Source organism: Modicisalibacter sp. (assembly GCF_055145905.1).
The window spans coordinates 56,554-112,689 of record NZ_JBSREH010000053.1 but is presented as its reverse complement, the minus strand read 5'-3'; the positions used below and the strand labels follow the sequence as shown (position 1 = coordinate 112,689).

The 56,136-nt window shown below is 66.6% G+C and carries 50 protein-coding genes and 2 tRNA genes (2 of these 52 cut by a window edge); 23 read left to right on the top strand and 29 right to left on the bottom strand.

Annotation, left to right across the window (positions count from 1 at the left end):
- Nucleotides 1-284 carry the 5' portion of a succinate dehydrogenase, hydrophobic membrane anchor protein gene (gene sdhD / locus ACTCB7_RS15585; protein ID WP_463007414.1) on the bottom strand. It extends 64 nt beyond the left edge of the window, so 284 of the gene's 348 nt are visible here — the first part of the coding sequence; its start codon is at nt 282-284; the stop codon falls past the left edge of the window.
- Nucleotides 278-655 (bottom strand): succinate dehydrogenase, cytochrome b556 subunit, encoded by a 378-nt coding sequence (gene sdhC, locus ACTCB7_RS15580; protein ID WP_163648379.1) that lies wholly within the window; start codon nt 653-655, stop codon nt 278-280. The genes sdhD and sdhC overlap by 7 nt, the downstream gene beginning before the upstream one ends.
- A gap of 411 nt (nt 656-1,066) precedes the next feature.
- Here sdhC and gltA point away from each other — a divergent pair, with 411 nt between their 5' ends.
- Complete coding sequence (gene gltA / locus ACTCB7_RS15575) at nt 1,067-2,356, top strand: citrate synthase (protein ID WP_463007413.1); 1,290 nt, start codon at nt 1,067-1,069, stop codon at nt 2,354-2,356.
- A gap of 112 nt (nt 2,357-2,468) precedes the next feature.
- Complete coding sequence (locus tag ACTCB7_RS15570) at nt 2,469-3,350, top strand: NAD(P)-dependent oxidoreductase (RefSeq protein WP_463007412.1); 882 nt, start codon at nt 2,469-2,471, stop codon at nt 3,348-3,350.
- Between the two features lie 364 nt (nt 3,351-3,714).
- Here ACTCB7_RS15570 and ACTCB7_RS15565 read toward each other — a convergent pair.
- The 3 genes from ACTCB7_RS15565 to gltX all read right to left on the bottom strand — a co-directional run bounded on the left by ACTCB7_RS15565 (nt 3,715) and on the right by gltX (nt 5,508).
- Nucleotides 3,715-3,790, bottom strand: a tRNA-Glu gene (locus ACTCB7_RS15565).
- Nucleotides 3,791-3,827: 37 nt separating this feature from the next.
- Nucleotides 3,828-3,903, bottom strand: a tRNA-Ala gene (locus ACTCB7_RS15560).
- A 123-nt stretch (nt 3,904-4,026) separates the two neighbouring features.
- Nucleotides 4,027-5,508, bottom strand: a complete 1,482-nt coding sequence (gene gltX, locus ACTCB7_RS15555; RefSeq protein WP_463007411.1) for a glutamate--tRNA ligase — start codon at nt 5,506-5,508, stop codon at nt 4,027-4,029.
- Between the two features lie 112 nt (nt 5,509-5,620).
- Between gltX and ACTCB7_RS15550 the strand changes: the two genes are divergently transcribed.
- A complete protein-coding gene (locus ACTCB7_RS15550; protein WP_463007410.1) occupies nt 5,621-6,361 on the top strand; it encodes an SDR family NAD(P)-dependent oxidoreductase in 741 nt (246 codons plus the stop codon).
- Between the two features lie 4 nt (nt 6,362-6,365).
- Here ACTCB7_RS15550 and ACTCB7_RS15545 read toward each other — a convergent pair whose 3' ends face one another.
- Entirely contained in the window at nt 6,366-7,262 is an 897-nt protein-coding gene (locus ACTCB7_RS15545) for a LysR family transcriptional regulator (RefSeq protein ID WP_463007409.1), read from the bottom strand.
- A gap of 566 nt (nt 7,263-7,828) precedes the next feature.
- Between ACTCB7_RS15545 and ACTCB7_RS15540 the strand changes: the two genes are divergently transcribed.
- Together ACTCB7_RS15540 and ACTCB7_RS15535 are read left to right on the top strand one after the other, a co-directional pair.
- Nucleotides 7,829-8,437, top strand: coding sequence for a helix-turn-helix domain-containing protein (locus ACTCB7_RS15540; protein WP_463007408.1), 609 nt, complete (start codon nt 7,829-7,831; stop codon nt 8,435-8,437).
- Nucleotides 8,438-8,510: 73 nt separating this feature from the next.
- Nucleotides 8,511-8,714 carry a hypothetical protein gene (locus ACTCB7_RS15535; RefSeq protein WP_463007407.1) on the top strand — a complete coding sequence of 68 codons (204 nt, stop codon included), beginning with the start codon at nt 8,511-8,513 and terminating at the stop codon, nt 8,712-8,714.
- A gap of 119 nt (nt 8,715-8,833) precedes the next feature.
- On the opposite strand, the gene hppD is transcribed toward ACTCB7_RS15535, so the two are convergent.
- The gene (gene hppD, locus ACTCB7_RS15530) at nt 8,834-9,934 is read right to left on the bottom strand and encodes a 4-hydroxyphenylpyruvate dioxygenase (RefSeq protein WP_463007406.1); all 1,101 of its coding nucleotides are present in this window, start codon (nt 9,932-9,934) and stop codon (nt 8,834-8,836) included.
- Nucleotides 9,935-10,171: 237 nt separating this feature from the next.
- Entirely contained in the window at nt 10,172-10,762 is a 591-nt protein-coding gene (locus tag ACTCB7_RS15525) for a LysE/ArgO family amino acid transporter (RefSeq protein ID WP_463007405.1), read from the bottom strand.
- A gap of 92 nt (nt 10,763-10,854) precedes the next feature.
- Here ACTCB7_RS15525 and ACTCB7_RS15520 point away from each other — a divergent pair, with 92 nt between their 5' ends.
- The gene (locus ACTCB7_RS15520; RefSeq protein ID WP_163648370.1) at nt 10,855-11,751 is read left to right on the top strand and encodes a LysR family transcriptional regulator ArgP; all 897 of its coding nucleotides are present in this window, start codon (nt 10,855-10,857) and stop codon (nt 11,749-11,751) included.
- A 30-nt stretch (nt 11,752-11,781) separates the two neighbouring features.
- Here ACTCB7_RS15520 and fdhA read toward each other — a convergent pair whose 3' ends face one another.
- Together fdhA and ACTCB7_RS15510 are read right to left on the bottom strand one after the other, a co-directional pair.
- Nucleotides 11,782-12,975 carry a formaldehyde dehydrogenase, glutathione-independent gene (gene fdhA / locus ACTCB7_RS15515; protein WP_463007404.1) on the bottom strand — a complete coding sequence of 398 codons (1,194 nt, stop codon included), beginning with the start codon at nt 12,973-12,975 and terminating at the stop codon, nt 11,782-11,784.
- A gap of 146 nt (nt 12,976-13,121) precedes the next feature.
- Nucleotides 13,122-13,424, bottom strand: a complete 303-nt coding sequence (locus tag ACTCB7_RS15510) for an MTH1187 family thiamine-binding protein (RefSeq protein WP_163648368.1) — start codon at nt 13,422-13,424, stop codon at nt 13,122-13,124.
- A gap of 197 nt (nt 13,425-13,621) precedes the next feature.
- On the opposite strand from ACTCB7_RS15510, the gene cfa reads away from it, so the two are divergent.
- Both cfa and ACTCB7_RS15500 read left to right on the top strand, forming a co-directional pair.
- Entirely contained in the window at nt 13,622-14,773 is a 1,152-nt protein-coding gene (cfa, locus tag ACTCB7_RS15505) for a cyclopropane fatty acyl phospholipid synthase (protein WP_463007403.1), read from the top strand.
- Between the two features lie 194 nt (nt 14,774-14,967).
- On the top strand, nt 14,968-16,980 hold the full coding sequence (locus ACTCB7_RS15500) for a GGDEF domain-containing protein (RefSeq protein WP_463007402.1): 2,013 nt from the start codon (nt 14,968-14,970) through the stop codon (nt 16,978-16,980).
- Between the two features lie 15 nt (nt 16,981-16,995).
- Here the strand turns inward: ACTCB7_RS15500 and ACTCB7_RS15495 are convergent, their stop codons facing one another.
- The 10 genes from ACTCB7_RS15495 to ACTCB7_RS15450 form a co-directional block, all read right to left on the bottom strand.
- Nucleotides 16,996-18,081 carry a DUF2955 domain-containing protein gene (locus ACTCB7_RS15495; RefSeq protein WP_463007401.1) on the bottom strand — a complete coding sequence of 362 codons (1,086 nt, stop codon included), beginning with the start codon at nt 18,079-18,081 and terminating at the stop codon, nt 16,996-16,998.
- Nucleotides 18,071-19,132 carry an HlyD family secretion protein gene (locus ACTCB7_RS15490; RefSeq protein WP_463007400.1) on the bottom strand — a complete coding sequence of 354 codons (1,062 nt, stop codon included), beginning with the start codon at nt 19,130-19,132 and terminating at the stop codon, nt 18,071-18,073. The genes ACTCB7_RS15495 and ACTCB7_RS15490 overlap by 11 nt, the downstream gene beginning before the upstream one ends.
- A gap of 51 nt (nt 19,133-19,183) precedes the next feature.
- Complete coding sequence (locus ACTCB7_RS15485; RefSeq protein WP_463007399.1) at nt 19,184-19,642, bottom strand: MarR family winged helix-turn-helix transcriptional regulator; 459 nt, start codon at nt 19,640-19,642, stop codon at nt 19,184-19,186.
- Nucleotides 19,643-19,731: 89 nt separating this feature from the next.
- Nucleotides 19,732-20,133, bottom strand: a complete 402-nt coding sequence (locus ACTCB7_RS15480; RefSeq protein WP_463007398.1) for a group II truncated hemoglobin — start codon at nt 20,131-20,133, stop codon at nt 19,732-19,734.
- Between the two features lie 172 nt (nt 20,134-20,305).
- Entirely contained in the window at nt 20,306-21,181 is an 876-nt protein-coding gene (locus tag ACTCB7_RS15475) for a DUF7281 domain-containing protein (protein WP_463007397.1), read from the bottom strand.
- On the bottom strand, nt 21,178-22,437 hold the full coding sequence (locus tag ACTCB7_RS15470; RefSeq protein WP_463007396.1) for a hypothetical protein: 1,260 nt from the start codon (nt 22,435-22,437) through the stop codon (nt 21,178-21,180). The genes ACTCB7_RS15475 and ACTCB7_RS15470 overlap by 4 nt, the downstream gene beginning before the upstream one ends.
- Nucleotides 22,434-23,060, bottom strand: a complete 627-nt coding sequence (locus tag ACTCB7_RS15465; protein WP_463007450.1) for a condensin complex protein MksE — start codon at nt 23,058-23,060, stop codon at nt 22,434-22,436. The genes ACTCB7_RS15470 and ACTCB7_RS15465 overlap by 4 nt, the downstream gene beginning before the upstream one ends.
- Nucleotides 23,061-23,101: 41 nt before the next feature.
- Nucleotides 23,102-26,782 carry an ATP-binding protein gene (locus ACTCB7_RS15460; RefSeq protein WP_463007395.1) on the bottom strand — a complete coding sequence of 1,227 codons (3,681 nt, stop codon included), beginning with the start codon at nt 26,780-26,782 and terminating at the stop codon, nt 23,102-23,104.
- 262 nt (nt 26,783-27,044) lie between these two features.
- The gene (locus ACTCB7_RS15455) at nt 27,045-27,719 is read right to left on the bottom strand and encodes a dienelactone hydrolase family protein (RefSeq protein WP_463007394.1); all 675 of its coding nucleotides are present in this window, start codon (nt 27,717-27,719) and stop codon (nt 27,045-27,047) included.
- Nucleotides 27,720-27,844: 125 nt separating this feature from the next.
- Nucleotides 27,845-28,423, bottom strand: coding sequence for an endonuclease dU (locus ACTCB7_RS15450; protein ID WP_463007393.1), 579 nt, complete (start codon nt 28,421-28,423; stop codon nt 27,845-27,847).
- A 68-nt stretch (nt 28,424-28,491) separates the two neighbouring features.
- Here ACTCB7_RS15450 and ACTCB7_RS15445 point away from each other — a divergent pair, with 68 nt between their 5' ends.
- Complete coding sequence (locus ACTCB7_RS15445) at nt 28,492-30,465, top strand: RecQ family ATP-dependent DNA helicase (RefSeq protein ID WP_463007392.1); 1,974 nt, start codon at nt 28,492-28,494, stop codon at nt 30,463-30,465.
- A 30-nt stretch (nt 30,466-30,495) separates the two neighbouring features.
- On the opposite strand, the gene ACTCB7_RS15440 is transcribed toward ACTCB7_RS15445, so the two are convergent.
- Both ACTCB7_RS15440 and ACTCB7_RS15435 read right to left on the bottom strand, forming a co-directional pair.
- Complete coding sequence (locus ACTCB7_RS15440; protein ID WP_224414355.1) at nt 30,496-30,837, bottom strand: zinc ribbon domain-containing protein YjdM; 342 nt, start codon at nt 30,835-30,837, stop codon at nt 30,496-30,498.
- Nucleotides 30,838-30,952: 115 nt separating this feature from the next.
- Entirely contained in the window at nt 30,953-31,870 is a 918-nt protein-coding gene (locus tag ACTCB7_RS15435) for a LysR family transcriptional regulator (protein WP_224414354.1), read from the bottom strand.
- A gap of 150 nt (nt 31,871-32,020) precedes the next feature.
- Here ACTCB7_RS15435 and ACTCB7_RS15430 point away from each other — a divergent pair, with 150 nt between their 5' ends.
- The 5 genes from ACTCB7_RS15430 to ACTCB7_RS15410 all read left to right on the top strand — a co-directional run bounded on the left by ACTCB7_RS15430 (nt 32,021) and on the right by ACTCB7_RS15410 (nt 38,186).
- Nucleotides 32,021-33,154: a 4-oxalomesaconate tautomerase gene (locus ACTCB7_RS15430; protein WP_463007391.1), complete on the top strand. Its 1,134-nt coding sequence runs from the start codon at nt 32,021-32,023 to the stop codon at nt 33,152-33,154.
- Nucleotides 33,155-33,209: 55 nt separating this feature from the next.
- Nucleotides 33,210-34,340, top strand: coding sequence for a Bug family tripartite tricarboxylate transporter substrate binding protein (locus tag ACTCB7_RS15425; protein WP_463007390.1), 1,131 nt, complete (start codon nt 33,210-33,212; stop codon nt 34,338-34,340).
- A 69-nt stretch (nt 34,341-34,409) separates the two neighbouring features.
- Nucleotides 34,410-36,377, top strand: a complete 1,968-nt coding sequence (locus ACTCB7_RS15420) for a tripartite tricarboxylate transporter permease (protein ID WP_463007389.1) — start codon at nt 34,410-34,412, stop codon at nt 36,375-36,377.
- 136 nt (nt 36,378-36,513) lie between these two features.
- Nucleotides 36,514-37,080 carry a hydrolase gene (locus ACTCB7_RS15415; RefSeq protein ID WP_463007388.1) on the top strand — a complete coding sequence of 189 codons (567 nt, stop codon included), beginning with the start codon at nt 36,514-36,516 and terminating at the stop codon, nt 37,078-37,080.
- Nucleotides 37,080-38,186: an AbrB family transcriptional regulator gene (locus ACTCB7_RS15410; RefSeq protein WP_463007387.1), complete on the top strand. Its 1,107-nt coding sequence runs from the start codon at nt 37,080-37,082 to the stop codon at nt 38,184-38,186. The genes ACTCB7_RS15415 and ACTCB7_RS15410 overlap by 1 nt, the downstream gene beginning before the upstream one ends.
- A 4-nt stretch (nt 38,187-38,190) precedes the next feature.
- Here the strand turns inward: ACTCB7_RS15410 and ACTCB7_RS15405 are convergent, their stop codons facing one another.
- Nucleotides 38,191-39,876: a diguanylate cyclase gene (locus ACTCB7_RS15405; RefSeq protein WP_463007386.1), complete on the bottom strand. Its 1,686-nt coding sequence runs from the start codon at nt 39,874-39,876 to the stop codon at nt 38,191-38,193.
- Nucleotides 39,877-40,155: 279 nt separating this feature from the next.
- Here ACTCB7_RS15405 and ACTCB7_RS15400 point away from each other — a divergent pair, with 279 nt between their 5' ends.
- Nucleotides 40,156-40,338, top strand: a complete 183-nt coding sequence (locus ACTCB7_RS15400) for a hypothetical protein (protein WP_463007385.1) — start codon at nt 40,156-40,158, stop codon at nt 40,336-40,338.
- A 216-nt stretch (nt 40,339-40,554) separates the two neighbouring features.
- Complete coding sequence (locus tag ACTCB7_RS15395) at nt 40,555-41,964, top strand: PhoH family protein (RefSeq protein ID WP_463007384.1); 1,410 nt, start codon at nt 40,555-40,557, stop codon at nt 41,962-41,964.
- A 71-nt stretch (nt 41,965-42,035) separates the two neighbouring features.
- Here the strand turns inward: ACTCB7_RS15395 and ACTCB7_RS15390 are convergent, their stop codons facing one another.
- Both ACTCB7_RS15390 and ACTCB7_RS15385 read right to left on the bottom strand, forming a co-directional pair.
- Nucleotides 42,036-42,263, bottom strand: a complete 228-nt coding sequence (locus ACTCB7_RS15390) for a hypothetical protein (RefSeq protein WP_463007383.1) — start codon at nt 42,261-42,263, stop codon at nt 42,036-42,038.
- 92 nt (nt 42,264-42,355) lie between these two features.
- Entirely contained in the window at nt 42,356-42,991 is a 636-nt protein-coding gene (locus ACTCB7_RS15385) for a DUF938 domain-containing protein (protein ID WP_463007382.1), read from the bottom strand.
- Nucleotides 42,992-43,174: 183 nt separating this feature from the next.
- On the opposite strand from ACTCB7_RS15385, the gene ACTCB7_RS15380 reads away from it, so the two are divergent.
- Together ACTCB7_RS15380 and ACTCB7_RS15375 are read left to right on the top strand one after the other, a co-directional pair.
- On the top strand, nt 43,175-45,043 hold the full coding sequence (locus ACTCB7_RS15380; protein WP_463007381.1) for a GAF domain-containing protein: 1,869 nt from the start codon (nt 43,175-43,177) through the stop codon (nt 45,041-45,043).
- Complete coding sequence (locus ACTCB7_RS15375) at nt 45,036-46,805, top strand: putative bifunctional diguanylate cyclase/phosphodiesterase (RefSeq protein WP_463007380.1); 1,770 nt, start codon at nt 45,036-45,038, stop codon at nt 46,803-46,805. The genes ACTCB7_RS15380 and ACTCB7_RS15375 overlap by 8 nt, the downstream gene beginning before the upstream one ends.
- Nucleotides 46,806-46,971: 166 nt before the next feature.
- Here the strand turns inward: ACTCB7_RS15375 and ACTCB7_RS15370 are convergent, their stop codons facing one another.
- From ACTCB7_RS15370 to zwf, 3 genes are read right to left on the bottom strand one after another with little or no spacing between them, the layout of a single operon-like run.
- Nucleotides 46,972-47,634 (bottom strand): bifunctional 4-hydroxy-2-oxoglutarate aldolase/2-dehydro-3-deoxy-phosphogluconate aldolase, encoded by a 663-nt coding sequence (locus ACTCB7_RS15370; RefSeq protein WP_463007379.1) that lies wholly within the window; start codon nt 47,632-47,634, stop codon nt 46,972-46,974.
- A 21-nt stretch (nt 47,635-47,655) separates the two neighbouring features.
- Nucleotides 47,656-48,330: a 6-phosphogluconolactonase gene (gene pgl, locus ACTCB7_RS15365; protein ID WP_463007378.1), complete on the bottom strand. Its 675-nt coding sequence runs from the start codon at nt 48,328-48,330 to the stop codon at nt 47,656-47,658.
- 15 nt (nt 48,331-48,345) lie between these two features.
- A complete protein-coding gene (gene zwf, locus ACTCB7_RS15360) occupies nt 48,346-49,821 on the bottom strand; it encodes a glucose-6-phosphate dehydrogenase (protein WP_463007377.1) in 1,476 nt (491 codons plus the stop codon).
- Between the two features lie 200 nt (nt 49,822-50,021).
- Here zwf and ACTCB7_RS15355 point away from each other — a divergent pair, with 200 nt between their 5' ends.
- The 5 genes from ACTCB7_RS15355 to ACTCB7_RS15335 all read left to right on the top strand — a co-directional run bounded on the left by ACTCB7_RS15355 (nt 50,022) and on the right by ACTCB7_RS15335 (nt 55,196).
- Nucleotides 50,022-50,888, top strand: coding sequence for a MurR/RpiR family transcriptional regulator (locus tag ACTCB7_RS15355; RefSeq protein ID WP_463007376.1), 867 nt, complete (start codon nt 50,022-50,024; stop codon nt 50,886-50,888).
- Between the two features lie 78 nt (nt 50,889-50,966).
- Nucleotides 50,967-51,833: a putative selenate ABC transporter substrate-binding protein gene (locus ACTCB7_RS15350; protein ID WP_463007375.1), complete on the top strand. Its 867-nt coding sequence runs from the start codon at nt 50,967-50,969 to the stop codon at nt 51,831-51,833.
- Nucleotides 51,834-51,835: 2 nt separating this feature from the next.
- A complete protein-coding gene (locus ACTCB7_RS15345; protein ID WP_463007374.1) occupies nt 51,836-52,546 on the top strand; it encodes an ATP-binding cassette domain-containing protein in 711 nt (236 codons plus the stop codon).
- Entirely contained in the window at nt 52,539-54,041 is a 1,503-nt protein-coding gene (locus tag ACTCB7_RS15340; protein ID WP_463007373.1) for a PhnE/PtxC family ABC transporter permease, read from the top strand. Before ACTCB7_RS15345 ends, ACTCB7_RS15340 begins: the two co-directional genes overlap by 8 nt.
- 324 nt (nt 54,042-54,365) lie before the next feature.
- On the top strand, nt 54,366-55,196 hold the full coding sequence (locus ACTCB7_RS15335; protein WP_463007372.1) for a helix-turn-helix domain-containing protein: 831 nt from the start codon (nt 54,366-54,368) through the stop codon (nt 55,194-55,196).
- Between the two features lie 325 nt (nt 55,197-55,521).
- Here the strand turns inward: ACTCB7_RS15335 and ACTCB7_RS15330 are convergent, their stop codons facing one another.
- Nucleotides 55,522-56,136: the 3' portion of a hypothetical protein gene (locus ACTCB7_RS15330; protein WP_463007371.1), read on the bottom strand. Its footprint extends 378 nt past the window's final position; 615 of the gene's 993 nt are visible here — the last part of the coding sequence; its start codon lies off the right edge, out of view — the gene reads right to left on this strand; its stop codon occupies nt 55,522-55,524.

Sequence of the window (56,136 nt, the reverse complement as noted above, 5' to 3'; positions counted from 1 at the left end):
ATTTGGACGGTGAAACGAATGCCGGTCGGCTTGATGTAGTCGGTGACCACGGTCCACAGGCCGATCCAGGCATGGGCCGCCAGCGAGACGAAGGCCAGCAGGGAGAAGATACGCATCCAGGTCTGCGCGAACAGGCCGTTCCAGGTGGCGTAATCCAGGTCAGGATGGAACAGCAGATAGCCGACCATGAAGACCGCATAAAGCGCCAGAACCACCGCCGAAACACGCTGGATCAGCCAGTCCGACAGGCCACTGCGACCGAAATTGGTGATGTTGGTTACCATACCCAGACTCCTGCCAGTACCACGAGAACGGCGCTCGCCACCACGGTGACTTGCGACTTCTTATAGGCGTTTTCGAGATCGACACCGTAACCGGCATCCATCAGCAGGTGCTTGATGCCTGCAACGAAATGGTAGGCCAGTGCCGAGAGCAGCCCCCAGGCCACGAGCTTGGCCAGGAAGTTGTGCTCGAGGGCGCCCCGGACCGCCTCGAAGCCTTCGGGCGAAGACAGCGACGCGTCGAGTGCCCAGAAGACGAAGATCAGGCCAACGAACAGAATGACGCCGGTGATACGGTGGGCAATGGAGGTCAGGGCTGGGAGTGGGAACGTTATCGTGGAAAGGTCGAGGTTTACGGGTCTTTTGCTATTCACGGCTCTCTACACACTCTCTTGGCCCGCTCCAGGACTCCGATCGGGCTCGGTCGAGCGGGCGGTGGTTTGAGGAAGAGCGATGGTTGGCCAAGTCAGGTGGTACCAGTCACCGCTTCCCGCCAGTCGCGCGGATAAGGATTATAGGGACTGGCCACTGGCATGACAAATCGTTACCGCCGGATTGCGACCTTGGTGTTACCCTTGGTAACAAGGTAACCTTGCTGCCGGGCAGCATGACACCGGCCTCGAGCCAGCCTCTGAAGCCGCCCCAGCCTCTGCTGCATCGCCGCATCGGCCACCATCGGTGAATTGACAATACTCGGGACGCTTCTATAGTGGGCGAACCTTTGATGTCCGTTTGCAGGCAAGACAAAGAGTTACGTTAGGTATTGAGATAAAGAGGAGGCCATCATGGCTGACAGGAAAGCGCAGTTGACAGTGGACGGGCTGGAGAAGCCTCTCGACTTACCGGTCTACTCAGGCACTGTCGGACCCGACGTCATCGATGTCCGTGGTCTTACCGCCGAAGGCCTCTTCACCTACGACCCGGGCTTCGTCGCCACCGCCGCCACCGAATCCGGCATCACCTACATCGACGGCGCCGAGGGCGTGCTGCTGCATCGCGGCTACCCCATCGACCAGCTGGCGAACAACTCCAACTTCGTCGAGCTTTCTTATCTTCTGCTCTTCGGCGAGCTGCCCAGCGACGAGGAATACACCCAGTTCGAAAAGACCATCCGCAACCACACGATGGTCCATGAGCAACTGGCCAACTTCTTCAAGGGTTTCCGTCGCGACGCCCACCCCATGGCCATCCTGTGCGGCGTGGTCGGTGGACTGGCAGCCTTCTACCACGACAATCTGGACATCACCAAGGAAGGGGAACGCCGCGTCAGCGCCATCCGCCTGATCGCCAAGATGCCGACCCTGGCGGCGATGTGCTACAAGTACAACGTCGGCCAGCCGTTCAACTATCCTCGCAACGATCTCAACTACGCCGAAAACTTCCTCTACATGATGTTCGGCAACCCCTGCGAGGAGTACAAGATCAACCCGGTGTTCGCCAAGGCCATGGACCGCATCTTCATGCTCCATGCCGACCACGAGCAGAATGCCTCGACCTCCACGGTTCGCCTGGCCGGCTCCACCGGCGCCAACCCGTTCGCCTGCATCAGTGCCGGCATCGCCGCCCTGTGGGGGCCGGCACACGGCGGCGCCAACGAGGCCGTGCTGAACATGCTCGACGAGATCGGCGATGAATCCGAGGAAAACATCCAGCGTTTCGTCGACCGCGCCAAGGACAAGGACGACCCGTTCCGCCTGATGGGCTTCGGTCACCGCGTCTATCGCAACTTCGACCCGCGCGCCAAGGTCATGAAGGAGACCTGCGACGAGGTACTGAGCGAGCTGGGCATGGCCGACGACCCGCAGCTCAAGATCGCCAAGCGCCTGGAGCAGATCGCCCTGGAGGACGACTACTTCATCGAGCGCAAGCTCTACCCCAACGTCGATTTCTACTCCGGCATCATCCTCAAGGCGATCGGCATTCCGACCAACATGTTCACGGTCATCTTCGCCGTGGCCCGCACCATCGGCTGGATCTCGCACTGGAACGAGATGATCAGCAGCGGCTATCGCATCGGGCGTCCGCGCCAGCTCTACACCGGCTACACCAAGCGCGACTACCCGGGCGCGAAGTAAGCAGGACCACTCAAAGGCCGCCGCAAGGCGGCCTTTCTCGTCAGGCCCCGCCGACCGGCATTCACCTATGCTGGTCCCGGCATGAGACAACTTCCCTGCGAGGTACCCTTCCATGAGCCAGACAATCCGAACCGCCGCCTTTATCGGCCTGGGCGTCATGGGCTATCCCATGGCCGGCCACCTGGCCCGCGCCGGCATCGAGATGCGCGTCTACAACCGCACCAGCGAGAAGGCCCGCCAGTGGGTCGATGAGCATGGCGGCAGTTGGCACGAAACGCCCGCCGAGGCGGCACACAGTGCCGACCTGATCCTCGTCTGCGTCGGCAACGATGACGACGTGCGCGAGGTCACCACCGGCCCCGAAGGAGCGCTGACCGGCATGCAGGCCGGCGCCATCCTGGTCGACCACACCACCGCTTCGGCCGAGCTCGCCGAAGAACTCGATCACGCCTGCCGCGAACGTGGCGCCCACTTCATCGATGCCCCGGTATCCGGTGGCCAGCAGGGCGCAGTGAACGGCGTACTGACCATCATGTGCGGCGGCGAGGAGCACGCCTTCCAGCATGCCCGCCCGGCACTCGCCCACTACGGACGCGCGGTTACCCTGATGGGCGCCGTCGGAGCGGGCCAGATGACCAAGATGGTCAACCAGATCTGCATCGCCGGGCTGGTGCAGAGTCTGGCCGAAGGCCTGCACTTCGCCGAGAAGGCCGGACTCGACAGTCACCGCGTCATCGAGGTGATCGCCCAGGGGGCCGCCGGCTCATGGCAGATGGAAAACCGCCACCGGACCATGATCGCCGATCAGTACGATCACGGCTTCGCTGTCGACTGGATGCGCAAGGATCTGGGCATCTGCCTGGAAGAAGCTCGCAAGCTCGGCGCCCGCCTGCCGGTGGCAGCCTTGGTGGACCAGTTCTATGGCGATGTCCAGGCCATGGGCGGCGGCCGCTGGGACACGTCCGCCCTGCTCAAGCGTCTGCAGCACGACTGACCGAACGGCCCGATCGCGCAGGATCGGGCCTGCCCGCCCCTTTTCCACACATTCTGTGGACAACCCTGTTTATAAGCTTTCGAAAAGGTCGCAGAATCGCCATGACAAGCGGCCTGGCAACAAATCGGTCAAATTTTAACCAAGCATAAACCATTGATTTAATTGATTTTTAATAAAGAGGCGGTCAAGAACATGGATGCCGCGCTGACTTGTGCACAAGCCGCGAGCCATCGAAAATTCGTGGGGAAAAGTCAATACGAAAAACGGGACGAAACCGGAAAATTCCGGGATACCAGGCGAAGAACGGATCGAACGGCCGGCTGAAAACGAGCGACTGGATTGCAAGAAACAGCGAGGGAGGAAGTGGCGTCCCATAGGGGGTTCGAACCCCTGTTACCGCCGTGAAAGGGCGGTGTCCTGGACCACTAGACGAATGGGACGCGGAGATGCCTTCAAGCAGGTTCACAACGTGCAACTTGGTGGAGCCTACCGGGATCGAACCGGTGACCTCGACACTGCCAGTGTCGCGCTCTCCCAGCTGAGCTAAGGCCCCGTATCGGCGTTGCCCGTGAGAACGAGGCGTATATTACGGATTCTCGCGGCCTTGGTCAACAACGAATTTCACCGGGAAAACAAGGCAGGGGTCTGCGCCCCTGCCTCGGGGATCCGCATCCGACTACAGGTCCCGATACTCCTTCTCGAAGCGCTTGGCCTGCTTCTTGGACACACCGCCCAGCACGGTGATGGCATGGCGCAGACGTGCCCGGGTCATGTCGGAGCCGAGAATCGCCATGGCGTCCATTACCGAGGTCGAGGTCGCCGAACCGGTAATGGCGATGAACACCGGCGCCAGGAAGGCCTTCATCTTCAGGTCGAAGGCGGCACTGAGCGACTTGACCTCGGCCAGCAGGCTTTCCTTTTCCCAGCGGGTCACCCCTTCCAGACGCCAGACCAGGAACTGCAGCAGCTTGAGCAGGGTTTCACGTTCGAGCTTGACGTCGGCAAAGCTCTGCTCGTCGAGGTGCACCACCCCGGCAAAGAAATGCCCGGCCAGCGGCGCCACATCGGACAGCGTCTCGATACGCGGGCGTACCTGCGGCAGGATCTGACCGACATACGGCTCGTTGAAGGCCCACTCGCGCAGCGCCTCCAGCAGCGCCGCGTCGTCGAGATCCTCGCGGATATAGACCCCGTTGAGCCAGGTCAGCTTCTGCAGGTCGAAGACCGGACCACCCAGCGACACGCGCTGGATATCGAAGTGCGCCATCATCTCGTCGAGGGTGAACTTCTCGCGATCGTCCGGCATCGACCAGCCCATGCGGCCGAGGTAGTTGGTCACCGCCTGCGGCAGGAACCCCATTCGCCGATAGTAGTTGATCGAGGTGGGGTTCTTGCGCTTGGAGAGCTTCGACTTGTCGGGGTTGCGCAGCAACGGCATGTGACACAGCACCGGCATCTCCCAGCCGAAGTACTCGTAGAGCAGCTTGTGCTTGGGGGCCGAATTGATCCATTCCTCGCCACGCAGCACATGCGTGATGCCCATCAGGTGGTCGTCGACCACATTGGCCAGGTGATAGGTCGGCATGCCGTCGGACTTGAGCAGAATCTGGGCATCGACCTGGGCCCAGTCCACCTCGATCTCGCCGCGCAGCATGTCGTTGACGACACAGGTACCTTCCGCCGGCACCTTCATGCGCACCACGTAGGGCCAACCTTCCGCCTCGCGCCGCTGCTGCTCGGCCTCGGACAGGGCCAGATCCCCCGGCTTGAGCGCGAGATGGAGCCCTTCAGCCTTGCGCGTCTCACGCAGCTCATCGAGCTCTTCGCTGGTGCGGTAACAGCGGAAGGCATGCCCGGCCTCGATCAGCTGACGGGCATACTCGGCGTAAATGTCACCGCGCTCGCTCTGACGATAGGGACCGTGCGGCCCGCCCACGTCCGGTCCTTCATCCCAGTCGAGCCCCAGCCAGCGCAGGGAATCGAGGATCATCTGTTCGGATTCAGCCGTGGAGCGCTGGCGATCGGTATCCTCGATGCGCAGAATGAACTGACCGCCGTGCTGGCGAGCGAAACAGAGATTGAACAGCGCGATGTAGGCGGTGCCCACATGCGGGTCACCGGTCGGTGACGGCGCGATACGGGTACGAACAGTAGTCATGACGTGCGTCCATTGGCTTGCAGGATGGGCGGCATTATACGCACCCGAGGCGCCATCATCAGCCGATAGCCGATGCTCCCGCTCGTTCCCTCCCCTTGCTCAGGAGACGCTCATGCTGGAAGCCTTGCCGAGTGACTTTACCGCCGTGGTAACCGGTGCCGGCGGCGGTATCGGTCGCGCCGTGCTGGACCACCTGCTGGCCAGCGATCGCCCGGGCCGAGTGCTGGCCGTGTCTCGTCGCCCCATCGAGCACCCGGATCCCCGTCTGGAGAGCCTGACAGCGGATCTTTCCAGCCAGGCGGGCCGCAAAGCGCTCACCGCTCGCCTGGACGGCGCCCCGGTACACCTGCTGTTCAACGCCATCGGCCTGCTGCACGACACCCCCCGGGGCCTGCGGCCGGAAAAGCGCCTCGAGGAGCTGGACGCCGACACGCTGGCGCACCTGTTCCAGGTGAACGCCACAACGCCGGCCCTGCTGATCCAGGCACTGCATGCGTCACTCAAGGGGCGCCATCCGGTGATTATTGCCAGCCTGTCGGCACGGGTCGGGTCGATCGACGACAACCGGCTCGGCGGCTGGTACGGCTACCGGGCCAGCAAGGCCGCCCACAACATGCTGATGCGTACCGCCGCCATCGAGCTGGCCCGTTACAACCGGCGCTCCATCGTGCTCTGCCTTCACCCTGGCACGACCGACACCGCACTGTCGCGCCCCTTCCAGTCCCGCGTGCCCGAGGGCAAGCTGTTCACGCCCGCCTTCGTCGCCGAGCGCCTGTTCGCCGTCATGAACGCACGTCGCCCGGAGGAGACCGGCACCTTCTGGGACTGGGCCGGCGAGCCCATCGCCTGGTAGACGACTACAGGACCAGACGCTCGCGGAACCAGTCGGTAATGAAATCCAGGTAGGCACGTGTCTTGTCCGGCAGGTACTTGCGGGAGCGGAACAGCACCAGCATGCTGCCGTGCTCATTCCAGTAGGGCTGCAGCAGCGGCACCAGTTCCCCCTCGGCCACGGCGGACTGGGCGGCGAAGGTCGGCAGGTAGGCCAGCCCGAAGCCCGCCTTGGCCGCCTCGACCACGCCCAGCAGGTTATTGATCACCAGTCGAGAGCTGGGCTCGATGTCCAGCGGCTGACCGTTGAGCGAAAAGCGCCAGTGGGCGCCCAGGTCGTAGTTGCCGTAAAAGACGCTGTCGTGGGACTCGATGTCCCGGGGATGCTGCGGACGCTCCGCCCGGGCCAGATAGTCGGGCGCCGCATAAAGACCGTAGACCACCTTGCAGAGCGGGCGCGACACCAGACTCGACGCCGGCAAGGGGCCCATGCGGATCGCCAGGTCCACGGAATCGTCGATCGGCTCGAAACGCTGGTCCTCGAGCAGGATCTCTACCGCCACATCCGGATAGCGACGCATGAAGGCGGTGGTCGGCGGGGCCAGATACATGAAGCCGAAGCTCACCTGCGCGCTGACCTTGAGCTGGCCGCGGGGCCGCGCCGTCACCGACTGCACCTGCGCCTCGGCAGCCGCCAGCTCCTCGCGAATCCGCAGCCCGTGCTCGTAATAGATCTGCCCCGCCTCGGTCAGGTGCAGCGAACGAGTGGATCGGTTCAACAGGCTGACGCCCAGCTCCTCCTCCAGCGCGGCAATACGCTTGGAAGCGAGCGACTTGGAAATCCCCAGCCGGCGCGCCGCGGCGGTGAAGCTGCCGGCGCGCACGACTTCGACAAAGACCTTGAGTGCATCCAGCGTGGCCAAGGAACAGTACCTCGCGGTCGCGCAATGAGATGACTTTGTTTCCATAATAGAAACACTGGATTTCAATTGTACCCACTTATTCCGCAAAGTACGACTGCCTATACTGCCAGCACTTCGACGGCATCCCCGTTGAAGCACTGTCCTCGCCCGCCGCGGCGTCGACGGAGCCTTCAGTGCATCATCTCTTGTGCGCCAGAGTCTGCTCGACCGAGCACTCGGCGCATTTTTCTTTGTGCGCCCCTCCCGGTTGCAAGTGTCGCCATTTACCCACACTACCCACCCCGCCGGTGGCAGGGGTATAACGGAGTCATCGTTGTCCAGCGACATGGCCCATCCGGTAACGTTCGCCCAAGTCACGCCGACGCCCTCTTTCAGTTTGCCTGAATACGGGCCCCTCGCCGCACACCTGGCACCGAATTCCCGCATAAATGGATGACGTAAAATCACACTTTTTTACGGAAGTTATCGCCCGCAGCATCCGGTAATTCCTCAACAAAGTGAGCTTTATCAACCCGAAACATACTTCGGTGGCGACTGGCTATGCTAGGCGTTCACGTTACGGCGAGATGCAATCGATGGATGCGTTGGGTTCCCGAATAAAAGCGCTGAGACTGAAGGCAAACCTGAGCAAGGCCGCCCTCGCCCGGCGAGTCGGTGTTTCTGATGTGACCATTTCCTACTGGGAGTCGGGCACCATCCGACAAATCGGCCACGAGCGCCTGCTGGCCCTGGCCGACGCCCTTGACTGCACGCTGGGAGATCTCCTCGAGGACACCCCGGCTCCCCCCGCGGTCACCGGCATTCTGCAACTCATTGCTCGCGAACCGGTCCCGTGGGAGCGCCGTGACACCTCGCTGGTATCGCTGCTGGGGGATCTGCCCCTGGCCCGCGTCGACAAGAACTGCTATCTGGTCACCCCGGGACCGGGCGAACGTTTCGACTTCCTCGACAGCGGCGACCTGGCAGCCGTCCGTCCGGTCAATGCCTTTCAGGAGGATGACCTGTACCTGGTGACCTATCCGGATCGACTGGCCATCCGCCGCCTCGAGCGCCTGCCCGACGGTGATCTGCAGATCGGCGGGGAGCACGATGCACTCGAAACCGCCCCGCTCGATGCTCTTCCCTTCCGGCTACGGGGCCGTATCCAGGCCCGCTGGCAATTGCTCGGCACCTGACCGCCCAGGGTCGCCTTGCGGCCCGGTGTCGTGGTGGCTACGTTGACAGCAGGCTATCGAGGAGGAAAGGCTCATGCCGCTGTTCGACAGTTACGAAGCAGCCAGTGACTGGTACGCCGCCAGCGATTACAAGGACATGGCCTGGTACGACGGCTTCGAGGAGGAACAGTTGATCGAATTCGCCTACCGTCATGGCTCGGATCACGACGGCGAGGAGGATCTGATTGCTGCCTTTCTGCGCGAGCAGGGTGAAGATCCCGGCGAATACGGCCTGTGACCCTGATCGTCCCCGGGCATCTCGTGACGGAAAGAATTTGCCCCGACATCCTGCCGGGGCAATGCTATCGGGCCGGCCTTCCGAAGGCGCCGACCCTCGCTCGTCGGTGACAGCGGTGTTTAATCGGCCTTGAGTACGCCGCGGCGGATTTGGTCTTCCTCGATGGACTCGAAGAGCGCCTTGAAGTTGCCCTCGCCGAAGCCCTTGTTGCCCTTGCGCTGAATGATCTCGAAGAAGATCGGACCAATGACGGTATCGGTGAAGATCTGCAGCAGGATCCCCTCTTCCGGCGCACCATCGATCAGCAGGTTGAGCGCCTTCAAATCCTCCAGATTCTCATCGTGGTTGGGCACGCGCTGGTCGACCTTCTCGTAGTAGGTCGCCGGCGTGGTCATGAAGCGAATGCCGTTGTCGCGCAGCGCCTTGACCGTGGCGTAGATGTCATCGGTCGCCAGGGCCAGATGCTGGATGCCTTCCCCGTTGTACTCGCGCAGGAATTCAGCGATCTGCGAGTTGTCATCGGCGGACTCGTTGATGGGAATGTGCATCTTGCCGCAGGGTGCGGTCATGGCGCGCGAGTGCAAGCCGGTCATCTTGCCTTCGATGTCGAAGTAGCGAATCTCGCGGAAGTTGGCAATGGCCGTGTAGAAGTTGGCCCAGACGTCCATCTGGCCACGATCGACGTTGTGGGTCAGATGGTCGAGCATCTTCAGGCCCACGCTGCGGGCGTTCTTCTCGGCGCCGGCAATGGGTTCGAAGTCGATCTCGTAGATGCTGCGCCCCTCGGCATCCCGCTTGTCGTCGACGAAATAAAGCAGCGAGCCGCCGATTCCCTTGACGGCCGGAATACCGGCTTCCCCGGGACCGACCGGATTATCCACCGGCTCGGCACCCTTCGCCACGGCGTGCTCGAAGGCCTGGCGGGCATCCGCCACCTTCCAGGCCATGGCGCAGGCGCTGGGGCCATGCGCTTCGGCAAAGGCGGAAGCATGGCTGTTCGGCTCGGCGTTGAGCACGAAGTTGATGCCCTCCTGCTGGAACAGGGTCACCTGCTTGGAACGGTGCTGGCGGGTTTCGGTAAAGCCGAGCTGGCGAAACAATTGACGCAGGCCCTCGCGCTCCTCGGCACTCGGCGCAGTAAACTCGACGAATGCAAAACCATCGGTGCCGATCGGGTTGCCCTGGGTTTCACGGGGGGAAATGCTGGCCGGTGCGGTCATGAGCCTTCTCCTTGTTGACGTCGTGGCTGGGGAGCGGCGCCGTCGACGGACGGCGAATGGCCCCAAGCCTAGGCCTCTGCCCCGTCGTCGAGAATGGCGATTTGGCGCCACCACGGGCCCCGCGGCTCCCCCATGACCACCTGGCTCGTCAAGAAAAGCTGACAGCCCTACCGGCCCACGTCAGCGGCTCCCGAAAGCGGACGGAAACCCTGACAAGGCGTAACGAAAAATTGACACTCAGGTCACCAGCTGCACCGCCATCACCAGCAGAAAGGCCCCTATCACGGCATCGATGGCGCGCCACACGCCAGGGTGCGCCAGCCGCGGTGCCAGCCAGCCGGCCGCCGTCACCAGACCGAAGAACCACAGCCCCGACGCACTCATGGCGCCAGCATAGAAGCCCGTCGGGCTGGCCTGGACGGCACCGATGGCACCCAGCATCACCACGGTGTCGAGATAGACGTGAGGATTGAGCAGGGTGACGGCCAGGGTCTCCGCCGTCACGCCACGGCGCGTCGATGCCGCCGGTGCGGCAGCCAGGCCGGCGGGGGCCACGGCACGCCGCCACGCCTGAAGCGCCTGCCAGATCAGGAATACGGCCCCGCCCCAGCGCGCCGCCGTCACCAGCAGCGACTGCGAGGCGATCAACGGCCCGAGACCCAACCCGCCCAGACCGATCAGCAGTGCGTCGCAAGCGGTACAGATCGCGGCGACACGCCACGGTGAGCGACCCCGCAGCCCCTGCGCCAGCACGAAGGCGTTCTGCGCACCGATGGCCACGATCAGCCCGGCGCCGGTCGCCAGCCCTTGAAGGGCGGATGCCCACATGATGTCGCCTCCCTGGCCCTGGAAGACGACAGGTTAGGTTTGACGCTACAATAAGTGAAATTAATTCAAGGAATGGATGATTAACCTGGCTGATGCTTGACTACAAACTTCTCCAGGCCTTGGCCGCCGTCATCGACCAATCCGGCTTCGAGCGGGGCGCCAAGCATCTGGGCCTGACCCAATCGGCCGTTTCCCAGCGCATCAAGCTGCTCGAGGCCCGACTGGGACAACCGGTACTGATTCGCACGCCCAAGCTAGCCCCCACGGCGCTGGGACGTCGGCTGCTCAATCACGTCCAGCAGGTCCGCCTGCTCGAGCATGACCTGCTCGACCAGATTCCCGCCCTGGGCGAACGGGAACAACGGCTGCGTCTGGCGATCAACGCCGACAGTCTGGCCACCTGGTGGTCGCCGGTCACCGGCGCATTCTGCCGGCAGCACGACGTACTTCTCGACCTGGTGGTGGAGGATCAGGACGTAGCCCTGAAGCGCATGAGGGATGGGGAAGTCGCCGGCTGTATCTGCGCCACGCCGCGCCCGATTCAAGGAGCGCGCCAGCATCCGCTGGGCTACATGCGCTACCGGGCACTGGCCAGCCCGAACTATGTCGCTCGCCACTTCCCCCGCGGCCTGACTCATGAAGCCCTGCGGGAGGCGCCCGCCATCGTCTTCGGTCCGGACGACCGGTTGCAGCACCGCTATCTGGAAATGCGGGGCTTTCGGGAACCCTTCCCCCACCACCTGTGCCCCTCCTCGGAAGGGTTCATCCAGCTGGCCGAAGCGGGTATGGGATACGGACTGATTCCCGAGCGACAGGTCACCCGGGAACTGGCGGGCGGCACACTGGTGGACCTGGACCCCGGCTGCTATATCGACGTGCCGCTCTACTGGCACCACTGGCGGCACGGCGGCCAGGTACTGGACGCACTGACCGACCACCTGCTGGCGCAGTGCCGGCACTGGCTGATCCCCTTCGCCAGCCCCCAGTGAGCCGGGACGCCTTGACGCCCCGGCCCTCGATCATGCCGCCAGGCTGCCGTGGGGGTCGATGACGAATTTCTTCGCCACGCCGCCATCGAAGTCGGCATAGCCCTGGGGCGCCTCGTCCAGGGAAATGACCTGAACATTGACGGCCTTGGCGATGTCGATGCGCTCGAAGAGAATCGCCTGCATCAACTGGCGATGGTAGCGCATCACCGGGCACTGCCCCGTATGGAAGGAATGCGCCTTGGCCCAGCCCAGCCCGAAGCGCATCGACAGATTGCCGTGCTGGGCGTCCTGGCTCTCGGCACCGGGATCTTCGGTGACATACAGCCCCGGAATCCCCACCTGCCCACCGGCACGGGTCACGTCCATCATCGCATTGAGCACGGTGGCCGGCTGCTCGTGACTGTGGTTGTGCCCGTGGCAACGCGCCTCGAAGCCCACGGCATCCACCGCACAATCGACCTCGCGTTCGCCGAGGATCCCTTCCAGCATGTCCGGCATCGGCGTGTCCTGACGCAGATCGAGCGTCTCGCAGCCGAAGCTGCGCGCCTGGTCGAGCCGCTGCGGATTCATGTCGCCGACGATCACGCAGGCGGCGCCCAGCAGACGCGCCGAGGCGGCGGCGGCCAGCCCCACCGGGCCGGCGCCGGCGATGTAGACCGTGCTGCCCGGCCCCACACCCGCGGTCACGCAGCCGTGATAGCCGGTGGGAAAGATATCCGACAGCAGCGTCAGGTCACGGATCTTGTCCATCGCCCGGTCGCGGTCGGGGAAGCGCAGCAGGTTGAAGTCGGCGTACGGCACCATGACGTACTCGGTCTGGCCACCGACCCAGCCGCCCATGTCGACATAGCCGTAGGCGGCGCCCGGCCGCGCCGGGTTGACGTTGAGACAGATGTGGGTGTTGCCTTCCTTGCAGTTGCGGCAGCGGCCACAGGCGATGTTGAAAGGGACCGAAACCACATCGCCGACCTTGACGAACTCGACATCTCGACCGCATTCGACCACCTCGCCGGTGATCTCGTGGCCCAGCACCAGCCCCGGTGGCGCCGTGGTGCGACCCCGCACCATGTGCTGATCGCTGCCGCAGATGTTGGTGGTGAGCACCTTGAGGATCACGCCGTGCTGGCACTGACGATTACCCAGGGCAAGCTCGGGAAAGGGGAGAGACTGCACCTCGACATGACCGGGGCCCTGATAGACGACCCCGCGGTTGGCTTGACTCATGGCTGGCGTCCTTTGTCGTTGTTCCTGTCACCGCACCCACGGTGACGACCTCGACCAGCCTAGCCCCGGCGCGAGGGAGGCCACTGTGCTCAGAAAGGCATCGGCATGCCTGAACGAGACAGCCGCACGACATCCCCCGTCTCGCCTCAGTGCCGAAGCAGGTCTTCGACGCTGGCCACCTTGTCATCCATGCTCTGCTCGCGATCGGTACGCGTGCCGACCTTGAGCGTGGTGTTGATGCGGGGTGCCCCCATGGCGTGCACGGCTTCATGGCAGCGCTTCACCACGGCGAAGACCTCGTCCCACGGCCCCTCGATATTGGTCCCGTAGGCATGCATGCGATGCACCAGGCCGGCCTCCTCGATGATCGTCTGGCACGCCGCGACATGCCGGGATACGGAAACGCCGACGCCCATCGGCACCAGGCAGAAATCGACAATGACCTGCATGATTCACTCCTTTCGCGATCCGTATGACTGATTGCTCGTGGTCTATGCTGTTGAGCAAGGCTATTGCCACCATAGACTGAGCCTCTTGCAGGTCGCCAAGTCAATTAGCAAACTAAACGAGAGCTGTGTACAGCGGCAAGGATTGCCTTGCCCGAAAACCGTATCGCGCAACGGCGCCCCAGATAACGGAGTTCGGCATGACCAGTGACACTCGCATCGCCCCCATCGCACTGCCCGACACCCGCGCCCGACGCGTCATCGAGAGCCTGCTCGACGGCTCGGGTGTCGCGCTGAACGGCACCTCGCCCTGGGACATTCAGGTACACCATCCCGACTTCTTCTCGCGAGTTCTTCACCAGGGCACGCTCGGCCTCGGCGAGTCCTACATGGAAGGCTGGTGGGAATGCGAGCGCATCGACGAGATGACCCATCGCCTGCTGCGTCACGGTCTCGGCGAGCATGCGCACACCCCCTCCGAGCGCCTGATGTACAAGCTCCAGGCCGGCTTCTTCAACCTGCAGAGCAAGGCGCGGGCCTACATTGTCGGCGAGGCGCACTACGACCTGGGCAATGACCTGTTCGAACGCATGCTCGATCCGACCATGTGCTACTCCTGCGGCTACTGGAAGGACGCCGAGACACTGCACGAGGCCCAGGTGGCGAAACTCGATCTCGCCGCCCGCAAGCTGGGCATCGAGCCGGGCATGAAAGTGCTCGATATCGGCTGCGGCTGGGGCAGCTTCGCCGAGCATGCCGCACGCCATTACGGGGCCCACGTCACCGGCATCACCATCTCCCGGGAGCAGGCCGAACTGGCCCGCAAGCGCTGCGAAGGCCTGCCGGTCGAGATCATCCTCGAGGACTATCGCGATCTGGAAGGCCGGTTCGACCGCATCGTCTCGATCGGCATGTTCGAGCATGTCGGCCACCGCAACTACCGGACCTATTTCGACACCGTGGACCGGCTGCTGGCCGACGACGGCCTGTTCGTGCTGCACACCATCGGCTCCAACAACTCCGAGATCAGCGCCGATCCGTGGATTCACAAGTACATCTTCCCCAACGGCATTCTGCCCTCGATCAAGCACATCGCCCAGGCCACCGAAGGGCGGCTGCTGATGGAAGACTGGCAGAATTTCGGTGCCGACTACGACCGCACGCTGATGGCCTGGCGCGACAACTTCGACGCCCACTGGCACGAAATCGCCGACAACTACAACGAGAAGACCCGCCGCATGTTCCGTTACTATCTGGGTGCCTGCGCCGGTGCCTTCCGTGCCCGGGATATCCAGCTCTGGCAGGTGGTCTTCTCCAAGGGGCGGCCGGGGCGCTATGACAGCCCGCGTTGAGACAGCCCGCGTTGAGACAGCCCGCGTTGAGAGGGGGCTGTAGGAAATCACTGACATGGTTTCGAGATCAGGGCTGACATGATCTGAGGCATGACGCGCGTTTCGTTTCGGGCGTATAGTGTTGCGTTTTGTACAGGCCTTGTTGCCGATCAGCGACAGGCCTCGCACGACAAACCGCCGGGAGTCGACGCCCCATGTCCTGCCTCGATGCCATGCTGGCCCATGCCGCGGAAAGCCTCGACTTTCTGATCTGGCACGTCCCCATGCCGCGAGGCGAGCCGGTTGTGCTGGCAGGCGATCCGCAGCGCCTGCTGGGCCTGGAAACGCCGGCATTCCTTGCTGGCCTTCACCGTCCCGCAGGCGACGACACCGCCGAGTCGCCGTGGCAAACCGCACGTCGGACCCTGCTGGACGCCGCCTCCCGGGAGGGCCACGCCAGTGGCCGCTACACGCTGGTCATCGCTGGCGCCCGGCATCAACTCGAGGAACAGATTGCCTGCACCCCCACGGGCTGGCAGGGCCTGATTCGGCGTCTGCCCGAACCGGCCGTGGCCACCGGCCCGCTGCCGAAGACTCTGGAGATCCTGAGCCGGCAACTGCTCGAGCCCATGCCCACCAGCGCCTTCATCGCCCAGCGCGACGCGGTAACCGGGCATTTTCGCTATCGCTACAGCAATCCGGCCATGAACGAGGCCTTCGAAAGCCTGTCGATCGCCGGCCGTTCGCCCCGCGAGGTCTTCGGCGACATTGCCGGCATGCGTCTGGAGCGCTACTACGCGACCAGCCTGCGTGACCGGGTTCCCGCCACCTACGAGCATACGCTGCCCTTCCAGGGGCGGTATCTGCGGCTGCGTACCACGCTGCTGACCCTGACGCACGAACCGGACAGCGACGACTGTCTCATCGGCTTCGTCCACAACCTCACCGCCCTGGCCCAGGCACGGCGCAGCGCCGCCAACGCCCACCGCCGGCTACGTCATCTGCTCGAGGCCAACCCGGCCGTGCTTTACGCCTGCGCCCCCACGGCCCCCTGGGCGTTTCACTATCTCAGCCGCAACATCCAGTCCCTGCTCGGCCTGCCCGACGCCCACCAGCTGCATGACCTCGGCCTCCTCGCGCGCGTGCACCCGGAGGACCGCGACGAGGTGGCTGCCTGGCTGGAACGCGTCACCGAGGCCGACCAGGGCCGCAGTACCCTGCGCTATCGGCTGCGCCACGAGGACGGTCATTACCTGACGGTACAGAATCAGGCCCTGATTTCGCGGCCGCGCCGGACCGGTGGCGAACGCGAGCTGATCGGCACCCTGCTCGATGCGAGCCGCGAGGCCCGGTTGTTGCACCGGCTCGAACTCATGACCCGGCGCATTCCCGGCTTGATCTTCCAGTTCCAGCGCGACAGGGACGGCCGCACGAGCCTGCCCTACCTGGCCGGCGACGCCCCGCTGCTCGATGGCCTGGACCGCCGGGAACTGCAGCACGACGCCCAACCGGTCCTGGAACGTATCGCCCTCGAAGATCGCCCGCGACTCATCGCCGCCATCGAGAAATCGACACGACGTCTCTCTCGGCTGTCCATCCAGCTGCGCCTTCACGACAACGGCCAGGCCACACACTGGATCACCCTGCGAGCCCAGCCCGAGCGCAGTCAGCAGGGCACGCTCTGGCACGGCGTGCTGTTCGACATCAACGACCAGGTCGCCAAGGCCCACCGCCTCAAGAAACTCTCGGATACCGACGCCCTGACCGGACTCGCCAACCGGCGTCGGCTGATGCAGGCCCTGGCCAGCGAACTCTCCCGCGCCCGACGCCATCACACCACGCTGGCCCTGATTCTTCTCGACCTGGACCACTTCAAGCACATCAACGACACCTGGGGGCACCTCAAGGGCGACCGGGTGTTGCGCGTGCTGAGCCGGTTGTGCCGCGACCTGTTGCGACAGGAAGACCTCGTTGCCCGCTTCGGCGGCGAGGAAATCGCCATCCTGCTGCCGCTGACCGACGCCGACGCGGCGCAGCGCCTGGCCGAGCGGCTCCGCCATGCCATCGCCGCCCATGACTTCGGCCTGCCCGCGACCCGCATCACGGCCAGTCTGGGCGTCGCCGAGTACCGGCCCGACGATACCGCCGACACCCTGATCGAACGTGCCGACCAGCGTCTCTACGCCGCCAAGCACGACGGACGCAACCGGGTCTGCGCTCGGGCCTGACGCCCTGCCTTGCGACTACTCGATGGCCCGGGTCGGTGCCCAGACATTCAGCAGACGATCCAGCAGCGCCATGAGCACCAGCGTCGCCACCAGCGCCACACTCATCGACGAGAAACGATACAGGGCGCTGTAGATCAGATCCTGATTGGGCGACAACGACTGGCCGAACAGGATGCCCAGCGTCGTCAAGCCACCGAACCCGACCCCCGAACCCGCGCCCTCGAGCACATGCACCCGAGCGAACACCATCAGTCCCAGCCAGTAGACCACCAGCACCAGCAAAAAATGCTGGGCCTGAGTGTAGAGCAGCAATTGGCTCGCCAGGGCCAGGTTGCAGCCGAGCAGTGTGCCCACCGCACGCTTGCGGGCCGACAAGCGTGCCCCCGGGTAGCCCAGCGAGAACAGGATCAGCACCGTCGCCATCTGCGCGGACAGCGAGTCACGCAGGTCGAAGACCTGGAAGATCACGAACGACAGCGTGGCGGTGACGGCGCCGATCAGGGTTTCGTGGCGGATCCGGGCGGCCGACTTGGACGGGCGCGGCGGGGGCCGGCGGGGTTCGCGATCCGGAAACACCACATACATCAGCGCCGCGATCGCTACCGCCAGCACACTGGCCACCAGATTGCAGGTCAGCAGGTCGGCCAGATCGATCGACGGATAGCTGGCGAAGTGGAACAGGATGCTCAGCGTCAGCACCCCGTTGGCGCCGAACAGAAACAGTGGACCGCGAGCCATCAGCCGGAAACGCGTGTAGAACAGCGCAAACACCAGCCCCGTCATCACCACCGGCATGTGCCGGGTCAGGCCCACCACCAGGCTGACCTCGACACAGTTGACCAGCACGTTGCCCAGAAACTGACGCACTACATGGCCGTTGAGCACCGGCACCAGCCCCAGCAGGAACATCGGAAACACGGTGAAGAAGACCCCGTAGTTCCAGTTCATCAGCTGGCTGACCAGAAAGCCCAGGGCACCGCCGCCGGCCACTCTCAGGCACTGGCGCAGCCCGTTCTCATCGAGCCCCTCGCCGTCGCGGTGCCCGGTCAGCAGCCGCCAGGCATCACGCAGCAGCGGCCAGCGAGGCGCCTCAGTAGACATGGTGGAGCAGGCTCAGCAGCGTGATCTGCGCCCGGGCCAGCGCCCGGCTCAGGCCACTGTCGAGCGGGGCCAGCTGCACCGTGGCCCGCGCGCCGGTGGGCGGCAGGGACTCGAGAGGCGCATCGAGGCGCAGGTGAACACGGATGCGCTGGGCGTCCCGCACCCAGCGATCAGTGGCGGGAATCGATGCCAGATTGCCGTCCGCCGCCAGCTGGCCGTCGCGGACCCCGGCATCAATGGAGACCACCCGTGCCCGATAGACCGCTCCCGGACGGGCATCGAGCGCAATCCAGGCCGAATCCCCCGGTTTGACGTGACGCAGGCTCTTCTCGCGGAAGTCGGCGATGATATCCAGCTTGCGACCGATGTTGACCAGCACCGGCGAGCCGGCGTGTACCGTGTCCCCCGGGTCCAGCTGAAGATTGCTGACTCGGCCGTCGTGCGCAGCGGTGACGCGGGTGCGCCGCAGGTCGAGCGTCGCGGCGGCCAGGGCATTGCGCGCCTGACGCACCCGCAGATTGTCGTCGCCCTGCCGGCCGCGCTGCACCTCCAGCGAGTGCACCCTGGCCTCGGCGGCCGCCACCGCCGAGCGTGCGGCGCGCGCATCGGCCATAACCGAGTCGTAGCGCTGACGAGAGATGCTGCCGCGGGCGATCAGCGACTCGACCCGCTGCTGCTCGCCGGCCAGTTCATCGGCCGTGGCACGGCGCTCGGCCAGGTTGGCGCGCGCCTCGGCCAGGGCGGCATCCAGCTGGGCGTTCTCACGCCGTGCCTGATCGACCGCCAGCCGGGCCTTGTCCACGGCGATCCGGAAGGGCTCGGGGTCGATGCGAAACAGCAGCTGCCCCTGTTTGACCGCGGCATTGTTGGTGACGGCGACCGCCTCGACCGGCCCGCTCACCTGCGGCGCCACCCGCGTCACCTCGCGCAGGACGCGGGCCTGCGGCGTGACCGGCATGTAGGTATCGGCAAACACGAAATAGACGAACAGCACGACGAACAGCACAATCGCCGCACGCACCCAACGGGCAAATCGCTGCTCCGGGGTCATGGCTCTCTCTCTGACAGATGGATCGACAAGGGCGTGGGGAAACGGCGGTACTCAATGGCCGGACAGCCAATGCGCCGCATTGGACTCGATGTGGCGCAGGACACGATGGAAGATCTCGCGCTCGGCCGGCTCCAGACCTGCCAGCAGCAAGGCTCTCGCCTCGTCGGCACGCGTCTCGAGTTCCTCCAGCGCCCGGCGGCCCGCCGCCGTGAAGAAGACCTGACGAACGCGGCGATCCTCGCTCGGCGTCCGCCGCTCGATCAGCCCCTGGCGCTCCATCTGGGCCAGCGTCCGCGACAGTGACGGCAGTTCGATGCCCAGCGAGTCGGCCAGCTGCTTCTGGGTCGCGCCATCTCCCAGGTGACGCAGCATGAACAGCGCCGTCCAGCGCGGCTGGGTCAACCCCGACGAGGCAACGGTGCGGTCCACGACGGTGCGCCAGAGGCGATGAACGTGCCCCAAGCGCATCCCCAGCGAGGTATCGGCATTCGGCAGGTCATTAGTTTGCATGCGAAGCATCGTATCACATGTTAGTGTGCTAACGAAATACCGCATACCGCCTTGCCGACGTTTTCTTCGCCAATGGCTACGCTGCTGCGTCAGTGGCTACGACAGAGTTCCGCCGGATGGCGCAGCTTTTCCAGTAGATAGCGACGCAGTTGCGGCTCCACGGCCATCTCGTCGAGGGCCGTGGCCATGCAGGCCAGCCACGCATCGCGCTCCGCGGGGCCGATCGGCAGGTGGTGGTGAGCGCGAGGAATGGCAATCGGCCCGAAGCGCTCACGGTAGCGGCTGGGTCCGCCCATCCAGCCGATCAGAAAGGTCGCCAGCTTGTCCTTCGACTGAGTGAGATCGTCGGGGTGCCAGGCGCGGATCGTGTGCGCCTCGGGCAGGCCGGGCAGGCGCTCCATCGCCGCATAGAAGCGCTCGACCAGTTCGATCACCGCCGCTTCGCCGCCAAGCGCCTGTAGCGTGCTGTCTCCCAGACCATAGACTGTCATTTCACTCCCCTCCCCCTGCCATCTCGTCAGTCATCAGCATTGATCCCTATCGAGGCCTTGTCCGACCAGCGTGGCGGCCACGACCGACGCCGGCTTGCTGCCTTTCGATGATCCTGCAGCCGCTAACGAGAAACCTGTCTCTGTGCTGAAAGATATCGCGCACAAAAAGGTATCAATAAAACGGCACCCACTCCTGTTGCTCACAGAACCACTGCTGCTTCAGGCCGCGCTGCTCGTCAAGCAGCAACGCCAGATAGCCACGCAGCGGGTGGGTCTCGGGCAGCGTAGCGCGATGCCGCCGCAGCCGCTCCCGATAGGGCTCCTGGCCCTCCGGCACATGAGCAGTTGTCGCGTGGTGCCTGAGCCATGCCAGCGACGGCAACAGCAGCTCGGTCGCGCCGCTGGCCAACGCGATATCGAGCCCCTTGAGGTCGAAGTCGCCGGCGTAGCCATGTGGCCGCCCGGTCGCCGCCCAGGCCTCGGCCAGGCGGGCGAAGCCGCCACCGTAGTGGCGATCGCCGCGATAGACGATCAGCGGCCGTTGATACGCCGACAGCGCCGGGATCTCGGTCGTGAAAGCGTAAAAGCTGTCGAGATTCTCGACCTGCAACAGCACATCAAAGACGGCAGGCGTGATGGCATGCCAGTCGACATCCAGACACTCCCGCTCGCCGCCGGCGATGCCCGGCCAGGACGCTCGGGCCGGCAGGCTGACCAGCACCCGCGATTCCCGCGGCGCCTCGCGCACGCTCTTCGCTTCCTGATGGCCATGCTCGGCCTGCTCGGCGGTGGTCAGCCCGCTCAGCTCGGACGCCAGCGGCGGCTGCCCCTGTACCTCGAGCTCGGCGTCGATGCCCTCCAGCAGCTCGCGATCGAGTCGCAGCCGGACACGATTCAGGCGCGCCCCGGGCTCGATGTCCCAGGCCCGGCACCAGGCGACGATCTCCGTGACCGCAGCGCCGCGGGGCTTGTCGACGTGAGGCGCGCGACGCAGCTTGTCCGCCGCATCGCGCAGCACCCGCCGCGCCGCCTCCGAGAGCGTGGTCATGCGCTGCCCTGTCGCGCGGGGGCAAGCTGGAGGCTGACGTCGTGAATCAACCGCACGTCGTTGAAGGCGGCCGCCCGACTCTCGTGCTGGCGCAGCCGGAAGGCGGCCTGCTCGCGCCGGGGCAGGCCCTGGAACTCGGCCAGCACCTGGAACAGCCAGATCTCCTCGCCCCACTCGAGCTCGCCTGCCTCGAGATACTCGAGCGCGCTCTGCGACGCGCCGTCACCCTCGACCACCGACAGATAGAAGCGTTCGACGTCTTCCCTCAGCGCCTGCTGGCGGGCGGTGACCATCGAGTCCTCCTGACGCTCGACGGCCACGGCGGCGACGACGGGCTCCGGCGCCGCGGTAGGCCGTGGCAGGTCATGGAGCAGCTCGGTGACGACCCGGGCGTCCGGGGCATGATCGAGCGCCACCGCGCCGGCAGCGGTCAGCGGCGCGGCACGGTTGACCAGTGCCGGCACCTCGCTGCGCCGGGCGTAGTTGCCGGGCACGAAGCCGGGATGCTCGCGCAGGAAGGCGGCCATGCCCGCCACCAGGCGGCTGCGCGACTGCTGCTGGCGGAAGCGCGCCATCAGCTCGATCAGCCGCCGCTGCACCTCGCGCAGGCTGGTGTAGTGCTGGCTCAGGCGATGCTGGAGCTGGCTGACCAGCAGCTTGCGCAGCGCCCCGTCGGCGCCCACCAGGTCGATCAGCTCGTCGAAGTCGATCAGCGCCAGGCCGTCGAGCAGGCGCACGATCTGCTTCTGGGCGCGGTCGTTCTCCCGGATCTTGTCGGCCAGCCGGCTGACGAAGCCGAAGTCGCTGTTGAGGCGACGCCACAGGCTGTCGATGGCGTCGGCGAAGCGGCCGTCGAGGTCGTCCACCGCCTGGCGCAGGTGCAGCAGCTGCTGTTCCTGGCGCCAGTACTCGGCGCCGTCGCGGGCCTCGCGGTAGCTCTGCACCAGGCCGCGCATCAGCTCCAGGGTCTCGGCCACGTCGGCGTTGACGTGGCGGCGGGTCTCGTCAGCCAACATCTCGGCGATCAGCTCGCGGACCTTGGGCGAGAGCTTCACCCCGGCCTGCTCGTCGGGCCGCCACAGGATGCGCGCCGACAGCAGCCGGTTCAGCGCGGTGGTGCTCAGGTTCTCCAGCGGCACCTCGTCGCGCACATAGCCGGCCATCAGCGCCTCGGCATGCTTGCCGAGCAACGCCAGGCGCTCAGCGCCAGTGCCGAGCAGGCGGTTGTCCAGGATGTCGGCGTCGCTCGCGCTCACAGCAGCCGCTCCTGGGCCTCCGGGGCCTGGTCGTCGACGGGCAGCTGTTCCTCGTCTCGGATGAAGCGCACCAGCTCGATCAGGTAGTCGATCTTGGCGGTGGCGACGAAGTACTGGCGGTCGGCGTGGGGCTGGCTCAGGTAGCCGCGCTCGCGCAGGCGCTTGAAGACCTGCTTGATCTGGGCGTCGAGCTGCTCGCTCTGGGAGCCGAAGAACGGGTCGGTGGCCAGGCGCTCGAGGCGCTCGCGCAGCCCCTGGTTGTCCTCGCAGCGCGAGCTGAAGTCGGCGGGCTTGAGCACGCCCCCGGGTGACACCGGGCCGTCGCGGCCGAGCGCCTCCTGCACCAGCTGCAGCCATTCGAGCATCGGCAGCAGGCTGCCGACGGTCTCCGCCAGCTGGCGGGAAAGCTGGTCGCGGGCGCCCTCGTCCAGATGACGCCAGGCCAGAAAATAGACGCTGCCCTCCTCGTTGCTCGCCAGGCGACGGTTGAGCGGGCGCAGGTAGGCGTCGAGGCGCTCGCGGGTCGCCTCGTCCTGCAGGCGGCGGAAGGCCGTGTCGTCACTGACCGCGCAGATGAAATCGCCGGCCAGCAGACGTTCGAGCAGCGGGCCCAGCTCCACCATGGGCCGCTCTGCGATCGAATACCCTGACATCATGTCCTCGCTCATGCCGATGTCTCCTGACGGTCGTTCTCGCGGTCCTGCAGGCGCTGGGCCAGGCGGCTCAGGCGCGGCTCGATGCGCTTGAGCCGGCGCTTGTTGGGCACGGCCTCGTCGCGGTCGATCAGATAGCGGTGCTGGAACAGCATCAGCACATCCGACTCCGGATTGGGGAAGGCGCCGACGATATGGATGCGGTTGTTGTCGCAGGCGTCGAACAGCTTCTCGACGTTGTGGTACGCCAGAGTGCCGATCTCGTCGATGGGCCAGTGCACGGCGACCTCGGCCGGGCCGCGCAGCAGCCGGGTAAAGGCCAGCAGGAACTTGCACAGGATCAGGTAGGCCATGCCGTGGCTGGAGGACTCGAGCAGCTGGCGGTCGTTCTTGATCACCAGGTCCGCGCCGCCCTCGTTGAGGTGCAGCTCCAGGCGCAGCAGGCTCTCGACGCTGTACTGCTGATCGCTGCGCAACAGCTCCACCACGTCGCCCAGGGCGTCGAGGTAGTCATCGTCCGGCAGCGTGCGGCCGCCATCACGCCACTCACGGTAGCGCTGGGCGAAGCGCTTGAGCGGCTCCCAGAAGCCGAGCTCGTCGATGGTCGACTGGATCTTCACCTCGGCCTTGCCGATACCCTCGAGCTTGAGGTCGTCGGCCACCTCGTCGGAGAGCCGCCGGCTCTGGGCGTTGATGCGCCGGTTGAGGTCGCGGAACACGGTGAAGAACTTGTCGAGATCGTCGCCGAGATTGCGCCCTTCCTGCAGCAGCTGCTGCTGTTGCCCCTCGAGCAGCTGCAGCATGTCGGCGAGCACCGCCAGCAGGCGGCGCGGACCGGTATCCTCGAGCTTGGCGCGCTCGGCCTCCAGGGTATCCTGGAAGTCGGCGCTGGCGCCCTTGATCAGGTCGGCCTCGATCTTCTCGCAGCCTCGGCGCAGTGCATCGAGCGCGCGGGCATGCTCGGTGAGCGCATGGCGGGCGCGCTCGATGCGCTCGTCGACGTCGCCCTGGGCCTCGCCGCGGGGCTCGCTGGCCGGCGCCAGGGTCAGTCCTTCCAGGGTGTCGAGCAGCGGCGCCAGGGTCTCGATCAGCGCCTGCTCGGCCTCGCGGCGGGTCTTGATTTCACCCACCGCCGACCGATGCTCGGCCCGGTCGGCGTTGAAGGCGTCCTTGAGCGTCTTGCGCTCGTGCTCGGCGGCCTGCTGGGCCTGGCTCAGCTCCGCTTCCCGCGCCACCAGACGCGGCTTGCGCTCGCCCCAGTCAAGGCGCATGAAGCGGGCGTAGGCGTCGAGCTCGTCGCGCCGTGCCTCGGTGTCGTGGATGCGCTGGCCCAGGTCCTCGATCTTCGCCCGTGTCTCGCGGACCTTGACCGGGTCGACGCCGCGGTCGGCCAGCTCACGATCGAAGGCGGCCTCGAGCTCCTCGCGCTGGCGGCGATTGTCTTCGCGGATCTCGCCGAGCTGGCGGCGATACTGCTCGATCTGCCGATCGACGCCGGCCAGCTGGCCCTGATGATCGGCGGTAAGCTCCATGCGCTGGGCGCGGTGGGTCTCGTCCAGCGTCGCCAGCGCCTGGTCGCGCTCCTCGCGCAGCGCCTGCTGCACCGCCTCCTGCTCCTCGAGGGCTTGGCGGCGGCTCGCCTGACGTTCCTGCTGCGCCTGCTGATGACGCACCTGACACTGGCTGCGGGCCTGCAGGGCGTAGTCCACCTCCTCGGCGGCGCGGCGCTTCTCGCCGCTGGCCCGCTCGAGACGCGCGTCGGCCTCCTGCACCTTCTGGTGCCCGGTCCTGAGGGCCTTCTCGGCGTCCTGTTCCGCCGCCCGTGCGTCGCCCAGCGCCTGCTCGGCGGCGGCGATCTCGGCCTGCAGGCCGGCCTCGTCCTGGGCATGGTCCGGCAGCGCGATGGCGGCCAGGTCGAGCGCCAGGCCGTGGAGGTCGTCGCTGGCGTCGTCGTTGAGCTGCGGGGCGAGGTCGCGGCGTTTGAGCAGCGCCGGCGCCAGCACCTTGCCCAGGGTCTGCTCCCAGCCGGGGCGGTGATGGCGCAGGAAGTGCCGCAGGCTGCCCTGGGCCGGATCGCGCTGCACCTCCAAGGCCTCGAGGCGAGCCTCGGCCCGGGCGCGCTGCTGGCGGACCCGGTCGAGCTCGCGCTCGGCATCGTCGCGGGCGCGCTTGTGACCGTCGAGCTCGCCGCGCAGAGCCTCGAGGGTGGCGGCAATGGCGTCCTGGGCACTGCGGGCCTCGTCGACGCGCAGCTGGGCCCGCTCGGCCTCGCGGGCCTCGTCCTCGGTCTGGGTGCCGTGGGCGAGCTCGGCCTTGAGCTCGGAGAGGCGCGCGGTGAGCTGCTCGAGCCGCCCGCAGTAGTCGCTATCCAGCGCCTGGCGGCGGGTCTGGTAGTCGGCGTCGAGGCGACTCTCGGCCTCGCGCTGACTCTCGCGGCGGGCGTCCTTCTCCTCGCCAAGGGCGTCGATTCGGGCCTGGAGCTCGTCGCGGCGGCGCTCGAGCTGATCACCGAGTTCGACAAGACGCGCTTCCAGACGGACCTTGCTCTCCTGCACCGCCTGCTGCATGAACTCGAGGTGGTCGCGCAGGCCCTGCTGCTGCTCGCGCCACTGGGGCAGCGCCTTGAGGTCCTGCTCCAGGCCGGGCATGTCGGCCTCCTCGAAGGCCTCGAAGCGGCGCTGGAGATCATCAAGCTCGGTGCGGGTTTGCTCGAGCTCGCTGCCCATCTCGCTGAGGCGGTCGTTGACGTCCTGGCGCGCCTGTTCGTAGGCCTGCTCGCGGGCCTGGAAGTCGCGCTGGCGCTCGCCGATCTGCGCTTCGAGATCGGCCCGGCCGCGCTCGGCCCGGGCACGATCAGCCTCGAGCTGGGGACGCAGCTGCCACAGGCCGGCTTCCAGGGCGGCGATCTCGCGATCCTGGCGCTGCAGGTCCGCCAGGGCCTTCTGCAGCGGCTCGAGGCGCATCGACTGGCGCATGCGGGCGATCCACTCCCGCGCCTTGGTGTTGCGGATGCGGGTCATCGGCAGCTCGACGCCGTCTTCCTCGAAGATCGCCGCCAGCATGGTCTTGAGGGTGTCCATCTTGCCCTCCTTGGCGTGCACCGCCGAGACCAGCTTCTCCATGTGGCGGATGCGCCGCCCGGGCCGCACCAGGCTGAAGCGGGCGGCGACCTGGCGCAGTTTCAGACCCTCGCGACGTCCCCCGCCGCTGCCGTGCTGGGTGAAATCGTTCTGGATCACCGCACGATATTCCGAGGTGGCGCCGAGCTTCTGCGACACCGGGGTGCCCTGCCGGCGCAGCCCCTGATGCCACTGGGCATAGTCGATAGCGACCACCCCAGCTTCGGTCTCGACCAGGTAGTCCTCGGGGCGATAGGGCGCGCCGACGAAGCGATACTCCACGCCGCCCTCGCTCTTGCGGGTGAGTACCGCCTGGCAAACGTCGCCCTCCTCGCGGCGATATTCGTAGACCAGGTAGCTGTTGCGATGCGGCAGGTAGAAGGCATCGAACTTGCGCCGAGTCTTGGGCACCACCCGGTTGGGCAGCTCCCCGTAAAAGACCGGCACCAGGCGCTGCAGGGTCGTCTTGCCCGACGCATTGGTGCCGCAGATGTTGGTGTGGCCGTCGACATCCAGTTCGACCACCCCCTCGAGATGACCGTGGATCATCACGATTCGTAACAGCTGAGCCATGCGGCATCCTTGATGGTTAGCTCTCGGTTGGAAAGGTCATTCTATCTCCGGTTGATCGACCATCAAGGCTGTGTTCCAGGGATCAATGATAATAAGTCGCACTTTACAGCTGACAGCCGAGGCCCAGCCCCAACCGCCGCGCAGGCCACGACACGGCCCTTCGCGAAGCTGGCCGAACGATACGCCAGCCACACGCTCAGGAGCGCTCCTTCCTAGCGCTGCATCCGGGAATCGACTGGCCTCATTGGGGTAGCGCCCTGCATCAAAGCAGCGTCGTCGCGCGCTGCGGATCGAGATGCTCGAGGAACCACAACCCGGCCAGCCGCTGGACTTCCTCGAGCTTGCCCGGCTCCTCGAACAGGTGGGTGGCACCGTGCACAGTGATCAGTTCGCAAGGGGCGGTCATCCGCTCTCGTGCCTGCTCGTTGAGATTGATCACCGGATGATCGCGCCCACCGACCAGCAACAGCGTGGGTGCCACGACCCGCGCCAGCGCCTCGTCGGCAAGATCCACCCGGCCCCCGCGCGAGACCACCGCCTTCACCGCCTGCGGGCGTTCGGCGGCGGCGATCAGTGCCGCCGCCGCGCCGGTACTGGCACCGAACAGGCCGATGGCGAGTTCACGGGTCGCCTCGGCCTGGGCGACCCAGTCCACCGCGCCGGTCATGCGCCGCCCGATCAGCGGAATGTCGAAACGCAGCTCGCGGGTGCGCTCGTCGATGACGTTCTCGTCCGGCGTAAGCAGATCGAAGAGCAGCGTGGCCAGGCCTTGCGAGGCGAGATACTCGGCTACCTGACGGTTGCGGGTGCTGAAACGGCTGCTGCCACTGCCGTGGGCGAACACCACGATGCCGGTGGCCCCCTCGGGAACGATCAGGTCCCCTTTCAACTCGACGCCGGCAGCCTCGAGGGTGACGCTCCGGGGCGAAAACACCATGGGTCGACCTCCTCGCCGCACACGGCGGCAAAAGCGGGATTTCCGGGATCACGCAGCCTTGCTTGAGTGTAGGAAGGCCCCGACGCTTCGCTCCAGTGCGTCGGCTCGACAGCCACCCGCGATGCTCAGGTACGCCCCCGACTCTCGCCACGGGCGATGCCGCCGGCGATCAGATGCGCGGCACGCAGCGGCTCGGGAATCCGCCCCTCGAGCGCGGTGGCGCGGATCACCCGCTCGGCCTCGTCACGGCTCAGGCCCTGGCGCTGGACGTACACGCCGGCCAGCGGTTCCATCGGCCCCAGCCGGGCGATGCGCGCCCACTTTTGCGAACCGCCGGGAATGTGCGCAAGCAGGGCCTCGCGAAGCGCCTCGGGGCGCGGCGCATGACGGGCGACCACCAGCACCGGCAGCCCCGAGAGACGATGCAGGCGCACCGCATCGACGACGTTGAAGCCGGCCAGCGCCACGCCCTGCAGCAGGATCAGCTGCAGGTGCGGGGCGAAGCGCGTCCCGCCCGTCAGGCGCAGCAGCTCGCGGGTGGCGTCGAGGCCGTCGCGCTCGACACGCCCCGAGACCACGCCGGCCAGTCGGCTGCCCGAGTACACCGCACCGATCACGGTCACCAGGCCGCGATGGTCGCGCGCGAAGGGACAATCGTCGAAGCCGACGATGTGCGAGAATGGGCGCGGCTGGCGAGCGGTCATCGAAGCCCCTCGGGTGACGAATGCCGTTCCCAGCATAGCCCCCGCCGCCTTCCCCTTCAGGAGTGGTCATGATCGAGCAGACCCTGCAGAACGTCTTCGGCTACAGCGAGTTCCGCCCCGGCCAGCGACCGGTGATCGAGGCGGTGACGGCCGGGCGCTCGGCGGCGGCGATCTTCCCCACCGGCTCCGGCAAGTCGCTGTGCTACCAGCTGCCGGCGTTGCACCTGCCGCACCTGACGCTGGTGGTCTCGCCGCTGCTGGCGCTGATGCAGGACCAGCTGGCGTTTCTCGAGCGCCACGGCATCCCCGCGGCGAGCATCGACTCCGGCCAGAGTCGCGAGCAGACGGCGGCGGTGATGGAGGGCGTGAAGCGCGGCGAGATCCGCATCCTGATGATCTCGGTGGAACGCCTCAAGAACGAACGCTTTCGCACCTTTCTCAGGAAGGTGCCGGTCTCGCTGCTGGTGGTCGACGAGGCCCACTGCATCAGCGAATGGGGGCACAACTTCCGCCCCGACTACCTCAAGCTGCCCGACTACCAGCGCGAGTTCGCCATCCCCCAGACGCTGCTGCTCACCGCCACCGCCACGCCGCGGGTGATCGACGACATGGCGCGGCGCTTCGCCATCGCCGACGACGACGTCACCACCACCGGCTTCTATCGGCCCAATCTCAACCTGCTGGTCGAGCCGCTGGCCGCCGAGGCCAGGCTGCGCTATCTGCGCGACTGGCTGCGCCCGCGACTGGCAGGCGACACGCCGCAATCGAGCATCGTCTACGTCACCCTGCAGCACACCGCCGAGCGGGTGGCCGGCTACCTGCGCCAGGCCGGGCTCGACGCCGTCGCCTATCACGCCGGCCTCGACGCCGAGACCCGCGAGCGCCTCCAGCGCGACTTCATGGCCGGCGACGTCGGCGTGATCGTCGCCACCATCGCCTTCGGCATGGGCATCGACAAGCGCGACATCCGCAACGTGGTGCACTTCGACCCGCCCAAGTCGCTGGAGAACTACAGTCAGGAGATCGGCCGTGCCGGCCGCGACGGCGCGCCCTCCGACTGCCTGGTGCTGGCCGGCGGCGACAACCTGCGGGTGCTGGAGAACTTCGTCTACGGCGACACGCCGGAACCGGCGGGCATCCGCACGGTGATCGAGGCGATCCTCGGCGAGCGCGAGGGCAATCACTGGGAACTGATCCTCAACCGCCTCTCGCAGCGCAGCGACATCCGCCCCCTGCCGCTCAAGACGCTGCTGGTGCAGCTCGAGATGCGCGGCGTGATCGCCCCGCGCTATGCCTACTTCGCCGAGTACCGCTTCCAGTACCGGATCGAGCCCGAGGACCTGGTGGCGCGCTTCGCCGGCGAGCGCCGCGACTTCGTGACGGCCATCATCGCCACCGCCGAGCGCGCCCGGACCTGGTGCCGGCTGGACTTCGAGGCCCTGCATCGAGAGGGCCGGGAACGCGGCCTGGACACCCGCCGCGCTCGGGTGATCGCCGCCCTGGACTACTTCCACGACCAGGGCTGGATCCGCCTCGAGACCCGCCAGATGACCGAGGTCTACGAGGTCCTGCAAAGCGACATCGATCCCGCGCGGCTGACCGCCGAGCTGCACGCCGACTTCCACACCAGGGAGGCCGCCGAGATCGCGCGCATCCACGCCATGCTGGCATTCTTCGAGAGCGAGACCTGCCTGAGCCGCCGCCTGGCCGAGCATTTCGGCGACGACCGTGCGCCTCATCGCTGCGGCCACTGTTCGGTGTGCGCCGGGCGCGTGGCGCGACTGCCCGAACCGCCGGCACCGCAGCCCCTGGCCGAGCGGAATGTCGCCGAGCTTGCCGGCGAGCTGATCGAGCGCGCCGCCGACGAGGGCGATCCGGCGGGCCGCGAACTCGTCACCCGCTTCCTGTGCGGGCTGACCACGCCGCGCCTGACCCGGCTCAAGGCGCGCCGGCTGCCGGGCTTCGCGGCGCTGGAGGGCTATCCCTATGGAGAAGTGCGTGGCTGGGTCGCGCGGCACCTGACCGCCCGCGAAAGCCGCTGAAGCGGCCCGGGCGCCCCATCGCCCGGCGGGTTATACCTTCTTGACGAACTCCGACTTGAGCTTCATCGCGCCGATGCCGTCGATCTTGCAGTCGATGTTGTGGTCGCCGTCCACCAGGCGGATGTTCTTGACCTTGGTGCCCACCTTCACGACCGACGACGACCCCTTGATCTTGAGGTCCTTGACCACGGTGATGGTGTCACCGTCCTGCAGGAGATTGCCGTGGGCGTCGCTGACCACCGGCGTGTCGTCATCAGTCTCGACCGCCCCATCGGCGACCCACTCGTGGGCGCATTCCGGGCAGATCAGCAGGTCCTGATCCTGGTAGGTGAATTCCGATCCGCACTGCGGGCAGGGAGGCAACTGGCTCATGAACGATGTCCGATAACAGAGATGAGCGCGCAGTGTAATCGGTCGCGACGCATTGCCCAACCTGGCTTCCGTCCACCGTGCCGACCGACGCGCATTTGCCGGGTACCCCGCCCGATCATCCGTGCCCCGGCCCGACTTCGTCGCCCCACAGCGCCAGCAGCGTCTCGATGAACAGCTCGGCGGTACTCGAGAGATGGTGATCGTTGCGCTGAATCAGGCCGATGGTGCGCTCGATGCGCGGTTCGGGCAGGGGACGCGAGCACAGCGTGTCATGGTCGGCACCCGGCATGGTCAACCGGGGCAGGATGGCGACCCCCAGCCCGGACTCCACCAGCCCGAGCGACGTGGAAAGATGCTGGACCTCGTAGAAACCGTTGAGGCGAATGCCCTCCGACGACAGCACGTTGTCCAGCAGGGTGCGATTGCCGCTGTCGCGGCTGACGGTGATCATCTTCACCGCCTCCAGGTCGGCCCAGGTGATCGTCTCCTTGGCAGTCAGCGGGTGATCGGAGCGCAGCGCCAGCACGAACGGGTCACGCAACAGCGGCGTGAAGGAGACCTCGGGCAGCTGCGGGCTGATCATGTTGATGCCGAAATCCGCCTCGCCGTTGACCACCCGTTCCAGGCCCTCGTTGGCACTGACATCGAGAATCCGGATGCGGATCCCCGGCCACGCCTCGTTGAACCGGCGGATCACGCTGGGCAGGAAATAGAATGCCGCCGTGGGCAGGCAGGCGATGGTCAGGGTGCCCTTCTGGTGCGTCGCCAGTTCGCGGATGCCGAGGATAGACGATTCATAGTCGTCGATCATCCGGCGGGCCCGCGGCAGGAAGTCGGTGCCGATCGCCGTCAGCCAGGTACGCCGGGTGGTACGCTCGAGCAACGTCACTTCGAGCGCCTCCTCGAGCTTCTGGATGCGCCGCGACAGCGCAGGTTGTGACAGGTGGAGCCGCTGTGCCGCCTCGTGAAAGCTGCCCAGCTCGGCGACCTGGACGAAGGCCTGCAGGTCGAGAAACTCGATGCGATGTAACATGGACGATTCTTGCATTGGAATTGAGCCATTGAACAACTTATCACATTAATGTGCTTTAAACATTAGTAGTTATCTTTATTTGCATTTGAGGCATCAAAACAGCGGTGACATGCTCGTTTCATGAGTTCTGGCACGGAAAGTGAAACGGCAATGATCCACAGCATCCCTTGCATCATCATGCGTGGCGGCACCTCCAAGGGCCCGTTCCTGCGCATGAGCGACCTGCCCGAATCGCCGGAGGCGCGCACGGAGACACTGCTCAACCTGATGGGCGCCGGCCATGCCCTGCAGATCGACGGCATCGGCGGCAGCGATCCGTTGACCAGCAAGGTGGCGATCGTCGAACGTTCCGACCATCCCGACGCCGACGTCGACTACCTGTTCGCCCAGGTCGACGGCCCCGGGCGCCGCGTCGACTTCAACCCCAACTGCGGCAACATGCTCTCGGCGGTCGGCCCCTACGCCATCGAGACCGGGCTGGTCGAGCCGCGAGACGGCATCACCGTGGTGCGGGTTTGCAACCTCAACACGCAACGCCTCATCGAATGCCACGTCCCCACGCCGGGACGCCAGGTGGATTACGAAGGCGACACCCGCATCAGCGGCGTGCCGGGGAGCGCCGCGGGTATCCAGCTCAGCTTTCTCGATGTGGTGGGCACCAAGACCGGCGCCCTGCTGCCCACCGGCCAGGCGCGGGAGATCATCGACGGCATCGAGGTGACCTGCCTCGACGCCGCGACCCCGACCCTGTTGATCGCCGCCGAGGCCTTCGGCCTGACAGGCGACGAAACGCCCGCCGAACTCGACGCCAACGGCCCCATGCTCGCCCGCCTCGAGGCCATCCGCCGCGAAGCCGGGCGGCGCATGGGGCTCGGCGACGTCAGCCACGGCGTGCTGCCCAAGCCGGTTCTGCTGTCGGCCCCCGGCACCACCGAGGCGACGCTGCGCGCCCGCTACTTCGTGCCGCACCGCTGCCACAAGGCGCTCGCCGTGACCGGTGCCATCGCCCTGGCAACGGCGATCAGCGTTCCGGGGACCGTCGCCAACCGTATTGCCACCGCGGCGGGCCGGCTGACCGACGGCGAGTCACTGGCGCACGTGCGCCTCGAGCACCCCTCGGGCTACATCGATCTCGATGTCGAGCACCGCGGGCAGGACCCGCATGACGTCGCCCGGGTCTCGCTGGTCCGCACCGCCCGCAAGATCATGGCCGGCACGCTGTATTATCCCGGCACCACGCCCGATCACCGGCCGGCCGCTGCCATGACGGCCAGGGCCGGCTAGATCGTAGTCCATCCGACGAATCCCAAAGAGCGACACAACAACAAGGAGTCACGCCATGCGCCCCTTGAAATCCCGACAGACTCTCGCCACCCGTCTGAAGCGCGCCGCCGGCCTCGGCCTGCTGTGCGCCGGCCTGAGCCCGCTGGTCCTTCCCGCGACGGCGAACGCCGCGGACCCCGACGTCCCCGATACCATCAAGTGGACCATCCCCTTCGGGGTGGGTGGCGGCACCGATGTCTGGGCACGCTTCTTCGCGCCCTGGTTCAGCGACTACCTGCCCGGCAAGCCGACCGTCATGATCGACAACGTGCCCGGTGGCGGCTCGATCAACGGTGCCAACCTGTTCGCGGTCCGCGCCAGGTCCGACGGCAGCCAGTGGCTGGGCACGTCGGCCTCGACCCAGTACCCGGCCATGCTCGGCGACCCGCGGGTGCGCTACGACTACGCCGACTGGAAGCCGATCCTCGCCACCCCGACCGGCGGGGTGGTCTACGCCTCGCCCGAGATGGGCAAGGACGCCGACAGCGCCCTTAAGGCCCTGTTGAAGCAGCCGGTCAAGCTGGCCGCGCAGTCCCCCACCGGGGTCGAGCTGCCGGTGCTGATCGCCCTCGAGATGCTGGGCGTCGACATCAATCCGGTATTCGGCATGCGCAGCCGCGGTGAAGGTCGCCTGGCCTTCGAGCGTGGCGAGGCGAACATCGACTTCCAGACCACCTCCGCCTACCTGAGCAACGTCCAGCCGCTGGTCGACGACGGCAAGGCGATCCCGCTGTTCAGCCTCGGCGTGCTCGACGACGACGGCAACATCGTGCGCGACCCGACCTTCCCGGATCTGCCGACCTTCAACGAGATCTACCAACAGACCCGGGGCAAGGCACCGTCGGGCAACGCCTACGAGGCCTACCGCAAGTTCTTCGCCTCCGGCTACGCCCTGCAGAAGCTGGTGATGGTCCCGGTCGACACCCCCGAGCCCCTCGTCGAGACCTACCGGCAGGCGGCTCGCGAGTTCATCAAGACCGACCAGTTCAAGGAGGAAGCGGCCGCCCAGCTCGGTCCCTACACGCCGATCGTCGGCGAGACGGTCTCCAGGCACCTCCGGGATGCCATGGCGATCAAGGACGAGACGCGCCAGTGGCTGATCACCTGGCTGGCGGACAAGTTCGACGTCCACCTGGCCACGCGCTGATCTCTCCGGCCCCGTCGCAACGCGCCGGGGCCGGCCCGATTCCGACACGACAACGCGAAGAACCACGCCATGCTCGACATCCTTCTCTCCAGTCTGGGACAGGTCTTCACCCTCTCCCATCTTCTCTACATGATGCTCGGGGTCAGTGTCGGCCTGGTGGTCGGCATCATTCCCGGCCTCGGCGGTATCGCCGGCATGTCGCTGCTGCTGCCCTTCCTGTACGGCATGGAACCCTCGGTGGCACTGGGCATGCTGATGGGACTGGTGGCGGTAATCCCCACCGGCGACACCTTCGCCTCGGTGCTGCTCGGCATCCCCGGTTCCAGTGCCTCGCAGGCCACGGTGATCGACGGGTTCTCGCTGGCCAAGCGCGGGCAGGCGGCCCGGGCGCTTTCCAGTGCCTTCCTGTCATCGATGATCGGCGGCCTGATCGGCGCTGCAGTCCTGACCGGTTTCATTCTCATTGCCCGGCCGCTGGTGCTGGCGTTCTCCTCGTCGGAACTGTTCATGCTGACGCTGCTGGGTCTGTCGATGGTCGCCGTGCTTTCGGGGCGCGACCTGTTCAAGGGGCTCGCCGCCTGCGGACTGGGCCTGCTGGTCGGCGGCATGGGCATGGCTCCAGCCACCGGCGAGTTTCGCCTGAACTTCGGCCTCGACTACCTCTATGACGGCCTGCCGCTGGTCGTGGTGGGCCTGGGCATCTTCGCCCTGCCCGAGATCATCGACCTGCTGGTCCAGCGCGGCGCCATCGCCAGCGAACCCTGTCGGCTCGGCGAGGGCTGGCGTCAGGGCTTTCGTGACGTGCGGCGCGAACGCGGCCTGGTGGCACGCTGCGCGGGGTTCGGCAGCCTGATCGGGACCATTCCGGGGCTGGCCGGCTCGGTCGTCGACTGGATGACCTACGGCCACGCCGTGCAGAGCGCCAAGGACAAGAGCGAGTTCGGCCGCGGCGACATCCGCGGCGTGATCGCTCCCGAGTCGGCCAATAACGCCTGCGCCTGCGGCGCGATGGTGCCCACGCTGCTGTTCGGCGTCCCCGGCTCGGGCAGCGCGGCGGTGTTCCTCGGCGGCCTGCTCCTGCTCGGGCTGCAGCCGGGCATCGGCATGATCGAGACCCACCTCGACCTGACCTACACCATCATCTGGTCGCTGGCGCTGGCCAACATCCTCGGCGCCGGTCTCTGCCTGGGGCTGGCCGGCCCGGTCGCCAGCCTCACCCGCGTCCGCTTCACCATTCTCGCCCCGCTGATCACCGTGCTCATCCTGTTCGCCGCCTACCAGGCGACCCGGGCCACCGGCGACCTGATCGCACTGGCCGCCGTCGGTGCCATCGGCGTGCTGTTCAAGAAGGCCAACTGGTCACGCCCGGCTTTCCTGATCGGCTTCGTCCTGGCACCGGGTGCCGAGACCTACTTCTATCAGGCGGTCCAGTTCCAGGGCAGCGCCGCGTTCGTCCGCCCCGGCGTGATGATCATCGGTGCGCTGATCCTGGCGGTACTGTTCATCCCCGCCCTCAAGGCGCTGTGGCTGAAACGCCGCCAGGCAAGGGGGGATGGCGACACCACCGACAGCGAAGCAGCGACCCCGGCCGATCGGACACGGCCCACGTTCGGTGCGGTGGACGTTCTGTTGCTGGCAGGGTTGCTGGGCCTGGCCGCGTTCGCCTGGAGCGATGTCGCCGGCCTCTCGCTGCTGGGCAGCGTGTTTCCCAAGCTGGCTATCGCCATCATGGCGGTGGGCTGTCTCGCCGAGACGGCGCGCTACGTCCTTCGCCGACCGCAATGGCAAGAGCAGGCCTGCCGGGAAGAGCTGATCTGGCTGGCGGGCTTCTGCGCGCTGATCGCGACCATCCTCGGCCTGGGTTTCATCAGCACGGCGGCACTGTTCTGCCTGGCATTCCTGCTGGGTATCGCCCGGCTCAAGCTGTGGACGGCGGCGGGCATGGCCGCCGGCGTGGTTGCCTTCCTGGTCGGCATGGCGCACTTCCTGACGCTGACCTATCCCAGCGGATTCCTCGATCCCTGGCTGTTCAGCTGAGCTCACCTGACAGGCCACCGCCCGCCATCGCGGGCGGCGGCCGCACTCGCTCTCCCCTCTACCGAGCCAACAATTATCCTGCGAAGGGTTTACACTATTTGGCACACGATTTCCGCTCACTTGCTTCAGGTGCCCCATGCCCGAACTCGCCCCCCGCACCACGGCCCTCGTTCTCATCGATCTGCAGCGCGGCATCGTCGGCATGCCACTGGAACCGCGCAGCGGCGAGGTAGTGGTCAGCCAGTCGAAAGGATTGGCCGACCGCTTCCGCGACGCCGGCGCGCCGGTGGTTCAGGTGCGTGTCGCCTGGTCGGCGGATTTCGCTGACGCACCGCCGCGCAATGTTGACCAGCCGATCCCGCAACCGGAAGGCGGGTTGCCCGACGACTGGAGCCAGTTCGTCGACGGCCTGGTCAAGGCCGGGGATCTGGAGATCCTCAAGCGCCAGTGGGGGGCCTTCTTCGGCACCGAGCTGGACCTGCAACTGCGCCGCCGCGGTATCACCACCGTGGTCCTGGGCGGCATCGCCACCAACTTCGGCGTCGAGTCCACGGCCCGCCAGGCCTGGGAGCGCGGCTACGATGTGGTGGTGGTCGAGGACGCCTGTGCCGGCCCCTCTCGCGAGCTGCACGAGATGGCGATGACCCGGATCCTGCCGCGCCTGTCGCGGGTGGTGCAAAGCGCCGACCTGGCGCTGGCCTGATGCCAAACGAGGCCCGGCAAGCCGCGCCATTCGATCTGGCCACTCGCGGCCTCGCCGCACAGTGGCTGATCCTGGTGTTGCTTTCGGTGCTGTTCGGCGCCGCACTGGTGGGCCTTCAGGTTCCCGCCGGGCTGCTGCTGGGGCCGATGGCGGCCGCAGTGCTGGTCGCCGTGGGGCGGGCGAGCGTACGCGTGCCCCGTCGGCCGTTTCTGCTCGCCCAGGCGAGCATCGGCTGCCTGATCGCCCAGAGCATCACCCTGCCGATCCTGCACGAGATCGGCCGTCACTGGCCGACCTTCGGACTGGCGGTGGTGGCGGTAATTGCCGCCAGCAGCCTGCTCGGCTGGCTGCTGGCACGCTGGCAGGTACTGCCGGGCACTACCGCCATCTGGGGCGCGGCACCGGGCGCGGCCACCGCCATGGTATTAATGGCCGAATCCTTCGGCGCCGACGTGCGCCTGGTCGCCTTCATGCAGTATTTGCGCGTGGTGATCGTCACCCTCGTCGCCTCGCTGGTGGCCTCGTTCTTCATGCCTGAAGGCGCCGGCAATGCCTCATCCGGCCGGGCGTGGTTCGCTGCGGTGGAGCCGGCCGCCCTGGCGATGACACTGGGCATGATCGTCGTCGGCACCGTTGTCGGCCAGGTTGCGCGTCTGCCGGCCGGCCCGCTGCTGGTAACGCTGGTGGGCGCCACACTGCTGCAGGATCTCGCCGGGGTGACGCTAGAGCTTCCCTCGCCCCTGCTCGCCGTCAGCTATGCCTTCGTCGGCTGGAACATCGGGCTGCGCTTCGACCGCGCCATTCTCGCCCACGTCATCCAGTCGCTGCCCGGCGTGCTCGTCTCGATTCTCTGCCTGGTGGGGGTCTGCGGCGGTTTTGCCGCGCTGCTGGTGGTGTTCGCCGGACTCGACCCGCTCACCGCCTATCTCGCCACCAGCCCGGGCGGCGCCGACTCGGTGGCGATCATCGCCGCCTCGACCCATGTCGATGTGGCCTACGTGATGGCGATGCAGCTCGCCCGCTTCGTGCTGGTGCTGCTGTTCGGGCCGCATCTCGCGCGGCTCATCGCCGGGCAGGCGAAACGCCACCGGCCCGACACCTCCTGACGGGTTACCCCGGAACGTCGGCGGCCACGGGCCCGGCACCGCCGATCACACAGTCGCGCCCGGCCTGCTTGGCCTGATACAGATGCTGGTCGGCTGCGTTGATCAGGGCGTCGCCCGTGGTGAAATCCGGCGTCAGGGCGACGAGACCGGCACTCAGGGTGCACTGGAAGTCCCGATCGTCGCCATGGAACGCCAGCGCTTTGAAGGACTCGCGCAACTCGTCGAGTACCTGAAGCGCTTGGGTGCGATCACAGTCGTTGAGCACCAGCAGGAACTCCTCGCCCCCGTAGCGGCCGATCAGGTCGCTTTCCCGCAGCCGCCGGCGCAGCAGGTTGGCCAGCGCACGAATCACCTCGTCGCCGGCCAGGTGGCCGTGGGTGTCGTTGACCGACTTGAAATGATCGATGTCGAGCATGGCCACGCACAGGGCGGTGTTCCGTCGCCGGGCCTGGGCGAGAGCGGTCTGCAGGCGCTCCTTGATGTCGGCGTGCTTGAGCAGACCGGTCAGACCGTCGCGGGACAGCGCGGCGGCCAGTTCCCGGGAACGTCGGGCTCGCGCCGTGACGGCGGCGACCAGCGCCTCGGGCGCAATCGGCTTGGTGAGAAAGTCGTCGCCGGCCTTGGTCATCGCCTCGAGCTGCGCGCCGGCATCGAGCGCGGCCGACAGGTAGATGATCGGCACCTGCAGCCAGCGGGGATGGTAGCGCACGATCTGGGCCAGTTCGGGGCCGCTGCACTGGGGCATGTGCACGTCCAGCACCAGCACGTCGGGCGCGAACCCCTCCATGGCCTCGAGTATCCCCTCGGGGCGGCTGAGGGTCATCACCGTGAAGCCGACCTCTTCCAGCAACAGGCGATGATAGGTGTGCATCATCTCGTCGTCATCGACCAGCAGGACCCGTGCCGGCGGCAGGCGATGCCGGCGCAGGTGCGTCTCGAGCATGTCGGCCAGCCGGATCGGATCCAGCGGATGAGAGATGATCCCCACGACGCCGGCACGCACGGCCCGCAGCTGGTCCTCGAAGGCCTGGGCCCGGCTGGTGACGAACAGCGGCAGTGGCTCGTCGAACAGGTGCTGCACCGCCTCGCCGATGGCCAGGCCATCCTCGACCTCCAGGTGCAGGTCGAGAATCAGCGCATCGGGGCGCTGCTCGCGGCAGGCTCGCTCGAGCGCGTCCCCCGTGCTGAACCGGCATGTCCGGTAGTGAAAGCTCTCGAGCATGCGGCACAGTGGCTGCCCCGTGGTGGCGTCGTCGTCGAGCACGAAGATCAGCGGCTGGCGAGATTCCCGGACTTCCGGCGACCGAGCCACGACCGGCGAGTGCAGCAGGTCGTCGGCGATGGAGAGCCGCTCGGGGGTCAGCGACTTCACCAGCGCCGGCAGGGAGTCGAGTTCGCGCAGGAAGACCCCGGCGTCGCCGGAGGCACCGGTCTGCAGGATTCGCTCCAGGCGATGCTCCAGCAGCCGACAGATTTCACTGGCCTCCTGGAAGCCGAAGGTACCCGCCGAACCGGCGATGCGATGCAGCCGTTCGCGAACCGGCTCCCAGGGGGCGCCGTTCAGGATGGGATTGCCCAGCTCCTGTGCCTGAGCCGACAGGTCGGCGCACTCGCGACCGAGCCAGAGCCCATAGTCATGGCGCATGCGCTCGAGCCTGGCCCGAATATCGGCGTTAGCCATGGGAGTCATGCAACGTCCCTCCCGACCGTCCCGCACCGTGCGGCTGGCCCGCCCGGCCCGCCGCTTTCCGTGCCGCCCGTGTCATGGCGACCCTCGACTCGCTGTCCTCGACCTGCAGAACACGACGCCCCTCCGGCATGACCCACCTCTGCCCCTGATCCGACTGTTTACCCTGCCCACTTTTTCGCAGCGTGTCACTCGCCCCGCCGACCCCGGCAGGCGCTTGCCACACCCGAGCTTCCCCCTTCTACACTGAATCCCATCATGACATGGTAACGGAGGCTTCGAATGGACGAGAAACGCATCTGCGAGTGCCCTTATTGCCAGTGCGTCGTGCCCGACACGGCGCTGCCGGTCAACGGCCACTACTACTGCTGCGCAGCCTGCGCCAGCGCCCACCCCGACCGCGAGCCCTGCCAGGATGCGGACTGTGACTGCCATCAGCACGGCTGGGGCGGCATCAAGACATGAGGCTCGACGCCCTTGCGTGAAACGCTGTGGCTGGCGTTTCACGCGATCTCGACCCATCTTGACGAAAAGAGACTCATCCCGCCCACGACACAAGGAGAACCATCGACCCGCAACTCCCGACGCCCCGTGACGGGGCTCATGCCAGTGGTTGTCATCGCCGTGCCATGCTCGACTGTCAGCGTCGAGAAGGCCATCAACCAAGGAGTGCTCACGCCGATGGTACGTATCGACAAGAAGGCCACCCGCCTCTATGTACTCGACACCAACGTCCTGATCCACGATCCGGCCGCCCTGTATCACTTCGAGGAGCACGACGTGGTCATCCCCATGACCGTGCTCGAGGAACTCGACAAGCACAAGAACGGCCTGCGCGACATCGCTCGCACCGCGCGCCAGGTCAGCCGCACGCTCTCCGAACTGACCGCCAACGCCACCTTCGACGAGATCCGCGCCGGCATCCAGTTGCCCGGCACCGGCCAGACCGGCCGCCTGCGCTTTCTCTGCTACAGCGACCTCAAGCCGCTCGACCCGCTCGAGGACAGCCCCGACAACCGGTTGCTGGCCGAAACCTGCCGGCTGCGCGACGAACGCCCGGATGCGTCCGTCATCCTGGTGACCAAGGACATCAACCTGCGCGTCAAGGCGGCGGCGCTCAACGTGCCGGTGGAGGATTACCGCAACGACCGGGCGTTCAGCGACAACGACGCTATGATCGAGGGGGCCCGGGTCTACGCGCAGGCAGGGCCGGACGGTGCCGGTCTCTGGGAATCGCTCGATGTCGACGTCAGCGTCGAGCGCATCGACCAGCAGACCTGCTATGCGCTCACCGGCACGCTCCCTGCGGACTGGCATGCCGGCATGCTGGTGGCCGACAGCGACAACGGCGCCGACTTCGAAGCCATCGTGCGCGAGTACCGAACCGACGGCGCCCGCCTCGAACTGCTCACCAACTACCGCCATCACGCCGGGGTCTGGGGCGTGCACGCGCACGACAGTCGGCAGAACTTCACGCTCAACCTGCTGATGGACCCCGAGATCGACCTGGTGACCATCGCCGGCACCGCCGGCACCGGCAAGACCTACATGACCCTGGCCGCCGCCTTCGAGCAGACCTTCGACCAGAAGCGCTTCGAGCGCATCGTCTTCACCCGTGCGCCGATCCCCATGGGGGAGGATATCGGCTTCCTGCCGGGCACCGAGGAGGAGAAGATGTCGCCGTGGATGGGGGCCTTCCACGACAACATGGACAACCTGCTGCGCGACGAGCGCGACGGCACCTCGAACTGGAGCGAGGGGGCCACCCGCCAGCTGATCGGCTCACGGGTGCAGATTCGCTCGCCGACCTTCATGCGCGGACGCACGCTCAACGATACCTTCCTGATCATCGACGAGGCCCAGAACTTCACGCCCAAGCAGCTCAAGGGGCTGATCTCGCGGGCCGGACGCAATACCAAGATCGTCTGCCTGGGCAACGTCGGCCAGATCGACACTCCCTACCTCACCGCCAACACCTGCGGCATGGCAGCCGTGGTCGAACGCTTTCGCGACTGGCCGCATGCCGGGCACATCACCCTGAAAAGCGTCGAACGCTCGCGGCTGGCCATGGCGGCGGAAGACCTGCTGTAGTCCCACTCGCGACAACGCCGGCCGGGCAGCCCCTCATGCGGGGCACCGGCCGGCGTCGGCAGGGAAACGTGTCAGTGCCGTGCGTTCACGGCCTTCTCGAGCAGCGCCTCGCTCTCGCTGCCGGGCCCCTGGCGCAGGATCTCCTGCGCTTCGTGATACAGGCACACATAGGCATTGCACGAGGCACAGAACACCTTGTCGTCAGGGTTGTGGACCTCGGACACCCGCATCAGGTGGCTGCCGCATGACGGGCACCCCACCGGCAGGCGAAAATCCTCGGACAGGTCATGATCGGTCATTGGCACTCACTCCCTTGATGGTGGAAACAGGCCGTGGCCGGCCCTGTCCTCAGTCTTTGGGGCGTCGGCCCAATTATCAAGCACCCCGCCCGTCACGCACTCCGTCGACGCAGCACGACCCCGACATTATTGGCCGGCATTTCCACCACCTGCTCGAGATGCAGGCCGCTGGCGCGCGCCAGCGTCGATACCGCCGCCAGCGAGCGCAGACCCCAGCGCGGGTCACGCCGCCGCAGCTCGATATCGAAGGCCTCGTTGCTGGGCGCCGTCGGCACGCCGTCGCGCAGGAAGGGGCCGTAAAGGAACACCGGGGCGCCGGCCGGCAGGCGTGCACCGGCCTCGCCGAGCAGGGCCTCGGTCACCGACCAGGGCGCGATGTGCAGCAGGTTGATGGCCACCAGGGCGTCGAAGGCATCGACCGTCCAGGGGCGGCTTTCCACATCCAGGGCCAGCGGTTCGGCCAGGTTGTCGAGGCCACTGTCGGCTCGCCAGGCCGCGATCGAGGCCCGGGCCGACTCGCTGGGATCACTGGGTTGCCAGCGCACGCCCGGCAGCGCCGCGGCAAAATGCACGGCGTGCTCGCCCGTGCCGCTGGCCAGTTCCAGTACCGTCCGGGCACCGCCGAGCAACGGTGCCAGCGTGGCCAGAATCGGCTCGCGGTTGCGCTGGGCCGCGGGGCTCGACAGCCGCTCGTCCGAATGCCCCGTCATCGGGTCCCTGCTCTGCATCGTGATGCGCTCCTCGCTGTTGGCGGTGACGTCATGGGGTTGCCCCGCCCGGATGACACCACGCTCAAGTTTCCTCGGCAACAGGCCGATAAAACGTTAAATGTGGTCTGCCAGGCCAGGGCCCGGGCATGGCGGCGCCCTCGACATTCAGGATTCTCCACGTCAGGAACGACCCATCTTGCCATGCAGCCTCCCCGACTCCCCGACAACGAAGCACGACGCCTGCAGACTCTGCATCGCCTCGAGCTCCTCGACAGCCTTCCGGAGGCGGGGTTCGACCGCCTGACCGAACTGGCCGCACGCCTGTTCGACGTGCCCACGGCACTGATCTCGCTGGTCGACGCCCATCGCCAGTGGTTCAAGTCGGCGCACGGCATGGACTGCCGGGAAACCCCGCGAGACGTGTCCTTCTGCGGCCATGTCGTCGCCGACGATCAACCGCTGGTGGTCGAGGACACGCAACTGGACGCATGCTTCCGGGACAACCCGCTGGTGGATCGGATCGACGGCATCCGCTTCTATGCCGGCCATCCGCTGCGCCCCCTCGATGGCCACGTCGTCGGCACCCTGTGCCTGATCGACACCCGGCCGCGCCGCTTCGATGCCCGCCAGCAGGAAAGCCTGGCGCTGCTCGCCGCCCAGGCGGAAGAGCTGATCCGCCTGCACCTGGCCCACCGCAAGGCGCAAAGTCGTGAGCGTCGGCATCATCGCCAGCAGACGCTGCTGCGGGTCCTGCATCAGGGCATCACCGATTATCGCGCCCTGATGTCGGGCCGCCGCCTGTGGGACTTCCTGATGGAAGCCCTGCGCGAACTGACCGGCAGCGACTACGCACTGATCGGCGAAGTGCTGCACGAGGCCGAGGGGCCGGCCCTGAAGATCCACGCCATCACCGACCTCTCGTGGAACGCGCAATCCCGCCGGCTGATGGAACAACTGCGCTCGGGGGACATGCGCCTGACCAACCCCGGCTCGCTGCTGGGTCGCGTATTCGCCCATGGCGATACCATCATCACCGACGATCTGGCCAACCACCCCCTCCGGGGCGGCTTTCCGCCCGGACACCCGCCGATCCACAACTACCTGGGCGTGCCCATCGTCCACGACGGCCGGGTGATCGGCATGTACGCCACCGCCAACAGCGATGACGGATATTCTCCCGAGACCGTGGCATGGCTGGAGCCATTCAACGCCACCTGCGCGCTGCTGATCAATCTCTACCGCCAGTTTTCCGAGCGCGACCGCATCCAGCAGGAAATCACCCGGGCCCGCGATCAGGCGGAGCGGGCCAGCCGCGCCAAGAGCGACTTTCTCTCGGCGATGAGCCATGAGTTGCGCACCCCGCTCAACGCCATTCTCGGCTTCGCCCAGTTGCTCGCCAACGGCCGCCGCGACCCGCTCTCCGAACGCCAGCAGCGGCAGGTCGCCCAGATTCGCAGCAGCGGCGAACACCTGCTGGCCCTGATCAACGACATCCTCGATCTCTCCCGGATCGAGGCCGGCCGCATGACGCTGGCCCTCGAGGCAGTATCGGTCAGGGATATCTGCGACGCGGCGCTGGAAAGCCTGGCACCGTTGGCCCGGGAGGCCGCCGTCACCCTGCATGGCCCAGCGGAGACGGCCGATCCCTGCGTGCTCGCCGACCCGACCCGCCTCAAGCAGGTGCTGCTCAACCTGCTGTCCAATGCCATCAAGTACAACCGCCCCGAGGGCCGCGTCGTGGTCACCCTGGCCGAGCACGGCGACACCCTTCGGGTAAGTGTCGAGGACACCGGCGTCGGCATCTCCGAGGCGCGCATCGCCGAGCTGTTCCAGCCCTTCAACCGCCTCGAGGCGGAAGGCAGCACCATTGAAGGGACCGGCATCGGTCTGACACTGACCCGCCAGCTGATCGAACAGATGCACGGCCGCATCGGCGTCACCAGCGAAAAGGACGCCGGCAGCCGATTCTGGATCGAGCTTCGCCGCGCCGATGACGCACCGGCCGGCGACCCCGAGCCGCCGCCCGCCGCCCTCGAGACCCGCTTCAAGAAGGAAGCCAGCGATGCCTGACAAGGACGCCCTGCTCGCCAGCCACATCCTGGTGGTCGACGACAACCCCGCCAATCTCGCCTTGCTCGAGGACCTGCTGGACGACGAGGGCTTCACCCGGGTCGCCACGCTCGATGATCCGCGCCGGGTAGTCGACTACTGCCACGACACACCGCCCGACCTGCTGCTGCTCGACGTGCGCATGCCGCATATCGACGGCCTGACCCTGCTCGGTGATCTGCAGCAGCGCTGGAACGGTGAAGGACCGCCGGTGATCGTGCTGACCGCGCAGACCGATCGCGACACCCGCTCACGGGCGCTCGAGCTCGGCGCCCGCGACTTTCTGAACAAGCCCTTCGATCATCAGGAAGCCCTGCAGCGAATCCACAACGCCCTGCAGGCCGGCCGCCTGTATCGGGAACGCACGGACCAGAACGCCCGGCTCGAACAGCTGGTGGCCCAGCGAACCACCGAACTCGAGCGCCTGGCCTATCAGGAACCGATCACCGGCTTGCCCAACCGCAGCGCTCTGGTCAAGTGGCTGGAACGCCACCTGACGACGGGCCGCGGCACCTGCCTGCTGTTCATCGCCCTCGACGGTCTGGACGACATCGCACGCCTGCATGGCTATCCGGCATCGGATGCCCTGCTCAAGCATGCCTGCCACCTGCTGGCCAGCGAGGCCCACTCGCGTGACGTGATGGGCTGTTGGGGCGGGGCCGAGCTGCTGCTGATCTGCCACGCCCCCTCGGACGAGGACACCCTGCACATCCGGGCCAGGCGCATCCTGACCCTGTTGGCGCGCGACCACCAGATCGGCGACGCACTGATGTCGCTGACCGCCCGCATCGGTATCAGCCGCGCGGAGAAGGAGGCCGACACACCCGAGCAACTGGTCCGCCAGGCCAGCCTTGCCCTGCCGTCGCCGGGCGATACGCCGATAGGCTTCTACTCGGCCGGCCTCGAGCAGCGCCACCAGCAACGGGCCCGCATGCAGCAGCTCCTCCGCGACGCAACCTCACGGGGCGAACTGCAACTGGTCTACCAACCCAAGGTGTCGCTACGCACCGGCCGGCTGATCGGCGCCGAAGCCCTGCTGCGCTGGACCAGCGACGAACTGGGTCATGTCTCGCCGGGGGACTTCATCCCCCTGGCCGAGACCAGTGGCGAGATTCTCGCCATCGGCGACTGGGTGGTCGACGAAGCCATACGTCAGGCCCGGAAATGGCGCGGCCAGGGCCAGGTCGATGACGACTTCAGCATCGCCATCAACGTCGCCGCCCGACAGTTGATGACGTCAGGGTTCGCCAGGCGCGTACTGACACGCCTGCGCTATGCCGGCCTGCCGGCTCATGCCCTGGAGGTCGAGGTCACCGAGTCGGGACTGATGGAGGACGTCAGCCTGGCACGAGAAACGCTCAGAAAACTGGCCGATCAGGGCATCCGCATCGCCATCGACGACTTCGGTACCGGCTATTCCTCGCTGGCCTACCTCAAGACGCTGCCGGTCAACACGCTGAAGATCGACCGCGCCTTCATCAATGACATGCTTCACAGCAGCCACGACCGCAATCTGGCCAACACCGTGATCCAGCTGGCCCACAGCTTCGGCTGCGATGTGGTCGCCGAAGGCATCGAGAACCCCGAGCAGGCCCGGCTGCTGGCCTCGCTGAACTGCGAGCACGCCCAGGGCTACTGGTTCTCGGCCCCGCTGCCGGCCGAGCGTTTTCTGGAATGGAAGACACAGTACCGCGCCGAGCCCTATCGGGAGTGCTCTCGCTAGCCTCGCTCGCTCACGACGTGCCGCCACCCCCGCCCCGGCGAAGGCAGAGCAAGGCAGCCGCGCAAAAGGGCAGGACAAAAAAAGAGGCCCGCTCCCAGGAGAGCGGGCCAAGCAACAGCATAGGCTGTCGAGAGAGAACAGTCGCCCGCCTCGCCGGCGGGATGGCTCAGTGGTGAAAGCGCTCGGCGGCCTCGCGGGCCAGGGCCTTGATGCCCGCCCAGTCTTCCGCCTCGATCAGTTTCCTGGGCGTTACCCAGGAACCGCCGACACACATCACGTTGGGCAGCTTGAGATAGTCCTCGGCATTGTCCGGGGTGATGCCGCCGGTCGGGCAGAAGCGCGCCTCGGGGATCGGCCCGCCGAACGCCTTGATCGCCGGTGCGCCGCCACTGGCTTCAGCCGGGAAGAACTTGAAGCGCCGGTACCCGAACTGCCAGCCGGTCATCAGCTCGGAAATCGTTGCCACGCCCGGCAGCATGGGGACCGGGCTGCTCACGCCATAACGGTACAACGCCTCGGTCGCGCCGGGGGTCACCACGAAGTCGACCCCGACCTGCTCGGCCTGGCGATACTGGGCCGGCGTCAGCACAGTGCCGGCGCCGATGCTGGCCCCCGGCAATGCCTCGCGCATGCGCGCGATGGCCGCCAGCGCGCAGTCGGTGCGCAGCGTGATCTCGAGGACCGGCAGCCCGCCTTCAACCAGCGCACGGCCCAGCGGCACGGCATCTTCCAGTCGCTCGATGGTCAGCACCGGAATCACCTCCGCCTTCTGGCAGATGCTGTCGAGCTCGGTGGTACGGGTGGAAGGCAGCTGCTTTTCAGTGGTCATGTCATGCTCCAGCAATTCGGTTCAGGGTGCCCAGTAGACGGCCAGTGGACAGGCCAGAAAGGCACGGATGGGCAGCTCGCGGGCATCGTCGCCGGCCAGGGCCTGCGCCAGCACCGAGCGCTTGTTGTCGCCGACGATATGCAGAACATGGCGGCGAGCCCGGTGCAGATAGGCGGCGCTCAGGGTGATGCGCGGCTGGGCAACGCTCGGCGCGCGCACGGCCACGACCGCCTCATCGGTGGTCAGTGCCAGCCCCAGCTCGCCGCTGTCGGGAAACAGCGAGGCGGTATGGCCGTCACCGCCCATGCCCAGAATCACCGCACTGGCCGGCCAGGGCAGCGCGGTGATGCGCTCGGCCACGGTGGCCGCGCCCTGCTCGGGCGTGGCCGCGTCGCTGGTCAGCGAATGGAAGGTCGCCGCTGCCGCCGGGCCGACGAGCAGGTGCTCGCGAACCAGGCGGGCGTTGCTGTCGGCGTCATCCTCGGCGACCCAGCGTTCGTCGGCCAGGGTCACGTCGATGCGCTCCCAGGGCAGCGCCATGGCCGCCAGGCATTCGAAGAACGCCACCGGCGTGGAGCCGCCGGACACCACCAGCAGCGCCCGGGGCTGCTGTTCCAGGTCGGCGCTCAACGCCCCGGCCACCGCCTCGGCCAGTTGGGCGGCAAGCCGCTCCCGCGGAGAAATCTCGGTCGTCATGGAGTCACGCCTCGCTCAATAGTCCTCGTACCAGCTACGGCCGTCCTGGGTGATCATGGCGATCGACGCCACCGGCCCCCAGGACCCCGCCGGATAGCGCCGCGGCGGCATGTCGCGGGCCTTCCATCCCTCGATCAGCTGGTCGCACCAGCGCCAGGCGTACTCCACCTCGTCGCGGCGCACGAACAGGTACTGCTGGCCCTTCATCACCTCGAGCAGCAGCCGCTCGTAGGCATCCGGAATCCGCGACTTGGGGAAGGCGCTGTTGAAGTCCAGGTGCAGCGGCCCCGGGCGCAGGCGCATGCCCTTGTCGAGCCCGCCGTCCTTGGTCAGCACCTGCAGGGCGATGCCCTCTTCCGGCTGCAGGCGGATGATCAGCTTGTTGGCGGCCAGGTCGCGCTGGTCGGGATCGAAGATGTAGTGCGGCTGCTGGCGGAAGTGGATGACGATCTGCGAGAGCTTCTCGGGCATCCGCTTGCCGGTGCGCAGATAGAATGGCACCCCGGCCCAGCGCCAGTTGGAGACCTCGGTCTTCATGGCGACGAAGGTCTCGGTGCGGCTCTCGGTGTTGGCGCCTTCTTCTTCCAGATAGCCCGGCACGCTCTCGCCGTTGATCGACCCGGCGATGTACTGCCCGCGTACCACGTCGCGACCGATGGTCTCCTGGGTGAAGGGCTTGAGGGCCTTGAGCACCTTGACCTTCTCGTCACGGATGGCATCGGCATCCAGATTCGACGGCGGGTCCATGGCGATCAGGCAGAGCAGCTGGAGCAGGTGGTTCTGCACCATGTCGCGCAGCTGACCGGCCTTGTCGAAGTAGCCCCAGCGCCCCTCGATGCCCACCTGCTCGGCCACGGTGATCTCGACGTGCGAGATCTGGTTCTGATTCCACTGGTTGCCGAACAGCGGGTTGGCGAAGCGCAGGGCGATCAGGTTCTGGACGGTTTCCTTGCCCAGGTAATGATCGATGCGATAGATGCGCGACTCGGGGAAGGCCTCGCCGATCGCGTCGTTGATCTGCCGCGAGGATTCCAGGTCGTAGCCGATGGGCTTTTCCACCACCACGCGCGTCTGCTCGTCCAGGCTGCCGCTGGCGCTCAGGTTGCGGCAGATATCGCCGTAGATGCTCGCCGGCACGGCCAGATAGACGGTCATCGGCCGCTCGACGTCCTGGCGCCACCGGGCGATGGCGTCGTAACCCTCGACGGTGGCGAAATCGAGCTGGAGGTAGTCGAGGCGCGCGATGAAGCGCTCCAGACAGGTCTTTTCCAGCAGCGCCGTCTTGACGTGCTTCTTCAGCGCCTGCTGGACGCGCTGGCGGAAGGCCTCGGCGTCGATGTCCTGGCGCGCCAGGCCGAGGATGCGCGTCGACGCGCCCAGCAGGCCGTCGCGATCGAGATGGTAAAGCGCCGTGTAGAGCTTGCGCAGGGCCAGGTCACCGAGGGCGCCGAACAGCGCCAGATCGATGTCGGGCGTGGTGTCTTGGGTCATGCCTCGAACCCCTTCAATCTGGTAATCTTACGTATAAAATATGCCATTGATGCGTTTCACGGCAAGATTTATCGGTAATTTTACTACCAAAGATGCAATCCTGACGTGGCCCGCACTTGGCGTCATCCCGAGCGTCACGCTAGGATGTGGCTACCAATGTAGTTAAATCACTACATATTGCATCAGGAGCCGTTACACGCATGGCCAGCCATGACCTTCTCGAGCGCATTCGCGCCCGCCTCGACGAGCTCAATCGCTCGGAACGCAAGGTGGCCGACGTCATCCTCCAGGATCCGGCGACTGCCACCGGGCTGAGCATCGCCACCCTGGCGCAGGCGGCCTCGGTCAGCGAACCCACCGTCAACCGCTTCTGTCGCAACTTCGACGCCAAGGGCTACCCGGACTTCAAGATCAAGCTGGCACAAAGTCTGGCCGGCGGCACGCCGTATGTCAGCCGCAGCGTCGAACGCGAGGACGATGCCGCGCGCTACGGCGACAAGATCTTCGGCGCCACCATCGCCGCCCTCGACGACGCCCGCCGCGCGCTCGACGCCAAGCGCGTGGAGCGCGCCGTCGACTACCTGATCCAGGCCAAGCAGATCAGCTTCTTCGGCCTGGGCGCCTCGGGACCGGTCGCCCAGGATGCCCAGCACAAGTTCTTCCGCTTCAACCTGCCGGTGATGGTCTACGAGGACGTGCTCATGCAGCGCATGGTCGCTGCCGCCAGCCACACCGGCGACGCCATCGTCATCATCTCCTATACCGGCCGCACCCGCGAACTGGTGGAGATCGCCCGGCTCGCCCGCAGCAACGGCGCCGTGGTGCTGGGCATCACCGCGCCCGACTCACCGCTGGCCCGGGAATGCACCGAGACGCTCGAGGTGGTCACCCCCGAGGACACCGACGTCTACATGCCGATGACCTCACGCATGATCCACCTGGCGCTGATCGATGTCCTCGCCACCGGCGTGACACTGCGCCGCGGCGAAGACTTCCAGACCCATCTCAAGAAGATCAAGGACAGCCTGCAGGCCACCCGCTTTCCCGCCCCGGACGTCGAATCCTAGCCGGGCGGGCTCGCCGGGCTTGCCCCCTCCGCCGCCAGGCTCAACAATAGCGCCCCCATTCACGACAGGAGCCCCGCGATGCGACGGCTGATCGCGACCACCCTGATGCTGCTGGGCCTGGCCCCGGTGGCTCAGACCCAGGCCCAGGACACCTTCCGCTTTACCGCCATTCCCGACGAGGACCAGACACGCCTGGTCGAGCGTTTCCAGAAGGTCGCCGACTACCTGGCCGACACCCTGGATGTCGACGTCGAATACGTGCCGGTGAAGTCCTACAGCGCCGCGGTGAGCGCCTTCCGCAACGATCAGGTGCAGCTGGCCTGGTTCGGTGGCCTGTCCGGCGTGCAGGCACGCCGCCTGGTGCCGGGCTCGCAGGCGCTGGCTCAGGGGGTCGAGGACGCCGCCTTCCACAGCTACTTCATCGCCAATGCCGATACCGGCATCGCCGCCGACCAGGACCAGCTGCCCGAGTCGCTCGAGGGCCACTCCTTCACCTTCGGCGCCAAGACCTCGACCTCCGGCCGGCTGATGCCCGAGTACTACCTGCGCGAGCGCTTCGGCGAGGCCCCCGAGTCACTGTTCTCGCGGGTCGGCTTCTCCGGCGACCATACCCGCACCATCGCCCTGGTCGAGTCCGGCACCTATGATGTCGGCGCCGTCAACTACTCGGTGTGGAATGCCGCCGTCGAGGCCGGACGGGTCGATACCGACAAGGTCCATGTGGTCTGGGAGACCCCTGCCTACCCGGACTACCAGTGGACGATTCGCGGCGATGTCGACGAGCACTTCGGCGACGGCTTCACCGACCGTGTCCGCCAGGCGCTGCTGGGCATGACCGACCCGGACCTGCTCGAGAGCTTCCCGCGCCAGGGCTTCATCCCGGTCTCCAACGATGCCTACGCACCGATCGAGACCGTCGGCGAAGACCTCGGCCTGCTGCGCTGAGCATGAGTGACGCCGAACTGCTGTCGCTGGCCGGCGAGGATGTCGGCCACGGCAGCCAGGTCGTGCTTCCCCGGTTGTCGCTGACCCTGCGCACCGGCGAACGCATTGCCCTGCTCGGCCAGAGCGGCGCCGGCAAGTCGACCCTGCTGGCCACCCTGCGCCGGCGCCTCGACACCGATGCCGCCTGGTGCCCGCAGAGCCACGGCCTGGTGCCGCAACTGGCGGTCTACCACAACGTCTACATGGGCCGCCTCGAGCGCCACTCGGCGCTGGCCAACCTGTGGAACCTGATCCGTCCCGATCGCCGGGCCTGGACCGAGATCGAAACCCTGTGCGGGGAACTGGGCCTGGCCGGCCTGCTCAGGCGCCCGGTCGCCCGGCTGTCGGGTGGCCAGCGTCAGCGCGTGGCGATCGCCCGCGCGCTCTATCAGCAGCGCCGCCTCTTCCTCGGCGACGAGCCGGTGGCCAGCGTCGACCCTCATCAGGCGCTGCGCCTGCTGGCGCTGATCGATGCCCGCCATGACACCAGTGTCGTCGCCCTGCACCAGCGGGAGCTGGCGCTGTCCCACTTCGATCGTGTCTGGGGGCTGCGCGACGGCCGGCTGGTGCTCGACGCCACGACCGATACGCTGACGCTCGACGACCTCGACCGTCTCTACCCCGACGCCGACGCCGCCTCCAGCGCCTCGGCCGACGAGACAGCGCATGGCTGAACCCACCGCTCCGGGCATGCTGCACGGCGACTCGCCCGGGCTGCGGCTGGCCCGACGCTCGCTGGTGCTGGTCGCCCTGTGCATCGTGCTGCTGCCCTTCGCCGACCTGTCGGTGGTCGCTCACGACCCCTGGGCGGAGCTGAGCCGCATGGCGACAGGACTGGCTCTGCCCCATTGGCGCGAGCTGAGCTCGCCGCTCCAGGCCATCGGCCTGACGGTCAGCGTGGCCCTGTGGGGGACCCTGCTCGGCGTGCTGCTGGGCTTTCCGCTGGCGCTGGTATTCTTCCGCTCGCGGCTGGTGCGCACCGCCTGCGCCTTCGTGCGCGCCATCCACGAGCTGTTCTGGGCGCTGCTGTTCCTGCAGGTCTTCGGCTTCTCGGCCGTCACCGCCCTGGCGGCGCTGGCCGTGCCCTACGCCGGCATCTTCGCCAAGGTCTATGCCGAGATTCTCGAGCAGACCCCGCGTGACGCCGCCGACAGCCTGCCGCCCGGCGTCGGCCGCCTGTCGCGCTTCATCTATGCGGAACTGCCGCTGGCCTGGGAACGGCTGGCCGCCTACACCCGCTACCGCTTCGAGTGCTCGCTACGCGCCAGCGTGCTACTAGGATTCGTCGGCCTGCCGACCCTGGGCTTCCATCTGGAAAGCGCCTTCCGCGAAGGCCATTATCATCAGGCCGGGGCGCTGCTCTGGCTGTTCTACCTGCTGATCGGCACGATCGGTTTCTGGGGGCACCGCCGCCTGCTGCCGCTGCTGACACTCGGCAGCCTGTTCCTGCTCGGCCCCTGGCCGCATGTCGATAGCGGCCTGCTGTGGCGCTTCGTCAGTCACGATCTATGGCCGGCACCGCTGCTCGATGGCGATTGGGCGGGTCTCATGGCCTGGCTGGGCAATATCCCCGATCTCGGTCCGGCGATCGGCAACACCCTGCTGCTGGGACTGATGGGCACCGTGGGCGCGCTGATCATCGCGCTGCTGCTGTGGCCACTGGCCAGCCGCCACTTCGGCAATCCGGCCACGCGGCTGGGCGGGCGTGCCCTGCTGGTCGGGCTGCGCTCGACGCCGGAGCTGATGCTGGCGTTCATCTTCCTGCTGCTGCTCGGCCCCTCGATGCTGCCCGCCTGGCTGGCCTTGGCGCTGCACAACGGCGCGCTGATCGCCTTTCTCGCCGCCCGCCACGCCGACAACATCGAACCCGGTATGCCGGGGCTTCCCGCAGGCGGCCGCTACGCCTACGAGCTGCTGCCGCGTATCTACCCCGGCCTGCTCGCCCTGGTCTTCTACCGCGCCGAGGTGATCATCCGCGAGACCGCCCTGCTCGGCATGCTGGGTGTGGCCACCCTGGGCTTTCACATCGATTCGAGCTTTCAGTATCTGATGTTCGATCAGGCGTTCTTCCTGCTGCTGGTCACCGCCGGGCTGAACATCGCCGTCGACGCCCTGGCGCGGCGTTACCGGCCTCGCGAGGTGGTGATGGACGATCCGTGCAGCCGCTAGGCTTTGTCCGAAAACTGCCTGCGCTCGGCAATACGGCGTTAAAAACCGGCTCGGGCGCGAGTCCGATCAAAATGCTCATTTACACCCCGTAAACTCGCGTGCGAGCCCAGTCCGCTTTTTCGCCGATTTTTGCCTTGTCTTTCCTTCGCTCGCCGACTTTTCGTACAAAGCTTATAGGATCGAGACCCGCCGCCCCCCCTGTTCTATCCTTAGACACATTTATGAGCCACGCCGAATATTGATCGCCATCAAGGTTGCTAAGCTGGAAAAGTGAGACGTCTCACTATACTTTCGAACTGGTAATACCAGTTCAGGAAGGACTCGATGGCGGACCACAACGATCTGCTCCAACGTCGCGGCGACGCCGACGACGTCCATTGCCGGCATTGCAGCCTGAGATCGCTGTGCCTGCCGCAGGCGCTCGACGACCGGGATCTGGAGCGTTTCAACGCTATCGTGCGACGGCCGGGCCACTTCAAGAAGGGCAGCCTGCTGGCACGGGAAGGCGCGCCCCTGCACAGCCTGTTCGTCGTGCGCTCGGGCAGCCTCAAGCAGGTCAGCCATACCGGCGGCCGGGAACAGTTGACCCGCTTCTTCCTGCCCGGCGAGCTGGTCGGCCTGGATGGCCTGGACACGCTGCGCCACCCGGGGTCGGTGCGGGCGCTGGAAGCCGCCACCATCTGCGACATTCCCTATACCAGCCTCGACACGCTGGCCGAGCAACTCCCTGCGCTGCGCACCCAGCTGTTCCGCAGCATGAGCCGGACGCTGCGCGAGGACCGGCTGCTGATGGGGCACTTCACGCACCAGTCGGCCGACCAGCGCCTGGCGACCCTGCTCTGCGAGCTCTCGGAACGCTTTCACCGCCGTGGCTACTCGGCCCACCGCTTTCGCTTTTCCAAGTCCCGCGCCGAAATCGGCAGCTATCTGGGCATCGCCATGGAAACGGTCAGTCGCGTTCTCGGCCAGTTTCAGCAGCAAGGCCTGATAACCATCAGAGGCCGTGAAGTATGGATTCTCGACCTGCCTGCACTGGAATCCCTGGCCCGAGGGGACAGGCTGACGGTGCTCATACCCACGCCATCCAGGCTCGCACCACCCGCCAGGACATCGCCCGATGCACAGATAGCGACACTGTCCTTGGCTAATCATTGACTCCGGCTCACCATTCAACAGCCAGGGCCAATGAGGGCCGCTGTCGACTCACGTCCCGGCAACCTCACTCCGGCACGGAAGCATTCATGGCTGGGTGCTTCCTGCCATTGCCCCGCCGCCGACATAGAGCAACAGGAAAGATTATCCGCGCCCCTTTTCTGCCGAATGGCCCGCAGATCTGCCGATATGGCTCGCAGAAGTCTTTGAGAAAAGCCGACATCACGTCGTTGTCTTTTCTATTGCACTTTGCTTTTCGCACTGTATAACGAAGGCAATTGCATCGCACGCCGTGCCCTGCCGACGCCCTCTTTATTGCAGCGCCTCTCTATGCCCCAGCCTCCACGCCCGGACCACCCCCCCCTCCACACTGTCGCCCCAGAACGGGCTCGCTCTGCAGGCGTGGCTGCTGATCCTGATCGTCCTGGGTATTCTGGTCGGTAGCATCAGCCTTTTTCTTGACCGCCTTCCGCACGCTGCCCTGCTGCAACACTGGTGGCTGAGCTCGGAAGGCGGCATCGCCGTCTTGCTGGCCAGCGCGGGGCTGCTGGCCCTGGCGCGTCAGCATCGCATGATGCGCTCTGTACTGGCACTGCTGATGCTGGCGGTGGCTCTCTACGGGCTGGGCCAGTATATGCTGGCGGCGCCACACGACAGACTTGCACCGGTAACAGCATACCGAGGCCTGCATCCGCTGCCGGCGGGCCTGCTGGTGCTGGCCGCCGTCGGCTATCTGCTGCCTGCCCAGTGGCGGCTTGCCCGCCCTGCCTGGCGTCTGATCGGTGGCGTCGCGATCATGACCGGCGCTCTGACACTCGGCATGACGTTGTTTGCCGCCATCGGAACAGACACCAGCTCGACGGCCGGCTTCTCCCCCGTTGGCAGCCTGTTCGCGGCGCTGCTGGGCTCCGGTTTTTTGATCGTCGCCAGACACGCCCCTGAC

Excerpts from the sequence above, each read along its gene's own strand:
- ACTCB7_RS15460 (WP_463007395.1), bottom strand. The coding sequence starts at position 26,782 with ATGGCTCAGCTGTTACGAATCGTGATGATCCACGGTCATCTCGAGGGG.
- ACTCB7_RS15390 (WP_463007383.1), bottom strand. The coding sequence starts at position 42,263 with ATGACCGATCATGACCTGTCCGAGGATTTTCGCCTGCCGGTGGGGTGC.
- ACTCB7_RS15410 (WP_463007387.1), top strand. The coding sequence starts at position 37,080 with ATGCCAAACGAGGCCCGGCAAGCCGCGCCATTCGATCTGGCCACTCGC.
- ACTCB7_RS15465 (WP_463007450.1), bottom strand. The coding sequence starts at position 23,060 with ATGGTGGAGCTGGGCCCGCTGCTCGAACGTCTGCTGGCCGGCGATTTC.
- ACTCB7_RS15355 (WP_463007376.1), top strand. The coding sequence starts at position 50,022 with ATGGCCAGCCATGACCTTCTCGAGCGCATTCGCGCCCGCCTCGACGAG.
- ACTCB7_RS15385 (WP_463007382.1), bottom strand. The coding sequence starts at position 42,991 with ATGCAGAGCAGGGACCCGATGACGGGGCATTCGGACGAGCGGCTGTCG.
- ACTCB7_RS15375 (WP_463007380.1), top strand. The coding sequence starts at position 45,036 with ATGCCTGACAAGGACGCCCTGCTCGCCAGCCACATCCTGGTGGTCGAC.
- ACTCB7_RS15405 (WP_463007386.1), bottom strand. The coding sequence starts at position 39,876 with ATGACTCCCATGGCTAACGCCGATATTCGGGCCAGGCTCGAGCGCATG.
- ACTCB7_RS15345 (WP_463007374.1), top strand. The coding sequence starts at position 51,836 with ATGAGTGACGCCGAACTGCTGTCGCTGGCCGGCGAGGATGTCGGCCAC.
- ACTCB7_RS15425 (WP_463007390.1), top strand. The coding sequence starts at position 33,210 with ATGCGCCCCTTGAAATCCCGACAGACTCTCGCCACCCGTCTGAAGCGC.
- ACTCB7_RS15415 (WP_463007388.1), top strand. The coding sequence starts at position 36,514 with ATGCCCGAACTCGCCCCCCGCACCACGGCCCTCGTTCTCATCGATCTG.
- ACTCB7_RS15340 (WP_463007373.1), top strand. The coding sequence starts at position 52,539 with ATGGCTGAACCCACCGCTCCGGGCATGCTGCACGGCGACTCGCCCGGG.
- hppD (WP_463007406.1), bottom strand. The coding sequence starts at position 9,934 with ATGACCGCACCGGCCAGCATTTCCCCCCGTGAAACCCAGGGCAACCCG.
- ACTCB7_RS15450 (WP_463007393.1), bottom strand. The coding sequence starts at position 28,423 with ATGACCGCTCGCCAGCCGCGCCCATTCTCGCACATCGTCGGCTTCGAC.
- ACTCB7_RS15335 (WP_463007372.1), top strand. The coding sequence starts at position 54,366 with ATGGCGGACCACAACGATCTGCTCCAACGTCGCGGCGACGCCGACGAC.
- gltX (WP_463007411.1), bottom strand. The coding sequence starts at position 5,508 with ATGACTACTGTTCGTACCCGTATCGCGCCGTCACCGACCGGTGACCCG.
- ACTCB7_RS15550 (WP_463007410.1), top strand. The coding sequence starts at position 5,621 with ATGCTGGAAGCCTTGCCGAGTGACTTTACCGCCGTGGTAACCGGTGCC.
- ACTCB7_RS15395 (WP_463007384.1), top strand. The coding sequence starts at position 40,555 with ATGGTACGTATCGACAAGAAGGCCACCCGCCTCTATGTACTCGACACC.
- ACTCB7_RS15500 (WP_463007402.1), top strand. The coding sequence starts at position 14,968 with ATGTCCTGCCTCGATGCCATGCTGGCCCATGCCGCGGAAAGCCTCGAC.
- ACTCB7_RS15475 (WP_463007397.1), bottom strand. The coding sequence starts at position 21,181 with ATGACCACGCTCTCGGAGGCGGCGCGGCGGGTGCTGCGCGATGCGGCG.
- ACTCB7_RS15420 (WP_463007389.1), top strand. The coding sequence starts at position 34,410 with ATGCTCGACATCCTTCTCTCCAGTCTGGGACAGGTCTTCACCCTCTCC.
- ACTCB7_RS15400 (WP_463007385.1), top strand. The coding sequence starts at position 40,156 with ATGGACGAGAAACGCATCTGCGAGTGCCCTTATTGCCAGTGCGTCGTG.
- zwf (WP_463007377.1), bottom strand. The coding sequence starts at position 49,821 with ATGACCCAAGACACCACGCCCGACATCGATCTGGCGCTGTTCGGCGCC.
- ACTCB7_RS15485 (WP_463007399.1), bottom strand. The coding sequence starts at position 19,642 with ATGCAAACTAATGACCTGCCGAATGCCGATACCTCGCTGGGGATGCGC.
- ACTCB7_RS15540 (WP_463007408.1), top strand. The coding sequence starts at position 7,829 with ATGCAATCGATGGATGCGTTGGGTTCCCGAATAAAAGCGCTGAGACTG.
- pgl (WP_463007378.1), bottom strand. The coding sequence starts at position 48,330 with ATGACGACCGAGATTTCTCCGCGGGAGCGGCTTGCCGCCCAACTGGCC.
- ACTCB7_RS15510 (WP_163648368.1), bottom strand. The coding sequence starts at position 13,424 with ATGCAGGTCATTGTCGATTTCTGCCTGGTGCCGATGGGCGTCGGCGTT.
- ACTCB7_RS15495 (WP_463007401.1), bottom strand. The coding sequence starts at position 18,081 with ATGTCTACTGAGGCGCCTCGCTGGCCGCTGCTGCGTGATGCCTGGCGG.
- ACTCB7_RS15535 (WP_463007407.1), top strand. The coding sequence starts at position 8,511 with ATGCCGCTGTTCGACAGTTACGAAGCAGCCAGTGACTGGTACGCCGCC.
- ACTCB7_RS15455 (WP_463007394.1), bottom strand. The coding sequence starts at position 27,719 with ATGGTGTTTTCGCCCCGGAGCGTCACCCTCGAGGCTGCCGGCGTCGAG.
- gltA (WP_463007413.1), top strand. The coding sequence starts at position 1,067 with ATGGCTGACAGGAAAGCGCAGTTGACAGTGGACGGGCTGGAGAAGCCT.
- ACTCB7_RS15570 (WP_463007412.1), top strand. The coding sequence starts at position 2,469 with ATGAGCCAGACAATCCGAACCGCCGCCTTTATCGGCCTGGGCGTCATG.
- cfa (WP_463007403.1), top strand. The coding sequence starts at position 13,622 with ATGACCAGTGACACTCGCATCGCCCCCATCGCACTGCCCGACACCCGC.
- ACTCB7_RS15445 (WP_463007392.1), top strand. The coding sequence starts at position 28,492 with ATGATCGAGCAGACCCTGCAGAACGTCTTCGGCTACAGCGAGTTCCGC.
- ACTCB7_RS15520 (WP_163648370.1), top strand. The coding sequence starts at position 10,855 with ATGCTTGACTACAAACTTCTCCAGGCCTTGGCCGCCGTCATCGACCAA.
- ACTCB7_RS15430 (WP_463007391.1), top strand. The coding sequence starts at position 32,021 with ATGATCCACAGCATCCCTTGCATCATCATGCGTGGCGGCACCTCCAAG.
- ACTCB7_RS15380 (WP_463007381.1), top strand. The coding sequence starts at position 43,175 with ATGCAGCCTCCCCGACTCCCCGACAACGAAGCACGACGCCTGCAGACT.
- ACTCB7_RS15370 (WP_463007379.1), bottom strand. The coding sequence starts at position 47,634 with ATGACCACTGAAAAGCAGCTGCCTTCCACCCGTACCACCGAGCTCGAC.
- ACTCB7_RS15480 (WP_463007398.1), bottom strand. The coding sequence starts at position 20,133 with ATGACAGTCTATGGTCTGGGAGACAGCACGCTACAGGCGCTTGGCGGC.
- ACTCB7_RS15435 (WP_224414354.1), bottom strand. The coding sequence starts at position 31,870 with ATGTTACATCGCATCGAGTTTCTCGACCTGCAGGCCTTCGTCCAGGTC.
- ACTCB7_RS15490 (WP_463007400.1), bottom strand. The coding sequence starts at position 19,132 with ATGACCCCGGAGCAGCGATTTGCCCGTTGGGTGCGTGCGGCGATTGTG.
- ACTCB7_RS15525 (WP_463007405.1), bottom strand. The coding sequence starts at position 10,762 with ATGTGGGCATCCGCCCTTCAAGGGCTGGCGACCGGCGCCGGGCTGATC.
- ACTCB7_RS15350 (WP_463007375.1), top strand. The coding sequence starts at position 50,967 with ATGCGACGGCTGATCGCGACCACCCTGATGCTGCTGGGCCTGGCCCCG.
- ACTCB7_RS15440 (WP_224414355.1), bottom strand. The coding sequence starts at position 30,837 with ATGAGCCAGTTGCCTCCCTGCCCGCAGTGCGGATCGGAATTCACCTAC.
- fdhA (WP_463007404.1), bottom strand. The coding sequence starts at position 12,975 with ATGAGTCAAGCCAACCGCGGGGTCGTCTATCAGGGCCCCGGTCATGTC.